Annotated in this window: 46 protein-coding genes and 1 tRNA gene (2 of these 47 running past the window's edge); 37 read left to right on the top strand and 10 right to left on the bottom strand. The window is 50.5% G+C overall.

Annotation, left to right across the window (positions count from 1 at the left end):
* The 5 genes from Undi14_RS14640 to Undi14_RS14620 form a co-directional block, all read left to right on the top strand.
* Positions 1 to 3,540: the 3' portion of a DEAD/DEAH box helicase gene (locus Undi14_RS14640; RefSeq protein WP_200181139.1), read on the top strand. It extends 591 nt beyond the left edge of the window; 3,540 of the gene's 4,131 nt are visible here — the last part of the coding sequence; its start codon lies off the left edge, out of view; it ends in the stop codon at positions 3,538 to 3,540.
* A 111-nt stretch (positions 3,541 to 3,651) separates the two neighbouring features.
* Entirely contained in the window at positions 3,652 to 4,689 is a 1,038-nt protein-coding gene (gene dusA / locus Undi14_RS14635; protein WP_200181137.1) for a tRNA dihydrouridine(20/20a) synthase DusA, read from the top strand.
* Positions 4,690 to 4,701: 12 nt separating this feature from the next.
* The gene (locus Undi14_RS14630; protein ID WP_200181136.1) at positions 4,702 to 5,154 is read left to right on the top strand and encodes a copper chaperone PCu(A)C; all 453 of its coding nucleotides are present in this window, start codon (positions 4,702 to 4,704) and stop codon (positions 5,152 to 5,154) included.
* Positions 5,155 to 5,394: 240 nt separating this feature from the next.
* Positions 5,395 to 5,910, top strand: a complete 516-nt coding sequence (locus tag Undi14_RS14625; RefSeq protein ID WP_200181135.1) for a hypothetical protein — start codon at positions 5,395 to 5,397, stop codon at positions 5,908 to 5,910.
* 84 nt (positions 5,911 to 5,994) lie between these two features.
* Positions 5,995 to 6,070: transfer RNA gene (locus Undi14_RS14620), tRNA-His, on the top strand.
* Between the two features lie 264 nt (positions 6,071 to 6,334).
* Here Undi14_RS14620 and Undi14_RS14615 read toward each other — a convergent pair.
* The 3 genes from Undi14_RS14615 to Undi14_RS14605 all read right to left on the bottom strand — a co-directional run bounded on the left by Undi14_RS14615 (position 6,335) and on the right by Undi14_RS14605 (position 11,445).
* Positions 6,335 to 8,002, bottom strand: coding sequence for an acid phosphatase (locus Undi14_RS14615; RefSeq protein WP_200181134.1), 1,668 nt, complete (start codon positions 8,000 to 8,002; stop codon positions 6,335 to 6,337).
* 152 nt (positions 8,003 to 8,154) lie between these two features.
* Positions 8,155 to 9,330: a DUF1624 domain-containing protein gene (locus Undi14_RS14610; protein WP_200181133.1), complete on the bottom strand. Its 1,176-nt coding sequence runs from the start codon at positions 9,328 to 9,330 to the stop codon at positions 8,155 to 8,157.
* A gap of 9 nt (positions 9,331 to 9,339) precedes the next feature.
* A complete protein-coding gene (locus tag Undi14_RS14605; protein ID WP_200181132.1) occupies positions 9,340 to 11,445 on the bottom strand; it encodes a TonB-dependent siderophore receptor in 2,106 nt (701 codons plus the stop codon).
* Between the two features lie 523 nt (positions 11,446 to 11,968).
* Here Undi14_RS14605 and Undi14_RS14600 point away from each other — a divergent pair.
* From Undi14_RS14600 to hemN, 21 genes are all read left to right on the top strand, one after another.
* On the top strand, positions 11,969 to 13,213 hold the full coding sequence (locus Undi14_RS14600) for a nitrate/nitrite transporter (protein WP_200181131.1): 1,245 nt from the start codon (positions 11,969 to 11,971) through the stop codon (positions 13,211 to 13,213).
* 59 nt (positions 13,214 to 13,272) lie between these two features.
* Positions 13,273 to 14,655, top strand: coding sequence for a NarK family nitrate/nitrite MFS transporter (locus Undi14_RS14595; protein ID WP_186885717.1), 1,383 nt, complete (start codon positions 13,273 to 13,275; stop codon positions 14,653 to 14,655).
* A 279-nt stretch (positions 14,656 to 14,934) separates the two neighbouring features.
* Entirely contained in the window at positions 14,935 to 18,663 is a 3,729-nt protein-coding gene (locus tag Undi14_RS14590) for a nitrate reductase subunit alpha (protein ID WP_200181129.1), read from the top strand.
* A complete protein-coding gene (gene narH / locus Undi14_RS14585; RefSeq protein ID WP_186898208.1) occupies positions 18,660 to 20,213 on the top strand; it encodes a nitrate reductase subunit beta in 1,554 nt (517 codons plus the stop codon). The genes Undi14_RS14590 and narH overlap by 4 nt, the downstream gene beginning before the upstream one ends.
* A gap of 49 nt (positions 20,214 to 20,262) precedes the next feature.
* The gene (gene narJ / locus Undi14_RS14580; RefSeq protein WP_190480812.1) at positions 20,263 to 20,925 is read left to right on the top strand and encodes a nitrate reductase molybdenum cofactor assembly chaperone; all 663 of its coding nucleotides are present in this window, start codon (positions 20,263 to 20,265) and stop codon (positions 20,923 to 20,925) included.
* Positions 20,926 to 20,937: 12 nt separating this feature from the next.
* Positions 20,938 to 21,621, top strand: a complete 684-nt coding sequence (gene narI, locus Undi14_RS14575) for a respiratory nitrate reductase subunit gamma (RefSeq protein ID WP_190480811.1) — start codon at positions 20,938 to 20,940, stop codon at positions 21,619 to 21,621.
* Between the two features lie 13 nt (positions 21,622 to 21,634).
* Positions 21,635 to 22,381 carry a peptidylprolyl isomerase gene (locus tag Undi14_RS14570; protein WP_200181127.1) on the top strand — a complete coding sequence of 249 codons (747 nt, stop codon included), beginning with the start codon at positions 21,635 to 21,637 and terminating at the stop codon, positions 22,379 to 22,381.
* A gap of 86 nt (positions 22,382 to 22,467) precedes the next feature.
* On the top strand, positions 22,468 to 22,920 hold the full coding sequence (locus Undi14_RS14565; RefSeq protein WP_186885723.1) for a hemerythrin domain-containing protein: 453 nt from the start codon (positions 22,468 to 22,470) through the stop codon (positions 22,918 to 22,920).
* A 67-nt stretch (positions 22,921 to 22,987) separates the two neighbouring features.
* Positions 22,988 to 24,325 carry a hypothetical protein gene (locus tag Undi14_RS14560; protein WP_200181125.1) on the top strand — a complete coding sequence of 446 codons (1,338 nt, stop codon included), beginning with the start codon at positions 22,988 to 22,990 and terminating at the stop codon, positions 24,323 to 24,325.
* A 57-nt stretch (positions 24,326 to 24,382) separates the two neighbouring features.
* On the top strand, positions 24,383 to 25,399 hold the full coding sequence (gene moaA, locus Undi14_RS14555; protein ID WP_200181123.1) for a GTP 3',8-cyclase MoaA: 1,017 nt from the start codon (positions 24,383 to 24,385) through the stop codon (positions 25,397 to 25,399).
* 17 nt (positions 25,400 to 25,416) lie between these two features.
* Positions 25,417 to 26,103, top strand: coding sequence for a carbonic anhydrase (locus Undi14_RS14550; RefSeq protein ID WP_186885726.1), 687 nt, complete (start codon positions 25,417 to 25,419; stop codon positions 26,101 to 26,103).
* 60 nt (positions 26,104 to 26,163) lie between these two features.
* The gene (locus Undi14_RS14545) at positions 26,164 to 28,104 is read left to right on the top strand and encodes a type IV pili methyl-accepting chemotaxis transducer N-terminal domain-containing protein (protein WP_200181121.1); all 1,941 of its coding nucleotides are present in this window, start codon (positions 26,164 to 26,166) and stop codon (positions 28,102 to 28,104) included.
* A gap of 39 nt (positions 28,105 to 28,143) precedes the next feature.
* On the top strand, positions 28,144 to 28,791 hold the full coding sequence (locus Undi14_RS14540) for a response regulator transcription factor (RefSeq protein ID WP_200181118.1): 648 nt from the start codon (positions 28,144 to 28,146) through the stop codon (positions 28,789 to 28,791).
* 285 nt (positions 28,792 to 29,076) lie between these two features.
* On the top strand, positions 29,077 to 29,769 hold the full coding sequence (locus tag Undi14_RS14535) for a Crp/Fnr family transcriptional regulator (protein WP_200181116.1): 693 nt from the start codon (positions 29,077 to 29,079) through the stop codon (positions 29,767 to 29,769).
* Between the two features lie 114 nt (positions 29,770 to 29,883).
* Complete coding sequence (locus Undi14_RS14530; protein ID WP_200181113.1) at positions 29,884 to 30,888, top strand: peptidase U32 family protein; 1,005 nt, start codon at positions 29,884 to 29,886, stop codon at positions 30,886 to 30,888.
* A gap of 13 nt (positions 30,889 to 30,901) precedes the next feature.
* Positions 30,902 to 31,804 carry a U32 family peptidase gene (locus Undi14_RS14525; protein ID WP_200181111.1) on the top strand — a complete coding sequence of 301 codons (903 nt, stop codon included), beginning with the start codon at positions 30,902 to 30,904 and terminating at the stop codon, positions 31,802 to 31,804.
* A 29-nt stretch (positions 31,805 to 31,833) separates the two neighbouring features.
* The gene (locus tag Undi14_RS14520) at positions 31,834 to 32,298 is read left to right on the top strand and encodes an SCP2 domain-containing protein (RefSeq protein WP_234030616.1); all 465 of its coding nucleotides are present in this window, start codon (positions 31,834 to 31,836) and stop codon (positions 32,296 to 32,298) included.
* Complete coding sequence (locus Undi14_RS14515) at positions 32,298 to 32,693, top strand: putative zinc-binding protein (protein ID WP_200181109.1); 396 nt, start codon at positions 32,298 to 32,300, stop codon at positions 32,691 to 32,693. Before Undi14_RS14520 ends, Undi14_RS14515 begins: the two co-directional genes overlap by 1 nt.
* Positions 32,694 to 33,004: 311 nt before the next feature.
* A complete protein-coding gene (locus tag Undi14_RS14510; protein ID WP_200181107.1) occupies positions 33,005 to 34,147 on the top strand; it encodes an NnrS family protein in 1,143 nt (380 codons plus the stop codon).
* Between the two features lie 226 nt (positions 34,148 to 34,373).
* Positions 34,374 to 36,701: a TonB-dependent hemoglobin/transferrin/lactoferrin family receptor gene (locus Undi14_RS14505; RefSeq protein WP_200181105.1), complete on the top strand. Its 2,328-nt coding sequence runs from the start codon at positions 34,374 to 34,376 to the stop codon at positions 36,699 to 36,701.
* Positions 36,702 to 36,809: 108 nt separating this feature from the next.
* Positions 36,810 to 38,201 carry an oxygen-independent coproporphyrinogen III oxidase gene (gene hemN, locus Undi14_RS14500; protein ID WP_200181102.1) on the top strand — a complete coding sequence of 464 codons (1,392 nt, stop codon included), beginning with the start codon at positions 36,810 to 36,812 and terminating at the stop codon, positions 38,199 to 38,201.
* 81 nt (positions 38,202 to 38,282) lie between these two features.
* On the opposite strand, the gene Undi14_RS14495 is transcribed toward hemN, so the two are convergent.
* The 4 genes from Undi14_RS14495 to Undi14_RS14480 form a co-directional block, all read right to left on the bottom strand.
* Positions 38,283 to 38,648 carry a hypothetical protein gene (locus Undi14_RS14495; RefSeq protein WP_200181100.1) on the bottom strand — a complete coding sequence of 122 codons (366 nt, stop codon included), beginning with the start codon at positions 38,646 to 38,648 and terminating at the stop codon, positions 38,283 to 38,285.
* A gap of 47 nt (positions 38,649 to 38,695) precedes the next feature.
* Positions 38,696 to 39,076: a SirB2 family protein gene (locus tag Undi14_RS14490; protein ID WP_200181098.1), complete on the bottom strand. Its 381-nt coding sequence runs from the start codon at positions 39,074 to 39,076 to the stop codon at positions 38,696 to 38,698.
* A gap of 10 nt (positions 39,077 to 39,086) precedes the next feature.
* The gene (locus tag Undi14_RS14485) at positions 39,087 to 39,350 is read right to left on the bottom strand and encodes a DUF2249 domain-containing protein (protein WP_186885738.1); all 264 of its coding nucleotides are present in this window, start codon (positions 39,348 to 39,350) and stop codon (positions 39,087 to 39,089) included.
* 97 nt (positions 39,351 to 39,447) lie between these two features.
* Positions 39,448 to 41,736 (bottom strand): nitric-oxide reductase large subunit, encoded by a 2,289-nt coding sequence (locus Undi14_RS14480; protein ID WP_200181096.1) that lies wholly within the window; start codon positions 41,734 to 41,736, stop codon positions 39,448 to 39,450.
* A 280-nt stretch (positions 41,737 to 42,016) separates the two neighbouring features.
* Between Undi14_RS14480 and Undi14_RS14475 the strand changes: the two genes are divergently transcribed.
* Positions 42,017 to 42,475 carry an Rrf2 family transcriptional regulator gene (locus tag Undi14_RS14475; RefSeq protein ID WP_186885740.1) on the top strand — a complete coding sequence of 153 codons (459 nt, stop codon included), beginning with the start codon at positions 42,017 to 42,019 and terminating at the stop codon, positions 42,473 to 42,475.
* Between the two features lie 63 nt (positions 42,476 to 42,538).
* Here Undi14_RS14475 and Undi14_RS14470 read toward each other — a convergent pair whose 3' ends face one another.
* Positions 42,539 to 42,874: a c-type cytochrome gene (locus Undi14_RS14470; RefSeq protein ID WP_200181094.1), complete on the bottom strand. Its 336-nt coding sequence runs from the start codon at positions 42,872 to 42,874 to the stop codon at positions 42,539 to 42,541.
* Positions 42,875 to 42,884: 10 nt separating this feature from the next.
* Entirely contained in the window at positions 42,885 to 44,456 is a 1,572-nt protein-coding gene (locus Undi14_RS14465) for a cytochrome D1 domain-containing protein (protein ID WP_370527205.1), read from the bottom strand.
* A gap of 444 nt (positions 44,457 to 44,900) precedes the next feature.
* On the opposite strand from Undi14_RS14465, the gene Undi14_RS14460 reads away from it, so the two are divergent.
* Positions 44,901 to 46,103 carry an MFS transporter gene (locus tag Undi14_RS14460; RefSeq protein WP_200181092.1) on the top strand — a complete coding sequence of 401 codons (1,203 nt, stop codon included), beginning with the start codon at positions 44,901 to 44,903 and terminating at the stop codon, positions 46,101 to 46,103.
* A 133-nt stretch (positions 46,104 to 46,236) separates the two neighbouring features.
* A complete protein-coding gene (locus Undi14_RS14455) occupies positions 46,237 to 47,991 on the top strand; it encodes a hypothetical protein (protein WP_200181089.1) in 1,755 nt (584 codons plus the stop codon).
* Between the two features lie 120 nt (positions 47,992 to 48,111).
* On the opposite strand, the gene Undi14_RS14450 is transcribed toward Undi14_RS14455, so the two are convergent.
* A complete protein-coding gene (locus Undi14_RS14450; RefSeq protein ID WP_200181088.1) occupies positions 48,112 to 49,461 on the bottom strand; it encodes an MFS transporter in 1,350 nt (449 codons plus the stop codon).
* Positions 49,462 to 49,610: 149 nt separating this feature from the next.
* On the opposite strand from Undi14_RS14450, the gene cyoA reads away from it, so the two are divergent.
* The 8 genes from cyoA to recC all read left to right on the top strand — a co-directional run.
* Entirely contained in the window at positions 49,611 to 50,633 is a 1,023-nt protein-coding gene (gene cyoA / locus Undi14_RS14445; protein WP_200181087.1) for a ubiquinol oxidase subunit II, read from the top strand.
* A 2-nt stretch (positions 50,634 to 50,635) separates the two neighbouring features.
* Entirely contained in the window at positions 50,636 to 52,639 is a 2,004-nt protein-coding gene (gene cyoB, locus Undi14_RS14440; protein WP_200181086.1) for a cytochrome o ubiquinol oxidase subunit I, read from the top strand.
* Positions 52,632 to 53,267, top strand: coding sequence for a cytochrome o ubiquinol oxidase subunit III (gene cyoC, locus Undi14_RS14435; protein WP_190480794.1), 636 nt, complete (start codon positions 52,632 to 52,634; stop codon positions 53,265 to 53,267). Before cyoB ends, cyoC begins: the two co-directional genes overlap by 8 nt.
* A complete protein-coding gene (gene cyoD, locus Undi14_RS14430; RefSeq protein ID WP_190480793.1) occupies positions 53,264 to 53,722 on the top strand; it encodes a cytochrome o ubiquinol oxidase subunit IV in 459 nt (152 codons plus the stop codon). The genes cyoC and cyoD overlap by 4 nt, the downstream gene beginning before the upstream one ends.
* Positions 53,719 to 54,573, top strand: a complete 855-nt coding sequence (locus Undi14_RS14425) for an SURF1 family protein (protein WP_200181085.1) — start codon at positions 53,719 to 53,721, stop codon at positions 54,571 to 54,573. Before cyoD ends, Undi14_RS14425 begins: the two co-directional genes overlap by 4 nt.
* A complete protein-coding gene (locus tag Undi14_RS14420) occupies positions 54,557 to 55,867 on the top strand; it encodes an ATP-binding protein (RefSeq protein WP_200181083.1) in 1,311 nt (436 codons plus the stop codon). Before Undi14_RS14425 ends, Undi14_RS14420 begins: the two co-directional genes overlap by 17 nt.
* Positions 55,868 to 55,880: 13 nt before the next feature.
* Positions 55,881 to 56,417 carry a response regulator transcription factor gene (locus Undi14_RS14415; protein ID WP_186898185.1) on the top strand — a complete coding sequence of 179 codons (537 nt, stop codon included), beginning with the start codon at positions 55,881 to 55,883 and terminating at the stop codon, positions 56,415 to 56,417.
* Positions 56,418 to 56,698: 281 nt separating this feature from the next.
* On the top strand, positions 56,699 to 57,671 hold the 5' end (the start) of the coding sequence (gene recC / locus Undi14_RS14410) for an exodeoxyribonuclease V subunit gamma (RefSeq protein ID WP_200181081.1). It continues 2,462 nt past the right edge of the window; only the first 973 of its 3,435 coding nucleotides appear in the window; the start codon lies at positions 56,699 to 56,701; the stop codon falls past the right edge of the window.

Below are 57,671 nucleotides of genomic sequence, written 5' to 3'. Positions count from 1 at the left end.
ACGGATATTTTTGTGAAAGCCAACTGGGAGTTACTCGATTGCCGGCTGGCGTATGACTACGCTTGTCAGCAGATGGATCAGGAATCGAATAGCTGGCCGCAATTGATGGGACTCGTCGCGTGGCAAGCCTTATTGCGCGGGGACTTCGACCGTCTCGCACAGTTGCAGCGTCAGTTACCGCCGCAATTTCAGGGTGAAATTCTGATTGCGATGGCGGTTTTGCAAAACAAAATGACTATCGCAGTGGGGCTGGCGCAAACCCATGCGCAGATGCAAAAAGTCAGCAGCGGTAAGCGGAAAATTTTTATTCCCGATTTACTTGGGCTGCTGAGTACAGTTGCGATGCTGGCAAAGAATGAGACCAGCAGTTTGCAACTGGCGAAAGCGCAGGTGGATGAGGGTGTGAAACAGCGACATGCGTTCAGCTACTACGTTTTACAGCCGCTGACGAATCACATGGCGCAAGGAATAGTGTTGCCGGTATCGCATTTTAATGTTCGTACTGCACATGATATCGACGCCTTGTTTGAGGCAATCTGCGCGTACTGGCAAGACGCACCACCTCATCCGCGCCTGCATGCAAAGTTGCTGGAAATGCGTGAGACCATGATCCGCTTCGGCTATCAGTGGGTTGCTGCGGAGCTGGATGTGTTGTTGGCGCATCAGTTTAAAGAAGTGCCACAATTCCCCGAATGGCATCGCCAGAAAAATATCCAGCCCTTGTTACTCGCTTTACAGCGGGAAGAAGGATGGAAGAGGGCATTGAATGCGTTGTCGCAACTCAAGCCTGCCAGCACTGTTGCCGCCGCAAAAAAAGAAGAAGAAATGCGTCTCGCATGGTTGCTCGAATTTCATTTTCAGGAGCTGAAAGCTGAGCCGCGCGAGCAAAAACGCAGCGCCAAAGGTGTCTGGAGTAAAGGGCGGCCGGTCGCATTGCGGCGGCTGGTACAAGAGCTGGATAGTTTGCCTTATCTTTCTGAGCAGGATAAGCAGATTGCTGCCTGCATACGCCGCGCATCGGACAGCTATTACGGTGGCAGTGAATTTGAAATCAATATCGATAAAGCGCTGCCGTTTCTGGTTGCGCATCCTGCCGTGTACTGGTCTGATGCACCGGATGTACGCATTGATGTCGTTAAAGGCGATATCGCATTGCAACTGAAAGAGAATGGCGACCAGATCAGTTTGCAACTGGAACCATTCATCAGCGCCGATGCGAGCGTGGTGTGGAAAAAAGAAACGCCAACCCGTCTGGCCGTGTACACATCGAGTCCGGAAATTAAACAAATCACCGGCATCCTTGGCCGCGGCCTGACCGTGCCTGTGACTGCCAAGGCGCAGTTAGTCGATGTGATTGCCGCGATTGCGCCGCATCTGTCTATTCATTCCGATTTGCCTGAGCTGGCTGCGCATATCGCGACGCTGGCGGCAGACCAGACCATGTTTGCGCATTTGCTGCCCTTACAAGAAGGCTTGCGCGTGCAACTGCTGATGCGGCCTCTGGGTGACGGCGGTTGGTTTCAACCGGGCAAAGGCGCGGCCAACGTGCTTGGCGAGCAGGCCGGTGTGCCGGTGCAGGCGAGTCGCGATCTGCCAAAGGAAAAAGCTCTGATGCAATTCGTGCTCGATGCGTGCCCTGCGCTGGCGAATGCTGAAGAAAGCGGGCAGGAATGGCAGTTGCAGCATCCTGAACAATGTCTGGAATTGCTGGAGCAATTGCGCGCGGTTCCAGTCGATAGACTACAACTGGTCTGGCCTGAGGGCGAACGTTTCCGTCTGCGAGGAAGCCGTTCGTTGCAGAATTTACGCCTGACGATCAAAAAGCAAGGAGAGTGGTTTGTCGCTGGCGGTGAGTTGTCGCTGGATGACGGGCGGGTGCTGGCGCTGCGTGAATTGCTGCAAATGGCAGGATCAGCGCGCGGCCGCTTTTTGCAATTAGGTGAGAATGATTATCTGGCATTGACCGACAGCTTTCGCAAACGACTCGATGAATTGCGCGCGCTGGGCGAACCCGGTGGTGCTGATGGTATACGTCTGAATGCGCTGGCGGCACCTGCGCTGGCAGAACTGGCTGCGGAAGCTGGCGAAATAGAAGTCGATGCGGCGTGGCGTGAGCAGGTAAGTAAGCTCGATGCGCTGGCCGATTTTTACCCGCAGGTTCCTTCTACGCTGCAGGCGGAATTACGTGATTATCAGCTGGCCGGTTATCAGTGGCTCGCGCGACTCGCGCACTGGGGTGTCGGCGCTTGTCTGGCGGACGATATGGGGTTGGGGAAAACGGTACAGACGCTGGCGCTGTTGCTGGACAGAGCGCCGGATGGGCCTGCGCTGGTGGTGGCACCGATTTCGGTGGCGATGAACTGGCAGTCCGAAGTCATGCGCTTTGCGCCGACGCTGAAGGTGCGTGCGTATCACAGCCATCGTTCACTGGCGGATCTCGGGCCTTTCGATCTGGTCATTGCCAGTTACGGCATGTTGCAGTCGGATGCGGAGGCATTCGCTGCGCAACATTGGCACAGCGTGGTACTGGATGAAGCGCAAGTCATCAAAAATTCCGCAACCAAGCGCAGTCAGGCGGCGATGGCATTAACGGCAGATTTTAAAATGATCGCCAGCGGCACGCCGGTAGAAAATCATCTGGGTGAGTTGTGGAATCTGTTCCGGTTTATTAATCCCGGCTTGCTCGGTTCTAAAGAGCGTTTTACCGATAAATTCAGTACGCCGATTGAGCGCGGTGATAAGCCTGCACGTCAGCATCTGAAAAAGCTGATACAGCCGTTCATTTTACGGCGTACCAAAACCCAGGTGCTGACAGAGTTACCACCACGTACCGAGATCACCTTGCAAGTCGAGCTGAGTGATGAAGAGCGCCATTTGTACGAAGCTTTGCGTCAGGAAGCGATGGATAAAATTGCGTCGCTCAGTGCGGAAGAAGGGCAATCGCTGAAAGTGCTGGCAGAGATTACTAAATTGCGCCGTTTTTGCTGCCACCCGCAACTGGTATTAAAAAATTCCACGATCAGCGGCAGTAAGCTGGCAGTCTTCGAAGAAACCATCGATGAGTTGCTGGACAACCGCCACAAGGCGCTGGTGTTCAGCCAGTTTGTTGATCATCTGGCGATCGTACGCGAGAGTCTCGATAAAAAAGGCATACGTTATCAGTATCTTGATGGCAGCACGCCTGCAATCGAGCGCAAAAAGCGCGTTGACGCATTTCAAGCGGGTGGCGGTGATGTATTCCTGATCAGCCTGAAGGCGGGCGGTACAGGGTTGAATCTGACCGCCGCCGATTATGTGATTCATCTCGATCCGTGGTGGAATCCGGCGGTAGAGGATCAGGCCTCTGATCGCGCGCATCGCATGGGACAACAAAGACCGGTCACGATTTATCGTCTGGTAACACAAAACACGATAGAAGAAAAAATTATCGCCTTGCATGCGGAAAAACGTGATCTGGCAGACAGTCTGCTGGACGAGGGGGATGTTGCTGCTCGACTGGACACAGCGGCATTACTGCGCTTGCTGAAGGAAAATGTCTGATGCCTTGATGTTCGAGCTGGTGAGCGACCCGCTGACCAGCACAACGTGGCAGTGAGTCAGCAAGGTAGCGAGGTACAATAGCGGTTTGCTTAACGCCGTATTGTATTTATTGTGACTACTAAAGTTTTACCGCCTCGCCGCGTCTCCGTGGCTCCGATGCTAGATTGGAGTGACCGCCATTGCCGTCAGTTTCATCGCCATATCACCCGCCATACCTGGCTGTACACTGAGATGGTGACGACCGGATCGCTGTTTCATGGTGATCTGCAACGTCATCTGGAATTTAATCCCGGCGAACATCCGGTGGCGTTGCAGCTTGGCGGCAGCGAGCCCGCTGATCTTGCACATTGCGCCAAACTGGGCGAAGAGTGGGGATATGATGAAATCAATCTGAATTGCGGTTGCCCGTCTGAGCGCGTGCAGAAAGGCGCTTTCGGCGCTTGTCTGATGGCAGAGCCATTATTGGTCGCAGATTGCGTGAAAGCGATGAAAGATGCGGTCTCCATTGATGTCACGGTCAAGCATCGTATCGGCATCAATGATGTGGATTCCTATGAATTCATGCGGGATTTTGTCGGGCAGGTGGCTGATGCCGGTTGCAAGACCTTTATCGTGCATGCGCGAACTGCGATCCTTAAAGGCTTGTCGCCGCGTGAAAACCGTGAGATTCCACCACTGAAATATGATTATGCCTACCGCTTGAAGCGAGAGTTTCCTGAGTTGGAAATTATTCTGAATGGCGGGATTAAAACGACGGCGGAAATGCAGCAGCATTTGCAGCATGTCGATGGTGTGATGATAGGGCGCGAGGCGTATCACAATCCGTATTTTATGGCAGACTTTGATGCGCTCTTTTACGATGATATGACTCCGGTCAAAACCCGTGAAGAAATTCTGCATGCGATGATTCCGTATATTCATCGTCAGTTAGAATTGTATGGCAATGGTGGCAAGGGTTTGCGCCTCAACAGCGTGATACGCCACATGCTGGGATTGATGATGGGACTTGTTGGTGCCCGCGCTTTCCGGCAAACCTTATCCGATAGTAAAAAACTGGCTTCCGGTAATCCTGACATCTTGCTTGAAGCTTTTGAACGCATGCAAACAGTGACTGCGTATGATCGCAGTCTGGAAGTATCTTCTCAATAATCAGAGGGCCTTATGAACATGTTTATCAAATCCATCATCGTTGCTTCCATCGCCACCGTTACTTTGGCCGCACAAGCTGAAATTGTGGTGAAGGATGCGTGGGTCAGAGCTACCGTGCCACAACAAAAAGCGACTGGTGCGTTTATGCAGATTCAAAGTACAAAAAATGTGCGCCTGATCGAAGTGCAGTCGGCGGCAGCCGGTCTGGTGGAAGTGCATGAAATGAAGATGGACAATAACGTCATGAAAATGCGTGCGATTCCTCAACTGGATGTGCCGGCCGGAAAAAATGTCGAGCTCAAGCCCGGTGGTTATCATGTCATGTTGATGGACTTGAAAGCGCAGGCAAAAGCTGGTGATGCTGTGACACTGAAATTAATTTTCGAAGATGAAAATAAAAAACAGGAAACAGTGGATGTGAAAGCGACCGTCAAAAGTCTGACAACGATGGAACACAAAATGTAAGTTTCATGACCCAAATTGTGACGCTTTTCTATGGCGAGTAAAAATTTGTAATAGCTTCCGGTGATGCGGGTTGGCGCAGTTATATTGTCGGCTGTTTCAACGCACGCTCCTCTTCTCACTGGATTGTGAGTTTATGCCTACGTAGGACTTACGTAGGCATTTTTTATTCAAACTCATTTTGACTAGACAGATTTTATGCGACGAATCTCATCCTCCAAAAGAAATGCTCTTGCCATTGATATGGCAGTCGCTATATCAGAACCTGCCATTCTGAGTCGTATTCCTTTCGATCAAATCCGTATAGAACATTTGCTATCGCGTGCGGACGATGTACATCACGTACTGGCGCTGACCCCGGAACAAAGTGCATTCTGGCGCGAAACCGCAAGCACCTTGCGCGGTATGCTGCGGCAACGTGCAGCGCGGCGTGAGCAATGGCAATCAGCACAACGGGAATCGTTACAGAAAAACGCATTTGCCTTACCTGAATTGTTTTCCCAGCTTGAACGGGAAGAGCAGTCCGGCGCGACAGAAAATATCCGCATGCGTGATTTGTGCCTGGTGTTTTATGAAACACTGAGCCAACATCAACGTCAGTTGTTGCATGGCTTTTTATCGACGCAGGTAATGAGTCGTCACCAGCCATCTGACCGACTGAGTAAAGAATCACAGGGGATGACATTGCTGAGTTGGCCTAAGGTCTCACGTCAGCATGAGCAACACCCAGTAACCGCGTTCCTCAGTTTAATGGCCTGATTGCTTGAGAAAGTATTGCTATGGGGACGAAATCCTTATATAATGCATAGCTCACTTGGGGCAATATTCAGGTGAAATTCAGTGGTGGTCGTAGCTCAGTTGGTAGAGTCCAGGATTGTGATTCCTGTTGTCGTGGGTTCGAGCCCCATCGTCCACCCCACAGAATTTAATGAAATCAACGGCTTACAGAGTTTTCTTTGTAAGCCGTTTTTCTATTTTCCAACGAAAAAACAAATTTTCCAACGGCTACTCAGTTGCGATGGCTTTTTTCTCTTTTCTTCGGTCGTAGTTTTTATGCGTCGTGCTTGGGTTTGCATGCACTGACCGGATTTACATCCCTTTGTTGTGATAATTTCTGGAGATGTCTGCTTGTCAGATCAGATCCGGTGTCGCGTGTGACAAACCGGATCCTGACTGTTACGGATTAGACGAAACTAAGTGCGGCTGTCAGGTCACCCGGCGGCAATGCGTGGCGCTCCTTGAATGCAGAATTTCTTGCTTGTATACCCTCCAGCAAAGGTAAATCATGCAGGCGGGTGATGAATCGCAAAATCGATGTGGTGTCATAGAAGCTGTGATCGACATGTCCTTTTTTTGCAAATGGTGACACGATGATGGCCGGAATACGTGAACCAGGTCCCCAGCGGTCGCCTTTCGGAGGTGCGACATGATCCCACCAGCCGCCGTTTTCATCAAAGGTGATGATAACCAGCATGTTGTTCCACTGCGGGCTGTTTTTCAGGTGGGCAATGACATTGGTGACGTGCTGATCTCCTGATTCCACATCGGAATAACCCGCATGTAAATTCAAATTGCCCTGTGGTTTGTAAAAGCTGACAGCAGGTAATTTCCCGGCAGCGACATCCGCTAAAAATTTATTTGAAAATGGACTGTCGCCGGTTCCTCCATCGCGCAGATGGTCGTTACGGGCTTTTGTTCCGGGGGCGAATTGTTTGAAATAATTAAAAGGCTGATGATGGTATTGGAAATTCGGTTTTTCTCCGCCACCTTTATAGTCGATCGCTGCCTGCCATGCGCCACCATACCATGCCCAACTGATGCCTTTGCGGGAGAGTAAATCGCCTATCGTGTCGAAATTCTGCGGTGGCAGTGTGCTTGGATCAGCGGGGTCAGCCATCTGACTGTCGCCGTCGGGGGCGGGTTTGATATAGCTGGGTTGATAGGCTGGTGCCATCGTGTTGACTGCGTAGCCATCCGGTGTAATTGCTCCGTTATTAATAAAGTGAGGTTTCCCGCTGATTGCGGATGTCGGTGATTCTGCACTTATCGCCAGCCTGCTGCCTGTTGGGCCATCTTCAGTCACAGCGATTTTTTTCTTTGCAGGCGTATCTTTTGCATTGAAATATTCTGGTGTGCGTGCTGAGATAAGGAACTGGTGGTTCAGATAGGAGCCGCCAAAAGCTGCCATAAAGAAGTTATCACAGAGTGTATATTGCTGCGCAATTTGCCACAGCCCCAGATTTTTACTCGCTTCGCCGTAGTAGCCCATAGGGAGTGCGCCGGAATCTGCCCATGCGACAAATGCGTCATTTTTTCCACCATTGATTTGCATTTGATTCTGATAAAACAGATGCCATAAATCCCGCGTGATGACAGATTCAGGAAGCGGTAAGCCTTCTGCATCTTTTAGTGCAAACGGGGCATTGCTGAGACCTGTGATTTTATCTTCTGCAATGGAATAATTTTTACCGCTGACATATTGTGCGCGAGGAACGATGCCGCCCCAGATCGGGGGTAAATGTGGCAAGACAGAACCATCCCTGTCTATTTGCCGGTACTGATCGGCTGTGACTTGAGAACGCGGCTGGCTGACGCCGGGGAAGTCGCCAAAAAGGTTGTTGAAGCTGCGGTTTTCCAGATAAATCACGACGACATTTTTAATGTGTGATTTTAACTTCGCATCCAATGATCCCTTTGTCACTGGCGCTGTTTTTTGATTGAGCGCTGCGCTGCTCATCGGAATAGTGGCAGTCATACCGGCAAGTGCTGCGCCTTGCAATAGACGGCGGCGAGATGGTATTTCGGGGGAATCGCTGTTGCTGATTTCGTGTTCGTGGGTTTCTTTTTGCATTTCAGTTCCTGTACAAGGAGTGTTGAAAGAATATGTTGTATCAGTCAATAAATTATGAATGGCATGTCTGATATTGGCCGACGTGTATTGTATTTCCGGTGGCTATAGTACAACTCTCAATTTATCCATAGCGTGCCATCCTGATCGGTTATTTAAAAATATCTGACCCACGCTTGCTGACTGTGCCGCTTGTAACGAGCAAAAGCGCGACAGGGAAAGTACAAAACAGGAATCAGTGCGACAGAGATGAGCCAGATCTGCCAGACGTATTCCACATCAAATCTCTTACCGAAATTTGCTCCTGCTATTGCGGAGAGTACGTTTTGCAAGAGCAGCAAGATATACAGATGCAGCAGATAATAAAACATCGGCGCTCCGCCAAAGACGCTGGCGATATTGGCATACTTGCCCGGATACTTTTCTAGCGCATGCAGACAGCACATAGTTATTCCCAGCGTCAGTAAAGCAAAATCCAGAGATGGAGGGTATTTGGTCAGATTGAGAAAAGACATCACGGTGAGCAGCGCATTGTCATACGATTCCCACTGGAGCGTTTCGCCATAGAGGTTGATGCTGCGCAGTAGCATAAACAAACACAGGCTGACGCATCCCATCTGCAATAAAAGGCGCTGTCGGCGTAGAGGTGTGAAGTTGGAGGCGTACAGGCGACCAGCGACGTAGCCGAGCAGAATAATTCCTATCCATGGCAGCAAGGGATAGCTGACCTTCAGTTTAATAGCGGCATCGTTAATCAGATAGCCTCGATGTAGCAGTAGGGTCCACAGTGCATGCATTATGCCGCCAGGCGGAACGCTCACTGTGTCTAGCGCATTATGTCCACCGACGATCAGTATGCCTGTCACGGCAAGCACCCACAGTGGCAATTGATGCAGCATACCCAGGACAATCATGCTTAGCCCGATTACCCAGATGACTTGCAGATAAATAACCGGTGGCGGAAATGTGCCTGACCACGCAAAATTGACGACTACCAGTTCCAGCGCGATCAGCAGCAAACCTCGCTTGATCAGAAAGCCGCTGGCATCGCGCGGACCGGAAGCAGGATTAGCATACAGAAAGGCAGACAGACCGGTCAGAAAGACAAACACGGGTGCACACAGATGTGCTGCCAGTCTTGTGAAAAATAAGTCTGGTGGCGTCTGGCTGACATCCATAGGATCGCTGACTTGCTGATGCAGAAAAAAAGTTTCCCGCACATGGTCAAACATCATCAGCACCATGACGATGCCACGCATGGCATCAATGCTGTTGATGCGTGTGCGTGATGGTGCCTGACTTGTCGTGTCGAACGCGTTTATCTTGGACATGGCAGCAGGTCAGAACTTATGATGCAGATTCAGGCGAATGCTGCGTTCCGTTCCCGGTGCAACCCACAATTGGCTGTACGAGCTGGCGTAATAGCGCTTATTGAATAGGTTATCGACATTCAACGACAAGCGCGTCGTTTTGTCGGGGTTGTAGGACGACATTAATTTCACGGTGGTATAGGCTGGCAGCGTGAAATCAGACGAAACTGCGACATCGCCGAGGCGCTCTCCGACATAATTAATACCTGCGCCAAGACTAGCTTTAGCAGTACCTAGATTAAACAGCTGGTTGATAACCAGATTGGCGCTATGTTTAGCGACATTCGGAAAACGGCTGCCGGTGATAATCGTGTTATCCCCCTTGGTAACGGTGGCGTCGGTATATGCATACGCGGCGGACAGACGCAGATTGGTGGCGATGTCGCCAGCCATATCCAGTTCCAGTCCTTTGCTGCCGACTTCGCCAGCGGCGATAGAGAAATCGGTGTTAGCCGGATTCGTAGTCAGTACATTGGTTTTTTTGATGTTGTATAGCGCGATAGTGGCGCTGGTTTTATTATCCGGGGTATCGAACTTGATACCCACTTCGTAAGAGCGACTTTCTTCTGCCGGGAATGGGGTGTTATTGATGCTGATGCCGCTATTCGGACGGAAACCTTTGGCTATATTGGCGTACAGCGATACGCCAGCAATAGGTTGATACACCAGACCTGCACGCGGGCTGTTGGCACTCAGCGACTGGCTGGTAGCAATTGCGGCGCGATAATTGCTCAGTGTTTGATCGTAATGATCGCTGCGTATGCCTAATAGCGCCTTCCACTGAGATGAAAGGTCTAACTGGTCTTGCAGATAAAGTCCGCGCGCTCTTTGATTTTCCCGGGTATTGATGGATAAGGTCAGTGGGTCGGCAGCCTTGCCATACACCGGATTGTAAATGTCGATTGCATACGGATTCGACGCTGATGGATTGCGGCGTAACTGTACGCGGCTATCATCAAACTGATATGCATCAATACCTAGCAGCACATGATGTTTGATCGCTGCCGTCTCAAACTTGCCGACCAACTCAATACGGGCAGATTTGTCGGTCGCAGAAAAATCACGGTAGCGACGCTGACGGCGTAGTGTGCGCCCATCCGCCAGCAGGTTATTTGCTTCGGTGGAAAAACCGCGCAACTCACTGTCGCGATAGGACAAGCCACTTTGCAGAGACCATTGCTGGTTGAATTCATGCTGTACAAATACCTGGTGCCCCAGTGATTTTACGGTGACCGGGCCATCGCCTGGTTCACCCAGAAAGCGCGAGTTCGGTATCAGACCCAGTTCGCCATTGACGGCCAGTACACCACGATCAAACGGTGTCTTTTGTTCGCTGGCTTCCAGTTCATACGACAGCGTGGTTCGTTCGCCGATCAGCCAGATCAGCGAAGGTGAAATGAAACTGCGTTTGCTGCTGATGGTGTCGCGATAGCTGTCGCCTTGTTCTGCTGCTGCATTGATGCGATAGGCAATATTTTCACTGACCGGCCCTGTCAGATCGGCGGCCACACGATAAGTCTGATGACTGGCGAGCGTGAAGTCGACATCGTATTCAGGTTGAAAACGCGGTTTTTTTGTCATGATATTGACCGTGCCACCAGGTTCGCCACGACCATACAGTGCTGACGACGGGCCTTTTAAGACTTCGATGGATTGGGTATTAGCCGTATCGCGCAAGCCATTGTAGCCGCGGCTGGAGCTGAACCCGTTGACCATATAGTCAGAACCAAAGTTAGGATCGCCGGTAAAACCGCGCATAGCATAGCTGTCCCACAGCCCACCCAGATTGCTTTGGCGGGCAATGCCACTGGTCAGATCCAGCGCATTATTCAGGCTGGTGACGCCATTATCCTTGAGTAAATCTGCCGTCAGCACCCGCACGCTTTGTGGCAAGTCCACCAGCAAGGCATCGGTCTTGGTGGCACCGGTGGCTGAGATGCTGCGGTAGTTTTGTCGGTTCGCACGGATGACGACGTCACTCATCGTTTCCGGCGAACTGTCTTCGGCCGCTTTACTTATTACAGGGAAAATAGCTGCAGCGAGCAGACTCAGGTGCGCAGCAAACTTGTGAGACATGTAGTGATCCTTTTGGTGTTCTGAAAAAGTGGACTCGCTGACGGAGTTGACGAAGACCTCACCTGTAGTTGGTTTGGGGGCGTCGTACCGTGGCGAACTTGGGTTTTCTAAGGGGGTAAACACAAATTTAGTTCTGTTGCAAAAGTATTTGCAACAGAATTGCATTTCGCGGAAGAATAAATGAGTTTTTTTTAATTTGCAACATAGTTGCAAATAATTTTTAGATGTAACTTTTCTGAATAGTGCTCTGCTGACGGCCGGATAGCAGTCTCAGAACGAGGTACACAATCCGAGAACGTCGGAAAATCGACTGAGCATGCAAAAAAAGTCCTGTTGTTTCATTGTTGAAATTACCAATCCAGTTGCCGTTATCTTCAACTTTGACGAAACGACCTAGGCCGGTCTAGTTCTTTCAGCCAGTGACCCCATCCTTTTGCAGTCAGATTGACTACCGTCAGGGGAATTTCTAAATAACCCCACACTCCTTAAGCTTATATCACCTAAAAAAGCAAAAGGAGCTGTCATGGCGAATGAAGGCAAAGCCTATTCAGTACTGGCTTCCAGTACTTTGGCGTTTACTGTGTGTTTTACGATCTGGATGATGTTTGGTGTGATCGGTATTCCGATCAAAACTGCCTTGCATTTAAATGAGACCGAATTTGGCTTATTGACTGCCATGCCAGTTCTGACTGGCTCATTGATACGGGTGCCGTTGGGAATCTGGACTGATCGTTTCGGTGGTCGTATCGTGTTGTTCCTCTTGATGTTGTCAACGGTCATTCCGATTTACCTGATCAGTTACGCAACGGCTTACTGGCATTTTCTCGTGCTGGGTTTGTTTGTCGGTCTGGCTGGCGGTTCTTTTTCGGTCGGCACACCGTATGTTGCGCGCTGGTTCAAAAAAGATCGCCAGGGGCTGGCAATGGGGATATTCGGTGCCGGCAATTCGGGTGCTGCCGTCAATAAATTTATTGCTCCTGTTCTGATTGCCGCAGCTGGCTGGACTCTGGTTCCAAAAGTTTACGCGGGCATGATGTTGGCTGCAGCACTGATTTTCTGGGTTTTCTCCGCGACAAATCCCAGCCATAACGTGAAATCCAGTGTCAGCTTTATGGCGCAGCTCAAAATGTTGAAAGATCCCAAAGTCTGGCGTTATTGCCAGTATTACTCGGTGGTGTTTGGCGGCTACGTTGGTCTGAGTTTGTGGATGGTCAAATATTACGTCACCGAATATGGTTTTGACATCAAGAGTGCAGCCTTGCTGGCAGCCTGTTTTTCTTTGCCTGGCGGTGTGTTGCGCGCTTTCGGTGGCTGGCTTTCGGATAAATACGGCGCTTATAAAGTGACCTGGTGGGTGATGTGGGTTTGCTGGGTAGCGTTCTTTTTGTTGTCCTACCCACAGACTGATTTCACGATCAAAACAATCAATGGCATGCAGACATTTCATATTGGTCTGACTCCAGTGCTGTTCACGATGATTTTATTTGTAGTCGGCATCGCGATGGCGGTAGGTAAAGCATCGGTATTCAAGTTTATTTCGGATGATTACAGCAGCAACATCGGTGCGGTATCGGGTGTAGTTGGTCTGGCCGGTGGTCTGGGTGGATTTATTTTGCCAATCATGTTTGGCGCGATTGTTGATGTGACGGGTATCCGCAGCTCGTGTTTCATGCTGTTGTACGGCACCGTATGTGTTTCTCTGGTTTGGATGCACTTCCAGTTCCGCCGTGAAGGCATGCTGGCGGCACAGGCATCGTTACCTGCATAAATTCCGGTGTGAACACGCCTCAATGTAATGAATGTTTTTTGGAAAATCAGGAGCAGATAATGAGCCATGTTTTAAAACGCTGGGAACCGGAAAATCCGGAATTCTGGCAAAAAGAAGGTAGTGCAATTGCGAACCGGAACCTGTGGATTTCGATTCCGAGTCTGATGCTGGCGTTCTCGGTCTGGATGTTGTGGAGCGTGGTGGCGGCGAATCTGGATAAGGCAGGATTTAAATTCACGAAAGATCAGTTATTCTTTTTGACTGCGCTGCCAGCTTTATCCGGTGCGACTTTGCGGATATTCTATTCATTCCTGGTGCCGGTGTTTGGTGGCCGCAAATGGACTGCGATTTCGACCGCAAGTCTGTTGATTCCCGCGATCGGTATGGGTTTTGCGTTGCAAGATCCGACCACCAATTATTCAACGCTGCTGGTATTGGCTTTGTTGTGCGGATTGGGTGGTGGTAATTTCAGTTCCAGTATGGCGAATATCAGTTTCTTTTTCCCAAAATCACGCAAAGGTTATGCGACCGGCATGAATGCAGGTATCGGTAATCTGGGCGTGTCTGTGGTGCAGTTTCTGACACCGTTGGTGATTTCATCTGCGATGTTTGGAGTTGCGATTTCCGGTGATGGATTTTTATTCCACAATGCCAAAACCGGCGTCGATAAAATGTATTGGCTGGGAAATGCAGGATTCGTCTGGGTTCCCCTGATTATCGCTGCGACTATCGCTGCCTGGTTTGGGATGAATGATATCGCCTCTGCGAAAGCGTCATTTGCTGATCAGGCTGTGATTTTCAAGCGCAAACATAACTGGCTGATGTGTTTTCTTTACATCGGTACGTTCGGTTCTTTTATCGGCTTCTCTGCAGGTTTTGCGATGCTGATCAAAGCGCAGTTCCCAGAAATTGATGTTGCCAAGTTCGCGTTCCTCGGGCCATTGGCTGGTGCGTTGGCGCGTCCAGTCGGCGGCATGATTTCAGATAAAATCGGTGGTGCCCGTTTGACGTTCTGGGTGTTTGCTGCAATGGCACTGACGATTGCCACGGGTATTCTGCCAGCCTTGCATTCACATCAGTTCATGATGTTTCTTGGCTCGTTTATTCTGATGTTTATTCTCACCGGACTCGGTAATGGCTCTACGTTCTGCATGATTCCTATCATTTTCCAGACCGAGAGAGAGCGTGCGGTTGCTGGCAAAGGAGATGCACTTCTGAAGCAGGCGCGTTTGGATGCGGCCAAAGAATCTGCCGCTGTGCTGGGTTTTTCCGGTGCGATAGGTGCGTATGGTGGCTTCTTTATTCCTCAGGGTTTTGGTACTTCCATCAAGATGACCGGTGCACCTGATATGGCTCTGTATGTCTTCATCGGATTCTATGTCACATGTATGGCGGTAACCTGGTGGTACTACTCGCGTAAGGGCGCAGAGATGCCATGTTGATGCAGTAGTCGTCTCTTGTAAGACATTGCCCTTAAATTAAGCCTCTGATAGCGATCAGAGGCTTTTTTATTGGTTGAATCTGATGTCTTTTTTGTGCTGTTGATACAAATCATTTTTCTTAAAAAGCGACTAGTTCTAAAGGAGTAGTCAGCCTAGTGCCAATGCTTGAGCTGACACACCGCACCGAAGAATGGGCGTGCTAACGCTGACTCTCTACACTCTCAGTATGCAAGTAAAGAAACTTGTGGGTACATCGCCCACCTGATATGGAGAGTTACGATGAGTCATTTTCTGGATAGATTGAAGTTCATGTCGCGGGTGAAGTCCACCTTCTCCGATGGTCATGGTGCTGTAGTTGAAGAGGATCGTAAGTGGGAAAACGCTTACCGCAGCCGCTGGCAGCACGACAAGATTGTGCGTTCCACTCATGGTGTGAACTGTACGGGTTCCTGTTCTTGGAAGGTGTATGTCAAGAATGGCTTGATTACCTGGGAAACCCAGCAGACAGACTATCCGCGCACCCGTCCTGATTTGCCGAACCACGAGCCACGCGGTTGCCCTCGCGGCGCTTCGTATAGCTGGTATGTCTATTCCGCCCAGCGTGTTAAATATCCGATGATCCGCGGTCGTCTGATGGAAATGTGGCAAGAAGCACGCAAGACCATGGGACCCGTGCAGGCATGGGAATCCATCAGCCAGGACCCGGTCAAAGCTAAGCGTTATAAATCGGTTCGCGGTCTTGGCGGCTTTGTACGCGCTGACTGGGATACCGCGCAGGAAATCATTGCAGCAGCGAATGCGTTCACTGTCAAAAAATTCGGCCCTGATCGCGTCGTCGGTTTTTCTCCGATTCCAGCGATGTCCATGGTTTCTTACGCCGCTGGTGCGCGCTATCTGTCTTTGATTGGTGGCGCATGCTTGTCTTTCTACGACTGGTACTGCGATTTGCCGCCGGCAAGTCCGCAAATCTGGGGCGAACAAACCGACGTGCCAGAATCTGCTGACTGGTACAACTCTACTTACCTGATGGTCTGGGGTTCTAACGTACCGCAAACAAGGACACCGGATGCCCACTTCTATACTGAAGTGCGTTACAAAGGTACGAAGACCGTTGCTGTGTCTTCCGACTTCGGTGAGATGGTGAAATTTGGTGACATCTGGATGGCACCTAAGCAGGGTACGGATGCAGCGCTGGCAATGGCGATGGGTCATGTGATCCTGAAAGAATTCCACCTTGGCGGTAAGTCTGATTATTTCCGCAGCTATGTCAAACAATATACCGACATGCCTATGCTGGTACGTCTGGTTGAGCGCAATGGCAGTTTCGTACCAGATCAGATGTTGCGTGCATCACAATTGCCAGGTGGTTTGAACGAAGAAAACAATGGCGATTGGAAAACACTTGCGATTGATGAGAAAACCGGCGATATCGTTTCACCAAACGGCTCTATCGGTTACCGCTGGGGTGAAGGTAAAGTCAATAATGGTGAAAAAGTCGGCCACTGGAATCTGGAACCAAAAGATGGTGGTTCCGGTCGTGAGATCGATCCGCAACTGAGTCTGGTTGCCAAGCATGACGAAGTCGTCAGCGTAGGCTTTAACTACTTCGGTGGTGCCGATGCGAATGACATGGTGCTGCGTAATGTGCCTGCACGCAAAGTAAGCTTAGCTGATGGTACAGAAATCTTAGTCGCCACCGTGTATGACTTGTCGATGGCAAACTACGGTGTAGATCAAGGGCTGGGTGGCGCTGTTGCTCATTCTTACGATGACGACGTGCCTTACACACCGGCATGGCAGGAAAAACATACCAGCGTTAAACGTGAACTGGTCATTCAGGTCGCACGTGAATTTGCACAAAACGCCCACGAAACACATGGTAAGAGCATGGTCATCGTCGGCGCGGCTTTGAATCACTGGTACCACAACGATATGATTTATCGCGGCATCATCAATATGCTGATGATGTGTGGTTGCGTCGGTCAATCCGGCGGTGGTTGGGCGCATTATGTCGGCCAAGAAAAACTCCGTCCACAATTCGGTTGGGCACCGCTGGCCTTCGCGTCTGACTGGACACGTCCTCCACGTCAGATGAACGGCACCAGCTTCTTCTATGCGCATACTAGCCAGTGGCGCCATGAGAAATTGCATATCGATGAAATTCTTGCACCAACGGCAGATAAGTCCAAAGTCAGCCACATGAGCATGATCGATTTGAATGCGAAATCTGAGCGTCTCGGTTGGTTGCCGTCTTGCCCGCAATTAGAAACCAATCCACTTGATGTGTGCGATGCAGCGGCAGCAGCGGGTGTAGAGCCGGCAGAATATTTGAAGCAAAGTTTGAAATCTGGCGCAGTCAATATGAGCTGCGATGATCCGGATAATCCTAAAAACTTCCCGCGCAATATGTTTGTCTGGCGCTCGAATATTCTCGGTAGTTCAGGCAAAGGCCATGAGTATTTCCTGAAGTATTTACTTGGTACACAGAATGCGCTGTTTGATGATCCTGATGAAGCGGTCAAGCCATCTGAGGTTAAGTATCGTGAAAAAGCCGCCGAAGGCAAGCTGGATTTGCTGACTGTGCTGGATTTCCGCATGAGCACGACCTGTTTGTACGGCGATATCGTGTTGCCGACAGCAACATGGTATGAAAAAGACGATCTGAATACCTCTGATATGCATCCTTTCATTCATCCGTTGAGTGAAGCCGTGCAACCTTTGTGGGAAAGCAAAACCGACTGGGAAATTTACAAAGGTATCGCGAAGAAATTCACTGAAATCGGTGGTGACTATCTGGGTACCCGCAAAGACATCGTCTTGCAACCTTTGATGCACGATACACCAGGCGAACTTGGTCAGGCCTTTGAGCCAAAAGACTGGAAAAAAGGCGAGTGTGACCTGATTCCTGGCAAGACTGCGCCTAGCTTTGTGGTCGTTGAACGTAACTACAAAGAGATCTACAAAAAGTTCACGTCGATTGGACCTTTGTTAGACAAACTTGGTAACGGCGGTAAAGGGATTAACTGGAACACCGAACACGAAGTCCACGAAATCGGTGGCATCACCAAAGTGGTGACCGAAGAGGGCGTATCGAAAGGTCGTCCGCGTCTGGATACAGCGATTGACGCCTGCGAAATGATTTTGACATTCGCACCGGAAACCAATGGCCATGTCTCAGTCAAAGCTTGGGAAGCTTTATCGAAAATCACTGGTCGCGATCATACGCATCTGGCGGTTGGCCGTGAGCATGACAAGATCCGCTTCCGCGATGTACAGGCACAGCCACGTAAGATTATTTCGGCACCGACCTGGTCTGGTCTGGAATCGGAAGAAGTCAGCTACAACGCCGGTTATACCAACGTGCATGAACTGATCCCATGGCGCACACTGACCGGTCGCCAGCAATTCTACCAGGATCACCGCTGGATGCTGGACTTCGGTGAGGGCCTCTGTGTGTACAAACCAGCGATCGATACCAAGACGGTTGCGCCGATGTTGAATAAACATCCGAACGGTGAGAAAGAGATTGTTCTGAACTGGATTACACCGCATCAGAAATGGGGCATCCACTCTACGTATTCAGACAATTTGCGCATGCTGACCTTGAGTCGCGGCGGCCCGCACGTCTGGGTCTCTGAGATCGAGGCAAAAGAAGCAGGTCTGGTGGATAACGACTGGGTTGAGGTATTCAACAGTAACGGTACGCTGACGGCGCGTGTGGTGGTCAGTCAGCGAGTGCCAAAAGGCATGTGTCTGATGTATCACGCTCAGGAAAAAATCGTGAACACACCGGGTGCTGAATTGTCCGGTATGCGCGGCGGTATTCATAACTCGGTGACACGTGCGGTCTTGAAACCTACCCACATGATTGGTGGCTATGCTCAGCTGGCATATGGCTTCAACTATTACGGCACAGTCGGTAGTAACCGCGATGAATTTGTGGTTCTGCGTAAGATGAGAAAAGTAGATTGGTTAGAGGGTAAATTGGAAGAGGAGTCTGCATCATGAAAATTCGCGCACAAGTTGGCATGGTGCTGAACCTGGATAAATGTATCGGCTGCCACACCTGTTCCGTGACCTGTAAAAATGTCTGGACAAGTCGCGACGGCGTTGAGTATGCCTGGTTTAATAACGTCGAAACCAAGCCTGGTATTGGCTATCCTAAAGAGTGGGAAAATCAGTCGAAATGGAAAGGCGGCTGGCATCGGAATGACGCGGGCAAATTAGAGCCTAAACAAGGCGGTAAACTGCGCATCTTGGCGAACATTTTTGCGAATCCCAATCTGCCGCAGATTGACGATTACTACGAGCCATTTACCTTTGACTATGAGCGCCTGCAAAACGCGCCATTGTCACAGACACCACCGACTGCACGTCCTGTCTCTGTCATTACTGGCAAAAAGATGGACAAGATTGTCTGGGGCCCAAACTGGGAAGACGACTTAGGCGGCGAATTCAGCTCACGTAGTCGTGATCAGTTATTCGAAGGCGTACAAAAAGAAATGTACAGCACCTTCGAATCGACTTTCATGATGTACCTGCCACGTCTGTGCGAACACTGCCTGAATCCTGCTTGCGTAGCATCTTGCCCATCTGGCTCTATCTACAAACGTGAAGATGACGGTATCGTCCTGGTCGATCAGGACAAGTGCCGCGGCTGGCGTATGTGTATCTCCGGTTGCCCTTACAAAAAGATTTATTACAACTGGAGTTCCGGTAAAGCAGAGAAGTGCACATTCTGCTACCCACGGATTGAAGCCGGTCAGCCAACTGTCTGTTCTGAAACTTGCGTAGGTCGTATCCGTTATCTCGGCGTCTTGTTGTATGACGCTGACAAGATAGAAGCAGCCGCTTCTGTACCGGATGAGAAAGATCTGTACGAGGCGCAACTCGGTTGCTTCCTGAATCCGCATGATCCTGAAGTGATTGCCGAAGCGCGTAAGCATGGCATTCCAGAAAGCTGGATTCAATCCGCACAGAAATCGCCGGTTTATAAGATGGCGATGGAATGGAAGATTGCGTTCCCGCTGCATCCAGAATACCGCACGCTGCCTATGGTCTGGTATGTACCACCTCTGTCACCGATTCAAAAGGCAGCAGAAGCAGGTCACATGGGTATGAACGGCATTATTCCTGATGTGAAATCGTTGCGTATTCCTGTGCGTTATCTGGCGAATTTGCTGACAGCCGGTAAAGAAGAACCGGTCTTGAGAGCCTTGGATCGTATGCTGGCGATGCGCGCTTTTAAACGTTCTGAAGTGGTGCACGGTCAGAAAGATACCGCAGTGTTGGCGCAGGTCGGTTTAACAGAAGCGCAGGTTGAAGATATGTATCAGACCATGGCGATTGCGAACTACGAAGATCGTTTCGTGATTCCTTCATCGCACAAGGAAATGGTGGAAGACAGCTTCAATGAAAAAGGCAGTTGCGGATTTACGTTCGGTAACGGCTGCTCGGGTGGTGTTTCCGATGGTGCTTTGTTCGGCAAGAAGCCGCAGGGTAGTGTGATTTTTGTCGAAATGCCGAAATCACGCAAAAAAATGTCCAGCGTTGAATAAAAGCCATCAGGTGCGCATGACGCACCTGATCTGCCCTAAAGGAAATTGTATGCAAATTTATCGTATTTTATCTGCACTCCTGAGCTATCCCCAGGCTGAATTGCAGGCGGCGGTTCCTGAGATACGGCAGGCGCTGGCTGATGAACCGGACAGCCTGGAATCGCTGGAACCATTGCTGGATTATCTGAGCACGACAGCATTGATTCCCTTGCAGGAAAACTATGTCGGCACGTTTGATCGCACACCTTCAGTGGCGTTGCACCTGTTTGAACATATTCACGGCGAGAGCCGTGATCGTGGTCAGGCCATGGTGGATCTGATTGAAGAATATCGTCGCCATGGATTTGAACCGGAAGCGAGCGAGTTACCGGATTATGTTCCTTTGTTCCTGGAATTTTTGAGTCTGGTCAGTGATGAAGAGGCTGAAAAACTTCTGGGTGAAGCAATTCACGTGATTGCGGCCATTGGTGTTCGTCTGCAGCGTCGTGAAAGTCCTTATGCGAATGCATTTTTGATGCTGACGTCGTTTACGGATGTCGTGCCGCAAGAGCAGGGTGAACCGCCAGTACGTGATATGGATGACGCAATGGAAACTTTCGGCCCTGGCGCTGATGGTGTTGAACCTTTGCTGAAACCGAATCTGTCAGGCACGCATCCGGTCAATTTTTATCCTAAGCAGCCCAAAGCGAACGGCGCTACTTCTTGTCAATGAGGAGATACCATCATGACTTATCTACATCAATTTATTTACGGGATTTATCCCTACATCGCGTTGGCTATTTTTCTGTTCGGCAGTCTGGCACGTTTTGAACGGGAACAATACACCTGGAAAAGCGACTCTTCGCAAATGCTGCATACCGGCAACCTGAGAACCGGCAATATTCTGTTTCACCTCGGAATTCTCGGATTGTTTTTCGGCCATCTGGTCGGCTTGCTGACACCGGTCATTGTCTGGGACACGCTGGGAATCACGCACAGCTTTAAACAGATGATTGCGATGGTGGCTGGTGGTATTTTCGGTACCTTATGCATGGTCGGCCTGCTGATTTTGTTGCATCGCCGTTTCTCTGATGCGCGGATTTCTGCTGTGACTAAAACTGGTGACAAAGTATTGTTGCTGTGGATTTTCATTACGCTGGGCTTGGGCTTATCGACGATTTTTGAATCAGCGAATCACAGCGACGGCCACATGATGGTGCTGCTGATGACATGGGCACAGCACATCGTAACTTTCAAGGGTGATGCTGCTGAATTTATCGTTGCCGCGCCATTACTGTTCAAGCTGCATTTGTTCATGGGACTGAGCTTGTTTGTGATTTTCCCTTTCACCCGTCTGGTACACGTCTGGAGCGGCTTTGCTTCTGTGACCTATATCAGCCGCGCATGGCAGCTGGTTCGCCCACGCTGATTTGGAGATTAACATGCCTGTCGTAGTCAATGGTTATGAGTTCACCGATGCGGATATGGAGCGGGAGTTACCTGAACATCAGGATGCTGCCGACCCGGTAAAAAGTGCGATGACGGCACTGGTTCTGCGCCGCATCCTGCTGCAAGAGGCGCAGCAGTCAGGTTTGCAGAATGAAGATGAAGAAGCGCTGATTGACGCCTTGTTGCAACAGGAAGTCAGCGTACCCACACCCGGACGAGATGAGTGTATGCGCCAGTATCAGGCGCACCCGGATCACTTCCGGGTTGGTGAGTTGGCAGAAGCCAGTCATATCCTGTTTCAGGTGACACCAGGTGTGGATCTGGATGCTCTGCGCAAGCACGCCACAGTGGTACTGGAGGATGTGTTGGAAAACCCGACCCAGTTTGGCGAATGTGCAAAGGCCAATTCCAATTGTCCATCAGGCGAAGTCGGCGGTAGCCTGGGGCAGATCGGCCGTGGTGCAACCGTGCCGGAGTTTGAACAGGCATTGTTTGCGGCCGAAGCAGGTCGCATTATTCCTAAGCTGGTCGAGACCCGCTTTGGCCTGCATATCATACAGGTGGGGCGTAAGGTCGAAGGGCAGATGTTGCCGTTTGATAAGGTAGAAAAAGATATTGCGAACGCGATGCATCAGGCCAGTCATGATCATGCGTTGCGCCAGTATCTGCAATTACTGGTAGGGCGCGCACAGATTTCCGGTATCGATATGCAAGGTGCCGACAGTCCTCTGGTGCAGTAAAGCAGGCCGGCATGCGGCCGGCCGCGATTGCAAAAAAATACTAAGGAATGTGTTTGCACATTCCAGGTTACAACTAAGGTGAGAACATGTCTAAAGCAATGAAAGAACTGGTGCGTCAGCATCAGGAGTGTGATGATCAACTGAACCGCTGCGAGGCCGCTTTGCATAAGGGTGATATGGCTTCAGCCGGACGCAATTTCCGTTTGTTCAACGAACAGCTGGACGGGCATTTTACGCTGGAAGAAAACAAACTTTTCCCTGCGCTGGAGCAGGCAACCGGCATGGTGAATGGCCCGACCAGCGTCATGCGTAGCGAGCATGCCGAGATACGCAATCTGCGCGACGAGGCGTATGCAGCGATAGCGGCAAATCAACCCGAAGCCGCGCTGGCAGCAATCGATACCCTGAATGTACTGATTCAGCAGCACAATGTAAAAGAAGAGAATATTTTGTACCCTATGTGTGGCGGCAGTATTCCGGATCTGGAAGATAAACTGGGTATGGGTAGCCCTTGTTGCGGCGCATGTTCTTGCGGCTGATGTGTCGCTGATATATGGCTGATCTTTCTTTGCTGACGGCTGTTTCTCTTTAAAGACAGGATCAGTTTTGTCAGGTGTCAATATTCTCAATTACGAGCTGGCGCCATCGCCAGCGACGATCTTCGGTTGTCTGTTACCGGCACCCTGGCTGGGCTTGGTCGCCGGCTTATTGCTGGCATTCGGCTCCGCTTCAGGTTTGCCGGATCGGTTTGCGCCACTAACGCTGGCCGTCACACATAGTCTGGTGTTGGGAATGCTGATGCCAGTCATGATCGGCGCCTTATTTCAACTGATGCCGGTGGTGGCCGGGCAAACCGTGGCTGCCGCGCGTTATATTTCTTCTTTCGTTGCCATAGGTTCGGCCTTGATCGCGGCTGGTCTGGCCAGCGGATTTTTATCTGGCTATGTTTACGGATTCATGTTTGCAGCGGGTTGTGCCTTTGTCTTATATGGCGCGGTGGTTTGCGCATTGCTGCATACCGCGTGGCGTATCAGCGTGGTGGATGCAACTACCCGTACTTTGCGCTGGACCGGAGTCGCCATCGCCATGGTGGTTGGTATCGGAATTGCGCTCGCAGGTAATTTCGCGGGCTGGTGGAGTATTGATGTTCTCCATTGGCTGAATTTGCATGTGGCTTGGGGTCTGGTTGGTCTGATCGCGACACTGGTGCTTGGCGTTGGTTCGACGACAGTACCTATGTTTTGGCAAAGTACTCGTCCTTCTGCGCGCTGGCAACGGATTGTCCCCGCGGCTTTGTGGATACCTTTAGTGTTGGCGACGCCGGTATTTTTCTGGCAGTGGGCATTGCTTGCTGGCTGCGCGTTCATGCTGATTTTTGCCAGTATCGCATTACGTGCCATCTGGCGGGCGCGGCGAAGATTTGATCCGGCCTGGCAGTTATGGCTGGTGTCAGCCGCCAGTTGGGCGACTGCAGCTTTACTGACCGGGTTGTACAACGCTGGCGACTCTGCTCACAGTCTTCTTGCAGCTTTGCCAGTGTGGCTTATACAGGCATTTCCCTGGTGGATAGGTGTGCTGGTGCTGGTTGGTGGTGCCGTGCTGCCGGTGAATGCGATGATGGGGAAAATTATTCCGTTTCTGGTCTTTCTGCACCTGCGACGACAAACGCCTGCCGGGCGGCGTGTGCCCGCCATGCAGTTGATATTGCCGCCACAGCGCTTGTTATGGCAAGCACGTCTGGTCTTGCTGGCTCTGCTGTTGCTATTGCTGTTGCCGTTGGCACCGATGGCGTTGACAACTTTTGCTGGTCTTGTGTTTGCCGCTTCGCAAGGTTTGCTGGGCACGCTGATGCTGATGACCTTGTTTCGCTATCGTCGCGAATTGCATTCTGTACTTATGCGCACGGAAGCCAATAATATTCTGCATATCCCCCAAAAGAACTAGCGTATTCTGGTCTGGCGGCGAATTGTGCCTGCAGGCGCCTGCATCCACAATGCAGACATGGAAACTCCTGCTCCCGCCACTCCTGCTAACGCCGCCAATACGCTGACCGATCGTTTCGGACGCCGTGTCAATTATTTGCGCCTGTCGGTCACTGATCGTTGCGATCTACGCTGCAGCTATTGCATGCCCAAAGGCTTTTCCGGATTTGAAGAGCCGGAAAACTGGCTGCGTTTTGATGAAATAAGTCGTGTGGTTGCGGCCTTTGCCCGGATGGGGGTTGGCCGGGTCAGGCTGACTGGTGGCGAACCTTTGTTACGCCGTGGATTGCCGCGACTGGTATCGCAATTATCCGAAATTCCCGGTCTTGACGATATTTCTCTTTCGACGAATGCGACACAACTGCATAAACATGCGCAGACGTTGCGTGAAGCCGGTGTGCATCGTATTAATGTCAGTCTGGACAGTCTCGACAAAGCCTGTATGGAAAAAATTACCGGTCGTGACAGCTTTGCCAGCATCATGGCCGGTTTGCAGGCCGGAAAGCAGGCGGGATTTGATCCGATTAAACTCAATATGGTCGTCATGCAGGGTGTGAATGACCATGAAATATTGCGAATGGCACAGTTTTGCTTTGACGAAGGTTTTATTCTTCGGCTGATAGAAGCAATGCCCATGGGCGCGACCGGGCGCAATAGTCAGTATCTCGACATTGGCCCGATACGGGATCAGTTGGTTCAGCACTTTAATTTATTGTCGGCGGCAACCGAGCTGGGTGGTGGCCCTGCACGTTACTGGAGCAGTGCCGATAGCAAGGGAACCATCGGCTTCATTTCTCCTATCAGCCAGCATTTTTGCGCTACGTGCAACCGGGTGCGTTTATCTGTTGATGGCACGCTTTATATGTGCCTTGGACAGGAAGAGCGATTTGAGCTGCGCCCCTTGCTGCGCGCGGGGATCAGCGACAGCGACCTGGATGCGGCGATCCGTACTGCGATAGAATTGAAGCCTGAACGACATGAGTTTATCGAGCAACCGCATAAAATCATTCGTTTCATGTCGCAAACCGGCGGCTAAGATAGATGGAGTAAGGAATGGAAGTACGTAATATTCACCAGTTCATTGAAGGCTTTCAGCGATTCCAAAGTAAGTACTTTAACGGCGACGATCCTTTATATGCAAAACTGAATCATGGTCAGAATCCGACAACATTACTGATCGGTTGCTGTGATTCCAGAGTTGATCCCGCTTTATTGCTGGATTGTGATCCCGGTGATATTTTTGTCGTGAGAAATGTGGCGAATCTGGTGCCGCCTTGCAACGAATCCGAGCATCAGCATGGCGTCAGTGCTGCCATACAATTTGCGGTCGAATCACTGAATGTCAAACGTATCATCGTTATGGGGCATGAAAAATGTGGCGGTATCCGTGCGCTGATGCAGGGCTATCAGCCTAGCCGTAAAATTGATTTCATAGGGCAGTGGATGAGAATTGTTGAACCAGTGAAACAACAGGTGTTGCAACAATTAAATTTGTCGTCCGAGTCTGAACAAAACCGTGCCTGTGAATTAGGTGCGATTATCATGTCGTTGAATAATTTACGTAGTTTTCCGTGGATATCCGAGCGGGAAGCGAGTGGTGAAATTGCTTTGCATGGCTGGTATTTCGATATGAGTAATGGTGCTTTGCTCGCCTATTCGCCACGCTCTGATACTTTTTTACCTATGGTGTGCCCGTTGGGTATCCCTCATCCCGACACACAGCAGAATATCAGCGGATAATGCCGGCTTGTTTTGTGTGAAAGGCCTTGCTTTGTACGATATTTCTACCCACAGGTACCAATGATGAATGCATCGCAAAGTCTGCCGATAGGCAAACGCCTGACATTCCGGATATTACTGACGACACTGATCGGGCTGGCGCTGACGCTGGCCGCGATTGCTTATACCTTGTTGTTGTCCTGGCAGCTGGAAGGCGGTGGGGCCGCAATTAATGAGGCTGGCAGCCTGCGCATGCGTTCTTACCGTCTGGCGATCGAGCTGGAGCAGAGCATAGGGAAGCCACAAGCTGTAAGTAGAGTCGCGCAGTCGCTGGCCGAATATGACCGTACGCTTGCTGATTTGCAGGCGGGCGACGCAAAACGTCCCTTATTCCTGCCGGTCACGGCCAGTATCCGTAAGCAAATGCGGGAGGTGCAGAAAGATTGGCAGCAGCATATCCGTGTCGGCGCACAGAACGTCATGCAGGAAACAGATCCAGTACGACAACAGGCTGTGCTGGCAGAGTATGTACAGAAACTGCCGGATTTTGTGGAAAGCATTAACCAGTTGGTGTCGCTGGTAGAAGTTGAGCTGGCAGAAAAAACAACCTGGTTGCGCTTATGTCAGACTGCCCTGATTTTCATGTCGCTGGCGGCCAGCGTTGCCTTGCTTTATCTCTTATATCTGTGGATAGTCGGACCGGTCACTCGCATGCAGGCGGGTATCGCGCGTATGTCCAAAGATGATCTGAGTGTGCGCCTGCCGATAGAAACTGAAGATGAATTTGGCGTGCTGGCGCAGGCGTTTAACCAGATGGCTGATCGTGTGCAAACAGTGCATCGCACGCTGGAAGACAGAGTTTCTGAAAAGACGGCGAAATTGCAGGCGCAAAATCACGAGATTAGCACGCTGTACGAAACAGCTGGATTTCTGGCGCGGCCAAATGCCATAGAAGAATTGTGTCGTGGATTCCTGCAAAGGATCATGCAAAGAATTCACGCCGATGGCGGTACCGTGCGTATCCTTGACAATAAGAGCGACCATTTGCATATCACTGTGCACGAAGGTATTTCGGAACAGATGATAGAAGAAGAACACTGCATCAAAACCAATGATTGTTTATGTGGTGCGGCTACTCACAGCGGCATTGTGCTGGTCAGGGATTTCCGTCAGTTGAATCAGCAGCGTCGTTATCGTTGCCAGGAAGAGGGCTTTTTCTCCCTGGCGGTCTTTCAGATTCTGGCGCGGGAACAGGTCATCGGCAGCTTCTCTTTGCACTTTACGAGCGAGCGGGTGATTTCCGGTGAAGAGCGCCGTTTGCTGGAAACATTGGGTAAGAACCTCGGATCAGCGATAGAAAACCAGCGCCTGATTGCCAAAGAAAAAGAATTTGCGGTATCGCAGGAGCGTAATCTGCTGGCGCAAGGTTTGCATGACAGTATTGCGCAAGGGCTGAACTTTTTAAATCTGCAGGTGCAGATGCTGGAAGACTCGTTGCGGCGCAATGACGTGGAAGAAATCAAAGATATCGCGCCGCTGCTACGCGCCGGTGTTGAGGAAAGTTACGAAGATGTGCGCGAGTTGTTGCTGAATTTCCGTACTCGCTTGCAAGACAGCAATCTTGAGTCGGAAATGCGCAATGTCGTTAGCAAGTTTCAGCGGCAGACCGGCGTACATGGCGAGATTCAATTCGCTGGCAGCGGCGCACCGTTGGCACCCGAGCAGCAATTGCAGGTACTGTTTATCTTGCAGGAGGCGCTGTCGAATGTGCGTAAGCACGCGCAGGCCAGCACGGTGAAAGTGGTGGTGCAGAACGAGCGTGATTTTTCTCTGACGGTCACCGATGATGGCGCCGGATTTAGTCTGGATCGTGTGCATGAAAAAGGCGATGCCCATGTTGGCTTACGTATCATGCAGGAACGCGCAGAGCGTTTATCTGCCAGCTTCGGTATTCATAGCCAGCCCGGTGCAGGAACGACGATTACCTTGCAATTACCGCGTCAGGAACGGCTCGTTGCCTGAGCCCTGCATTGATCACTTTATATGAAAGCCTGAAAAAATATGCCTATCAAGATTTTGCTGGTGGATGACCACACGCTTTTTCGTAGTGGAATTCGCTTGTTGTTGCAGCGCAATCCTGAATTTGAGATCGTCGGCGAAGCATCAGATGGTCTGGAAGGGGTAAAGCGCGCAAAGCAGTTGCGGCCAGACGTGGTGTTGATGGATCTGAATATGGCCGGTCTTTCCGGACTGGAAGCAATGCAACTGATCGTCGAAGACTTGCCGGATACCGCTGTGCTGATGCTGACGGTGTCTGAGGAAGCGGAAGATCTGACGAAAGCGTTGAAAAATGGCGCACGCGGCTATTTACTGAAAAATATTGAAGCGGATTATCTGACGCAGGCAATCCGGCGTGCGGCCGCTGGTGAACCGGTGATCGCCGAGTCCATGACGGCTAAACTGGTGATGCAATTCCGTACCGGAAATAATCTCAACACCACACCGGAACGCGAGAAACTCACGCCGCGCGAACGTGAAACCATGATCTGCCTCGCACGTGGCGAGAGTAACAAAGAAATCGCCCGTAACCTGAACGTGGCAGAAAGCACTGTGAAAATTCATGTGCAGAATATTCTGAAAAAACTCAGCCTCAGCAGCCGTGTGCAGATCGCCGTATATGCCGTTGAACACGGCCTGGATAAGTCGTAATGCCGCCTGAAAATCCCCGGAGTTGTTGCGCTGCCACATTATTATGCAGCCTTTGGTCGTGTTCCCGGTGGTAATAACGACGACTATTGCCACCAGTATTTCCTGTCACTCTCCCTCTATGTTTCATCAACGGCATTGTCGGATTCGGTAGCCCCGACGGCGTTTCTCCGTCATTCGTCCATGTGCTCTCTCCATTTGCTTTTCGTCTCTAGTTCTCTCGGCGGATAGTCAGCATTTTTCTCTGCTTCTACACTTGATTTCTGTCAAAGGAGCTGGAGAGATAACATGACGAAAATTAATTTGCTTGGTTTGCTGGAAAATCATGCCCTGTTTCGGAATATTTCCGCAGTGGATTTGCATACATTGCAAAGAGAAGTGGTGAAGACTGAATTAGAAAAAAACACGATGCTGTTCCGCAAGGGGGATCAGGCGGATGCTTGTTTCATCGTCGTGTACGGGCTGGTGAAACTCTGTATCCCATCTTCGCAAGGCAACGATAAAGTGTTGGAATTGATCCGCCCCGGTCAGAGTCTGGGGGAGGCGATGATGTTTCTGGATGAGCCGTATCCGTTTTATGCGGAAGCACTGGAAAATACCTTGCTGTTGAAAATCCCACGTCAGGCATTGATGCGTCTGTTAGATCGCTCACCCCTGATTTCACGTCAGATGATGGCAGGCCTGTCTTACCGTCTGCTTGGTTTTATCCGCAATGTTGAGCGCTACTCATTGCAAAATGCGACTCAACGCGTGATTGACTATCTGTTGCAAACGTCTGCGATGCAAAGCACCAACGAAGTCCGGCTGGAATTAAAGAAGCATTTGCTGGCGTCATTGCTGAACCTGTCGCCAGAAACTTTATCGCGGGTATTGCATCAGCTAATGGACGAACAATTGATACGCGTGTGCGGCTCGACCATCCATATCGGTTCGCCAGACGCACTGAAAACCTATCAACACAGCGTTGTTACCCTGCATTGAACGTCAGGCTGTAAGGTGATTGGCGGCGTGGGTTTGACGTCGATGGATGTCTATTGAAATTTTATTGACCCAGGACAATGACCTTGGAAATAATTTTCATTACCATCTTGGGTCATGAATCCTATCGATCTGGTGGCTCCTGCCGGTAGTCTGGTTGCTTTAAAAGCAGCGATAGACAAAGGGGCAAATGCAGTTTATCTCGGCTTACGCAATGCCACGAACGCCCGCAATTTCGGCGGACTCAATTTCGGCGATAGCGATATCCGACAGGGTGTCGCTTATGCCCATAGCCGTGGCCGACAAATTCTATTTGCTATCAATACGTATCCGCAGGCACGCGTGGTCGGTGAATGGCGCGCCGCGATTGATACGGCGGTGCAGATGGGGGCCGACGCCGTGATTCTGGCGGACCCCGGTCTGATGGCGTATGCGCGCGATCGTCATCCTGATCTGCGATTACATTTATCGGTGCAAGGTTCGGCGACAACGCTCGATGCGATTGAACTCATGCGCGAACAGTTTGCGATCAAGCGTGCGGTGTTGCCGCGTGTGCTGACGTTGACCGAGATTGAGAAAATCATTCGGCAGACCACGGTGGAAATTGAAGTCTTTGGTTTTGGCAGCCTGTGCGTCATGGCCGAAGGACGTTGCCTCTTATCCAGTTATGTGACTGGCGACTCGCCGAATAATAAAGGTGTATGTTCGCCTGCCCATGCAGTCAGTTGGGAAGAGAAAGATCGCACGATGTATGCTCGCCTGAGCGGCACGCTGATAGATCGCTATGCGCCTGATGAGGCGGCTGGTTATCCGACTTTGTGTAAAGGCAGATTCGAAGTCGAAGGTGAAATTGATTATGCGCTGGAAGAACCGACCAGTCTGAATGCGATAGGTTTATTGCCGCAACTGATCAATATGGGCGTGGCCGCGATCAAGATTGAAGGCCGTCAACGCAGCCCTAGTTATGTGACGCAAGTGGTCGGTACTTTGCGCGCAGCACTCGATGCAGCGCAACGCGATCCTGAACGTTATTCTGCCCGGCCTGAATGGCAGGCGATGCTGGCGCGTCACGCCGAAGGCGCACAGGTGACGCAAGGTGCGTTTGAGCGTCCCTGGAAATAAGGCAAAACATACCATGACAGCATTAAAAATCTCACTGGCACCGCTTGCCTATTACTGGTCAAAAGAAGAGACCCTGCGTTTTTATGTCGATGCGATGCAATGGCCGGTCGATATTGTGTATCTTGGCGAAGTCACTTGCTCACGCCGGCATTTGATGAAGTTCGATGATTGGCTGGCGGTCGCTACAGAATTACGCAACACAGGCAAAGAAGTTGTGCTCTCCAGTCTGACCTTGATTGATAGCGAAGCGGATCGCCGCAATATGCACCGGCTGGTGGATAAAGCGTCGGAGCAGGGCTTGCTGATAGAGGCGAATGATTTCAGTGCCGTGCGTGCAATGCAGGGCAGACCATTTGTCGCCGGGCCGCATCTGAATGTTTATCACGCTGATACCCTGCGCTGGCTAGCCGGGCTCGGTGCCCGTCGCTTTACACCGCCGATAGAACTAGGACACGAGGATCTGGCAGCGATACAAGCGCAACGTCCGGTTGGCATGGAAACGGAAGTGCAGGTCTGGGGGCGGTTGGCGCTGGCGTTTTCCTCGCGCTGTTTCACCGCGCGCCATCATCGCTTACGCAAAGACAGTTGCGAATTCCGTTGCGAACAATATCCCGACGGATTGCCGCTGGCGACGCGGGACGGTAAGGATTTTCTGACGATTAACGGTATTCAGACGCAGAGTTCGACTTGCCTTGATCTGGGCGCACAGGTACCTGAATTAGCGTCCATGCAGGTCGATATTTTGCGTTTGCAACCGCAGTCGCAAGGCATGGCGGAAGTGGTCGCGGCGTTTGATCGCGCGCGCCAGTCTCTCAGTGCGGCACAAGTCGGCAGTCAGTATCTGCCACCACATGCCCAACGCAGCAATGGCTACTGGCAGGCAAAGCCAGGTATGCAATGGCTGACGGTGGAATAAGTTGCGCTTCGTTATTTCTGAAAGTATGCATGATGGACTTATCACAATTTCGTTTTCCCGCACCGTTTCAGCAATTAGGTAAATGGATGCCGACGCCGCTGGCAACGGCACCGCTGATGCTGGCGCTGGAAATTGCGCGCCGCAAGGAATTGCTGGTGGCGCCCGAGACCCTTTACGGCAAAACCTTTCGCATTCACGTTGAAGACTTGGGTTTGTCGCTGTGTTTTTACTGCGATCAGGGGAAATTCCGGCCCGTCTATAAAAACGCCAGAGAAACCGAAGCGGACGTCAGCCTGTCAGCCAGTTCGGCAGATTTTTTTCAGATGGCGTCCGGCATGGAAGATGCCGATACCCTGTTTTTCCGCCGCCGCCTGCGCATCGAAGGCAATACGGAATTAGGCGTCGCAGTGAAATACTGGATTGATGCCAGCGAGCGCCCAGCGTGGCTGAGCCGGTTTGCGGAGCGATTTTTACGACAGCCGGAAAGCGTCTGATGTCTGCTGAGCCTGCGCCTCTGCCTTTGGTCTACGCCTGTTCCGGCTGTTCCAGTGTGGCGCAGCTCGCAAACACCTGTGCCGTCCGGCTTGACAGGGAAGGGCGGGCGCAGATGTCGTGCATCGCCGGTGTTGGTGGCGGTGTCGCTTCTTTGGTGCGGCTCGCACAATCGGGGCGTCCGGTGCTGGCGTTGGATGGTTGTGCGCTGGCGTGCGTGAAGGCCTGTTTGCAGCAAGCAGGTGTGTGCGCCGACCGCCATCTGATCCTGAATCAGGAAGGCGTACGCAAGCGTTTTCATGCGGATGCTTCAGAGGATGAAACGCAGCTGGCGTGGCAGATAGTGGAACAGGAATTAGCTCAGCTAACACCAGCGATAGCGCAGCCCTCTTGCTAACCGTCGTTGATGAATCGCTGGTAAGTCGCTTATTAGTTCGCTTATTAGTTCGCTTATTAAGTCGCTCATTAAGTCGTTTAGTTAGTGGTTTATATGCATACTCCCCCACATTTTAGAGAAAAACACCTTAATCTCTTTATGAAATAAGGGCTTCAAAACATACTGGGGGGAGTATATTCCCCCGCTTATTTGTCTCAGATCAGTTTATTGTTGCAGAGTTGGCTGCATTGCTGATTTTTCGTTTTACATCCGCAGGATCGTCACTTGCCTGTGATGATTGTTGATGTCTTTTTCACTCATGGTGAACCCTCATGAAACGTCTTGCGATTGCTCCTCACCGTTTGTATTTTTTCCTTGGCGCACTGGCAGCGCTGATTCTGTTTGTCTGGTGGTGGCGGCAAGTGGTGTCGCAGACGATGGCGGTTCCTTTGCACGCACTGGTGATGCCGCTCGGTATATTTCCCTTGTTTATTCTTGGCTTCACTTTTACCGCCGGGCCGCGCTGGTTGTCGGTTGAATCGGCGGATCATTATTTTCTTTTACACGGTGGCACCTATTTTTGCGGCTTGCTGCTCGTTTTAGTTGCAGCGGGCTTAGGCTGGTATCCCTTGCGTACTGCGGGGTTTGTACTGATGCTGGCGGCATGGCTGGCTGTGACCTGGCGCTGGGGGGATTTGATCCGGCGTAGCAAGGCGCTGGATAAAAAGCATCCCGTGTCTATCCTGATCGCGATGCTGGGCGGCATGTCGGCTTTGCTGGCGGCTGTTTTCTGGAGCGCAGGCGACACCGATGCGTGGCAGGTTGCCCGCGAATTTTCTTTTTTCGGTTTTTTGCTGCCGGTTTTTCTGACGGTGAGTCACAGAATGCTGCCCTTTTTCAGCAGCAATGTGCTGAAGCCTTATGTGGCATGGCGGCCATACTGGTTGCTGGGTGTCTGGCTGGGCGGATGCTGGTTGCTGGTACTGGCAGGGATTACCGGCTGGCGTTATCTGGAGGCCTTCAGCGCAGGCGTGCTTAGCCTGAGTTTTGTCGTGACGTCGTGGCGTTGGGGAATTTTCCGTAGCCTGCAAAACCGTATGCTGGCAATGCTGCATTTGTCATTTGCCTGGCTGGCGGTGGTGTTTGGCTTGCAGGCGGCGGGCGCGCTCGGTGTGGCAGTTGGTTCAGCATCCATACACGCACTCGGGCTGGGGTTCATGGGAACCATGCTGGTCGCTTTTGTCAGCCGTGTTTCTTATGGTCACAGCGGCAGACCATTGCAGGTGTCGAACGGCTTGTGGATGGTGTATCTCGGGCTGCATCTGGCTGCCATGCTGCGCATCGTTGCCAGCTTGCTGGTGATACCTTCTTTACTGACGGTCTCGGCCACGGTCTGGTTGTTACTGATTACGATCTGGATCGCCATGATGCTGCCGGTCTATCTGAAAGCGCGCGCAGATGGACAGCCGGGCTGATACTGATACTCATATTGAGGCTGGCGCTGGTTTCGCCAGTGATGATGCAGTGATGATTTGTTGGTGATTCGTTGATGATTCGTTGTTGATTATTTCGTGACCTTGTTCTGTCGCAGTATGTCGCGGCGGTCTAGTTCGGAATGCCTAGTCGCCTGACCGGAATGCGTATTGACCCGTGTTGATGGAAGTTTAGACTGCTAGCTATTCTCCTTTGCTGGTATTCACCATGAAAAAATCAGACGCAACGCGCTTGTCCGGAAATGGCTTCCGGATCAAAAAACACACCCTCAGATTGCTGCTGGCCGGTCTTTTTTCTACGGGGCTGACAGCGTACGTGCAGGCACAGACCGCGCCGCAGGCACCCACCACTTTATTGGCGAACGCGACGGTGCCGGTGCAGATCGTTGTGATCAGTGGCGCCCGTTACGAGCAATTCGTCGAAGATTTGCCCTTGTCGATGGACATCATTGGTTGGCAGGAAATGGAAAGCGGGCACGTTGCCGATATTCATGATTTAGTTAAAAACTTACCCAATATTTCCGTCAAACGTGCGCCCGCCAGATTTACTGTAACTGGCGTCGGCAATGCAACCGGGCGTGATACAAATGCCGGCTTCAATATCCGTGGGCAGGACGGTAATCGTGTGCAGATGCTGGTTGACGGCGTCCGTCTGCCACGCAGCTACATCAATGGCAGCAATGCATTTGGCAGGGATTCCTTATCGCTGGATCTGATCCGTCAGGTGGAAATTGTGCGCGGCCCGGCATCGGTATTGTATGGTTCTGATGGCTTGGCCGGACTGGTGAATTTCATTACGCTGGAACCAGCCGATTTCCTGCAGCGGCGTGGCGATCAGCAGAAAGATGTTGGCGGTAAAGTATCGCTGTCGTATAACGGTGACGATCATTCGCGGACGCTGTCAGCCAGTCTGGCCGGGCGCATCAACCCTGAGCTGACGTGGTTGGTGAGTGCTGCGGTGAATCATGCCGGTGGTATGCAGAATATGGGCAGCAAAGATGTTGCCAATGTGGATCGCACTACCCCGAATCCGCAGAAGAATGAAGGGCAGTCGGTATTGGTGAAGCTGGTGTATCAGCCTACGGCTGATCAGAAACACACCGTGAGCGCCGAGCATGTGAATAAAGATGCTGACTACGAATTACTATCGAGTCGAGCTAAGCTGCCGTTGACGACAGCCTCTGCGGTCGCTGGTGAAAATGCCACGAGTAATATGACACGCGACCGTCTGAGCTTGCAAAGCCGGTATACGCTCAATAACGCGTATGTCGATCATGTGCAGACGGCTTTCAGTTTTCAGGATGCCAGTTCACGCGAATTCGGTGTCACGCACCGCAATACGCTGGCCGACCGCGTGCGCGATGTCAGCTACAGTGAGCGCAGCGCGCAATTCCATATTCAGGCCGATAAATTATTCAGAATGGCCGCGGGCTGGTCGCAGCGCCTTAGTTACGGCTTCGACTACAGTCGTGCCGATATCAAAAACATGTTTGACGGCGTTGATCCGGGAAATGCGGATTTTGTACCGCGCAAATATTTCCCTGATACCCGTGATTCCAGCCGCGCTGTCTTTGTGCAGGATGAGATATTTGCTGGCAAATGGATCATCACGCCCGGTGTGCGCTTTGATCATTTTGATCTGGATGTGACCAGCCAGGCTGGTTTTGCGCCACCGGCAAAAACGCCTGCCAAATCACTTTCTGGTTCAGCAGTTTCGCCTAAGCTGGGTTTTCTGTACCGTTTGACGCCGGAATGGAGTGCCTTTGGTAACTATGCGAGTGGTTTCCGTGCGCCGAATGCACAACAAATCAATGGCGTGTTCGATAGTGCGACAATCCCTGCAGTGTTATTGTCGAATCCCGATCTGAAACCGGAAAAAAGCCATAACATCGAAATCGGCTTACGTGCAATGCTCGACAGACTGAGCCTTGATATCGCTGTGTTCAGAGGAAAATACGATAACCTCATCGTCGATAAAAAACCGCTGGGCGGTAAAGGTGTGATCGGTGATCCGGCGATTTTCCAGACAGTCAATGTCGATAAAGCGACGATCAGCGGTTTTGAAATTAAAGGCCAGGTGCAGTGGGGGGAAATTGCCGGTGGTAAGCTGACAATGCCATTTGCTTATGGTGTCACGCATGGCAGCGACGATACGACCGGCTTACCGTTGAATGCGATCGATCCGGCGAAAATCAGTATTGGCGTCAGCTATAGCAAACCTGCCTGGGAAGTCCGGCTGCAAGCCTTGCATCAGGATGCAAAAATGGCGGCCGATCTGGAAAGCCCGTATTTACCCAAACCAGCGACTCCGCCAAGGGTGGCGCAGCTGACCATTCCTTCAGCAATGACCTTAGATTTGTCGGGACAATGGCGTTTGCAGAAAAATCTGCGGCTCAATGCGGCAGTACGTAATCTGACAAATAAGAAATACTGGAACTGGTCTGATGTGCAGGGTGTTGCGGCAAATTCAGCCGTGATCGACGCCTACACCCAGCCGGGACGCCATTATGATATGTCTGTTTCCTACGATTTTTAGTCCCGGAGACTGTCAGATTCCGCTAAATAAATTGATGTAAATCGACATAGATCGGCTTTGCTTGCATACAATAGCGATCTTGTATGCAAGACGCACCGAAAGAACATAATGACCACACCAATCGACGATATTGAGCTGTCTGAAGAGCTGATACGAAAATTCGACAAGTCCGGGCCACGTTATACCTCGTATCCGACGGCAGATCGCTTCAATACCGGGTTCACCGAACAAAGTTACATTACTTATCTCGAACAAAGAGCGGGACGAACGAATAATCCGCTTTTGTCCTTGTATCTGCATTTGCCGTTTTGTGAGTCGCTGTGTTATTTCTGTGCGTGCAATAAGATCATTACCAAAGACCACAGCCGCACGACAGAATATTTACGTTATCTCGAAAAAGAAATGGCGATGGTCGCAGCTCGGATCGGCCCTGATCGCCTGACCGCACAGCTGCATCTGGGGGGCGGAACACCGACGTTTTTCAGTTCGGATGAGCTGCGTCAGTTAATGGCGATGATACGTCAGCATTTCACCTTTACCGATGACGCTGAACTGGGCGTGGAAATTGACCCGCGCACAGTGAAACCGGAAACGCTGGCGGTGTTGGCCGAGCTGGGGTTCAACCGCAATAGTTTTGGTGTGCAGGATTTTGACCCGGCTGTACAACAGGCAGTGAACCGGATACAGCCGTTCAGTATGGTCGAAGCCGCAGTCAAGGAAAGCCGCAAAGCGGATTTTCAGTCGGTGAATGCTGATCTGATTTATGGCTTGCCGAAACAGAATATTGAAAGCTTTGGCCGTACGCTCGATAGCCTGATCGCATTAGCACCAGACCGCATTGCGCTGTACAACTATGCGCATTTACCCAGCCGTTTCAAGGCACAGCGCCAGATTATCGAGACTGATCTGCCATCGGCTGAAGAGCGCTTGCAGATTTTCCTGATGTCCACCCGTCGCTTGCTGGATGCCGGTTATATCTACATCGGTCTGGATCACTTTTCCCGCCCTGACGATGAATTGAATAAGGCGCGTCAGGATCAGTCTTTGCACAGGAATTTTCAGGGTTACACAACCCGTGCGGAATGCGATCTGATTGGCTTTGGTGTTTCTGCGATTGGTAAAGTCGGTGATTCGTACAGCCAGTCGGTACGTACGATCAAAGAGTATTATCAGATGCTCGATGAAGGAAAATTGCCGGTAGAGAAGGGAATTGCCTTAGATAAGGATGATTTATTGCGGCGTGATGTCATCATGACTTTAATGTGCAGTATGCCTTTGTCGGTTGCAGACATCAACGCTGCTTACGGTATTGATTTCATGACTTACTTCGCTGAAGAAATTACGCAATTACGTCAATACGAGGACGTTGGCTTTATCACGATTGATGCGGATGCGCTTCGTGTCACACCCAAAGGCCGTTTGTTTGTCCGCGCGGTGGCAATGACGTTCGATAAGTATCTGAAGAAAGTAACGACGGCGACGTATTCTAAGTTGATCTGATTTTTTTTCTGACAAAAAAGCCCGGATGATTCCGGGCTTTTTTATTTTCTTTTTTTCTTGCTTCCGGTGATCGCCGTTATGTCAGGCGTTTGCCTGATGCGCTGAACCTTGCAGTGCGATAGTGACCAATAATGAGGAATCATCAATCGCTGTCAGCGCATGCGATGCAGATGCTGCCAGATACATTAAGTCGCCGGTATGTAAGATTTTGCTGGCATGGTCGGTCTGTATTTCAACCTGACCTTCTATACAAAAAATAGTGATAGTGCCATCGACCTGATGTGCGGCGATGTGTTTTGTTGCCGGTAAATATAAGCGCATGACTTCCAGTTGCGCATCTTTAAATAAGGCTTGCGCAGGGATGTTGCCTGCAGTGTCTGCGGTAGCTGCGTTAATGGCAGGCAGAATATTAATGCTGTCACCGGAGGATAAATGTTTTTGTGCCATTGTCGGTCTCCCAAAAACTGATTGGTGGATGCGCACACGGCGATCAATTACCAGTGTGGCAAAGCTTGTTTCGTCAGTGCGACTGCAACGATATAAGAGAATACTGCTAAGGCGGCGATCCAGGTACGGATTCTGACAGCTTTTGTTTTGCCACGCTTCAGTGCAACGGTTCCTAAACCTATGTACAGTAACAGCGCCAGAACTTTGGCAGTCAGCCAGGCTTCAACGAACGGATATTGTCTGCTCCAGAACACCATCGTCAGTGCACTCGCCAGCAGTAAGCTATCTATCAGATGTGGGGCGATTCTGATCCATTTTTTTTGCAGCATGGCCGAGTCCTGCCACATCCAGATACCGCGCAAAAAAAACAGACTACCGCTCAGGGTCGCACAGGTGATATGAATGTGCCTGACTGTCAGGTAGTCCATTATTTATTCCTTAATCACAGATAAGAAAATCAATCACAATTGCGCCCGGTTCCTGCGACACATAGCTGATTTTGACGCTGGAGCCGAAATGATGCTCTATCTGCGATAGTAAAGGCAAGGGATTATGGTCATTGCAGAAGCGCATGGTTTCTCCACGTTCTAAAGCAGACAGCGCACCGAAGATCGCTGCATGACGAAAGCGCTTGGCAATGCCACGCGCATCAAATGAGTAAATACCTTCAGCAATAACGGGCATAGAGCAATCGTGGGACATTGTAAAACTCCTTAATAGATGATGTTGATACTAGTGATGCTATTGAATAGTGAAGCAGAGGCCGTCAGAAAATATTTCTCGACGGCCTCTGATGTCATTAAGCTTGTTTAGTTTTTTTCGCAGGGATTGAGCTGTTCAGGCTGACGTTCGCTGCCTTTTTCGCTATCAGCAAACGGAAGGCAAACAAGGCCAGACAGACGGTGCCGATCGCGAACACGACGTCGCCAGGTACGCGCAGCCAGACCAGTGTTTCCATCAGGTGCGAGTGTATGACTTCAGGTGAACGGGCAAACCACATCCCTTTCGTGATGCTGGCGACTGCTTGATAAATGCCGGCAGGAACCAATGAGATGAACACCATCATCGCGAGACCGATATTGAGCAGCCAGAACATTGCTTGCAGCAATTTGTCAGACCATGCAGCGCGTGCAGACAAGCCACGCAGGCAGAACAGTAGCAAGCCTATGCCCAACATGCCGTACACACCGAACAAAGCAGCATGTCCATGTGCAGCTGTCATGTTCAGACCTTGCATGTAATACAGCGCAATCGGGGTATTGATGGAGAAACCTAACAAACCCGCACCGACAGTATTCCAGAAACCGACAGCGATGAAGCACAGGATGGACCATTTGTAAGACTGCACCCAAGCTGCTGCTTTCGAGCGTTGATAATTGCGATACGCTTCCACGCCTATCATCGCCAGAGGAACCACTTCCAGTGCTGAGAACATCGCGCCGATCGCAATCACAAAAGTTGGTGTGCCAGTGAAATACAGGTGATGCAAAGTACCCAGAATGCCGCCGAACAGGAAGACGATGGTTTCCAGAATGATGGCGCTGTTTGCTGTCGCTGCATGGATCAGACCCAGGCGAGTGAAGAGCAGGGCGATGACAGCTGTTGCGAACACTTCAAAGAAGCCTTCTACCCACAAATGGACTAACCACCAGCGCCAGTATTCGATCATGGAGTAATGTGTATGCGGACCCCAGGTCAGCGATGTCGCGTAGAAACCGCCGATACACATCGCAGCCAGGAATACCATGGCAATCAGACCGCGGCTTTCAGATGGTTTTTTGAGTGCAGGCAATAATCCACGACCCAATAAAGTCACCCAGAACAGTAAGCCGATAAATAACAGAATTTGCCAGACGCGTCCCATGCTGGTGAATTCCAGACCCTGATTACCGATCCAGAATGCGAATTCATTGCCTTTATGTTGCAGGCTGCCCAGCCATCCCATCGCGGTCGAACCGACAACAATGAACAGCAATGCATAAAACAGGACATTCACGCCGAGTTTCTGGAATTTAGGTTCATAGCCAGAGATTGCAGGGGCGATGTACAGACCGGTTGCCAGCCAGGCAGTGGCGATCCACAACACCGCAAATTGCGTATGTATCGTGCGACTGACCGTGAACGGCAGAATCTCAGCTAATGGGAAACCAAAGAAGCTATGTCCCTCAACGGCATAGTGAGCGGTGATCACACCCATACCTACTTGCGCCAGAATCAGACCAATGACAACAAAAAAGTATTTTTTTGTCGCCAGCATCGAAGGTGTTGGCTTCATGTCGAATAAGGGATCTGTTTTCGGTGGAACAGGATCACTTTCTTCTTTACTTGCAGAATGGTAGAAAATCATTCCGGCAATCGCTGCGATCATCAGAATCACGCTGGCAATAGACCAGATACCGGCACCGGCAGTCGGTGTATTTTCAACCAGTGGTTCATGCGGCCAGTTGCTGGTGTAGCTCAGACCTTCTTCACCAGGACGATCTGCTGCTGCAGCCCATGAGGACCAGAAAAAGAACGCTGGCAAGGCTTGTAAATCAGCCGGATCAGGCAGTGAACCTTTATTCATCGCATACTGTTCGCGCAGTTTTTCCAGAGATGGATCGTTACCAAACAAAGCGACGTAATGTTGCGTGACCAGTTGCACTGCAGCTGCACGTTCAGGGGACAAGGTGATAACACCATTTTTCTGATCGTAGGTATTGCCGCGCATTTCCTCTTTCAGGCGAGCTTTAAGTTCGCCCTGACGCGGTGTGCTTAACTGTTCAAAGGACAGTTTGTTTTCTTTCTGTGCCCAGATTTCCAGTAAGGCGAGAGACTCGCGGTGCAGCCAGTCGGCTGACCAGTCTGGCGCGACATAACTGCCGTGGCCCCACACCGTACCTAATTGCTGACCACCGGCGGCGAGCCATGCTTCCTGCCCTCGCTGGACTTGTCCTTCAGAAAATAAAACCTTGCCTTGAGTGCTGACAACCTGATTGGGGATAGGTGGAGCTGTGAGATAGATTTCTGTACCTACCCAACCGAGAACGGTAAAAGATAAGACGCAGATCACAGCTAGCCAGGTCCAGAGTTTACGCGTGGAGTGCATGGCGTGATTCCTTATTGGTAGAGTTAAAAGAGTGCATTGCTTAAAGAAGTGGGAAAAATAAAACTGATTTACCGCTTCAATAAGATGCATTCTATATGCATGTATAATAAGATGCAAATTAAATATATGTTTTGTGTTTTTATTTTTATCCCTGTGCCTGAACTGCGATCTGAATCTGTTTCTGAATCTGCTTTGTGGGCGAAGGGGATATACTGTGCAGGGAAGATGTCAGTTGCAATGCGGTGACAGCTTCACGCATATTTTCCGGAATACATAAGTCATGAGATTAACTGCTTACACCGATTACACTTTACGCACCCTGATTTATCTGGCGATACATAGAGACCGCCTTGTTACGATTCAGGAGGTTGCTGAGTTGCACTCAATTTCAAAGAATCATCTGACCAAGGTGGTGCACCAACTGGGAATGTCCAATATGGTGGAAACTGTGCGTGGGCGCAATGGCGGACTGAAACTGAATATGGAACCGGCAGAGATCAATATCGGAGAGGTCGTGCGGGCGACGGAAACCGATTTTTTTATGGCTGAATGTTTTGATGGTGCCAGTAATACCTGTGTGTATTCGCTAGGCTGTCATCTCAAAGGAGTTCTGAATCGAGCCACCAGCGCTTATCTTGCGGTACTTGATGATGTCAGTCTGGAAGATTTGATTTCAAAAAAAGAGACGGTAGGGAAAATCCATTTTATGAAGCCGGTGCCCGGGAAAAAAACAAAATAAGTCATTTTAAAAAATAAAAAAAGCCGGTTTAAAACCGGCTTTTTGGTGCTAACAGTATCCTGTTTAATGTGTGCTCAGCACATACTCAGCCAGGGTTTTGATGTCGGCATCGTTGACTTTAGGGCCGTTCGGCGGCATCGGAATTGCTCCCCATACACCGCTGCCACCGTCTTTGATTTTCTTGGACAAGCTGACGGCGGCATCGGCATTTCCTTTGTACTTTTGTGCGATATCTTTAAAAGCCGGGCCGAGGATCTTCTTGTCGACACCATGACATGCCATACAACCATTTTTCTGTGCAAGCTCAGCGCCGGTGGCGGCGTAAGAGCTGGTCGCAGAGAAGGCGAGAGCAGCAATTCCCAGTGCGCTGAGAAGTGATAAGGTGACTTGATGTTTCATCTTGTTTTCCTTAATAAATGTCGTGCTGAGTATTGTTGATGTTGAATTTACCGGTTGGTGTGATCAGTTTCGGATCTTTAATCACGGCTTTCAGTTTGCGTGTTTTATCATCAACGACCACGATTGCTGATTCTTTGTCTTTTGCACTCCAGACCGAGAACCAGACTTCATCGCCAGCTTTGTTGTATTCGGGCTGTACGATACGTTTAGCGCCTTCACCCAGACCAGCCCATTCTGCGATCGGTAAAGTGACATAGCCTTTTTCGAAGTGATCAATATCAAACACGGCGATAGACTGACTTAATTTAGTGTCAGGGTTCAATGGCGTGTCTACCCACAGGTTTCTGGATTTCGGATGGGTTTTGATAAACAGTGAGCCGCCACCCTGACCTTTGATGCTATCGACCACTTTCCATGCCTGTGCTTTATGTTTGACAGGGTCAGTACCGATCATGGAAATCGTTTCGTCACCAAGATGGCTGGTTGCCCATACAGGGCCGAATTTAGGATGTATGAAGTTTGCGCCACGACCTGGATGAGGTGTTTTTCCAACGTTGACGATCGCGGCCATTTTGTCTTCTTTGGTATCGACTACCGCGATCTTATTCGAAGCGTTGGCAGCAACGAGGAAATAACGACCAGTGGAATCCAATCCGCCGTCATGCAGGAATTTGGCTGCGTCCAGCGTGGTGGTTTTCAGGTTGTTGATGTCTTTGTAGTCCACCAGCATGATTTTGCCGGTTTCTTTTGCGCTGACAACGAATTCAGGACGATAGTGGGAAGCGACAATCGACGCAACGCGCGGTTCTGGATGGTACTCGTTGTCAACCGTCATGCCGCGGGTAGAAACAATTTTCAGCGGTTTCAGTGTGTCGCCTTCCATGATCACGAACTGAGGCGGCCAGTAATCACCAGCAATCGCGTATTTGTCTTCGTAACCTTTAAATTTGGAAGTTTCCACCGAGCGGGCTTCCAGACCTACCTTCATTTCAGCGACGGTATCTGGTTTTTCCATCCACAAGTCGATCAGATTGATGCGTGCGTCACGGCCGATTACGAACAGGTAGCGACCCGATGCGGACGTGCGTGAGATGTGCACGGCATAACCAGTTTTCACGATATTAATGATTTTTTTTGTGTCGCCATCAATCAGTGCTACTTCACCGGAATCGCGCAATGTAGTGGAGAAAATATTGGCGATATTGTAGTTGTTCATTTTCTTCGTCGGACGTTTGGCGACGGGAATCACTTCTTTCCAGGTAGCCTCCATGTCCTTTATACTGAACTCAGGAGGAACCGGTGGCTCCTGCTGAATATAGCGTGCCATCAGATCGACTTCTTTATCCGACAGATCGCCGGAAGTGCCCCAGTTAGGCATACCGGCTGGCGAGCCATAATTGATGAAGACTTTCAGGTAATCCGTTCCCTTATCCAGAGTGATATCCGGCGTCAGTGCTTTACCCGTCGCGCCCTTGCGCAGCACACCGTGGCAACCTGCGCAACGTTGGAAATAAATTTGCTTACCCGATTCGAACTCCGCTTTCGTCATTGGTGGTGCTTTGGGGTTGATATTCTGATGCATAGGCTCGCTTGCCAGAGGAGACCCGCCAGCCTGATATTTCAATTCTGCTGCACTGTGGGTTTTATCATCTTGCGCGAATGCGAGGGAGATGCTCAATGGAAGGATCGCCAGTAACGCAAGAACTGGCCGTATCGTGGTGTTGCGACGGGATGATTTCATTTTTATTTCCTTTTATTAAGTGAGGAATACTGATGAAGAATCTGAGCTGAATTGTTGTATCAGAGGCTACGCCACCACCCATCTGAAATCCTTGACCACTGTCAAGAAGCTGCGGAAGCCCATCGGGGTTTGTGTTACATCAAAAGGCAGCAGCTTTATTGCTGATTTTGTGGTGTCTGCACCAGTTGTTTTGCGCGTGAGAACAGAATTTGTGTTATCGATTTTTTTTAGACGAAAAGCTTATTTCAAATGTTGCTGATAATTTTTACCGGAAGATGAATTTTCATGACTCAACCAGACGCAAATAAAAAGCGGCGACTTCACCCCGATATACTCAAGCTTGGTTTAGTGAGTTTTCTTACGGACCTCAGTTCGGAAATGATTTTTTCCGTGTTTGCGATTTTCTTCACCACCGTGGCTGGTGCTTCGAGTGCCCTGCTAGGTTTAATCGAGGGCTTGGCCGATTTCTCCGCGTCCTCGCTGAATTATCTGGCGGGATGGCTATCGGATCGCAGCGGGCGGCGAAAGTGGTTTGCCACCGCTGGCTATGCTTTTTCGACCATCGCGAAACTCATATTGCTGATCTCGACCTCTGTTGTGGGCTTGAGTATTTTCCGTGTGATTGAACGCCTGGGTAAGGGATTTCGCGGGCCGCCCAGAGATGCGTGGCTGTCGTCAATTGCAGTCAGCGAGTCTCGCGGTTATGCGTTTGGCGTACATAAGGCGCTGGATAAGGCTGGTGCAGTACTGGGACCTTTGGCTGCTTATGGCTTACTCTCGTGGCTGGGTGAGTCCCGCAGCACATACGCAACGCTGTTTCTGCTTGCATTTATACCGGCAGTCGTCAGTGTGCTGGTGCTGACCCGTATTCCAGAGCACCAGGGCGTCGCTCATGAACGTGAAAATTTACGGCAAAACTGGCAACAACTGAGCCAGGAATTTAAGCGATTTCTGATTCCGGCAGGCGTATTTGCACTGGCGTATTTCAGTCTCGGTTTTATATTGTTGAAGGCGCATTTGCTAGGCTTCAGCGTGACCAATGCGGTTTTGCTGTATGCCTTATTCAACGCGACTTGCGTATTCGCGGCACCCCTGATTGGCAAGCTTGGCGACAAGGTAGGGCGTGCGCGCATCATCGTGCTTGGCTACGCTGTCTATGCCTTGATTAATTTCTGGTTGATTTTCGCTGCCAGCCAATGGGAGGTCGTGGCGATATTTGCTATCTATGGTCTTTTTTACGCAATAGACGAATCGCAGAGCAAGGCCTTCATCGCCGATCTTGAGCCTGAGCGCAGGGCAACAGCAGTCGGTTTGTATAATTTCGTCACCGGCGTGTTGTATCTGCCGGCCTCGTTGGTCGCAGGAGCTTTATGGATTATCGCGCCAGAGATGGTTTTCATTCTTGCTGTAGTGCTTTCCTTGCTTGCTATTGTCGTTTTTGTGACGCTGCGTCCGCGTGGCAGCGTTGAAGGTTCGCTGCACGGTTAATAAAATATACTTGTGGGCTTTTCCCTTAAATCGGGTCAGAAGTTCAATCTGTTTTTGTAAAAATACCGTCAGTATTTTTCATTCGTCCTACACTGAAACCGTTGTCGGTATTTATCAGGAAAGTGAACTGATCATGGTGATTTCAACGGATGCGATTGCTGCTGTAACCCCCGTCAGACTTCCTGCCTTGTCGGCAGTCAGTTCTGTATCTGCTGCAACGGTGGCCGCAGGCACAGTCAGTAGCACGGCAAGTGTGGTCGATGTTTCTTCGCTGAGTCAGACCCTGGCTGTGACAATCGCTTTACTTGGGCGGCAAATGAAAGCGATTGCGACAAGTGGCAGCGCTGCTCCAATCGGCGACGCTGCAACGAATTTTGCTACAACGGCATCTTTGGCGAATTTGTTCGTCAAGGCATTCAATACCTTTCAAAGCGGTAACGTCAACAGTATTCAGAATCCTCTGACATCTTTTCTGGATAGCAGTCTGCTGGACGCAATGGGCGGCGTGCTGGCTGATAGTGGCAACAATTTACTGGAAAGCCTGTCGAAGATAGGCATTACGCTTGACACATCCCTTAGCGCAGATAACACTCAGTTCAGTCTGGATACTGTCGTTTTGCAAAAGGCATACGCCAGTGCACCGCTTGCCACAGCGACCCTGCTGACCCAGGCTTTACAGGCATTGGCACAGATAGAAACCACGCTGATTGCGCAGAACCAAAGTCTGACAAGTGCAGAGACCAACAACGCTGTCGTGGATAATTCCGTTAGCAGCACTTCGTTTGCAAATGCGTCAGCAACGGCGGCTGGTGTGGTCACTTCTGTTGCGGAACCCGTTGCCTCTAATCATTTGCTCGTACAGGAAACAGTGGCCGCCAAGACGGCTGATATAACTGTAGGGCAGTCGAGTGAAGTGGGGAAAAACGGCGCGACCAGCATTTCGGCAGATAAGCAAATGTCTGTACCATCAGAGGCTGTCAATATCCCGCCTTCTGCATTGAATACGACTGCATTTAATGTTACAAGCAGCGCTGCTGCTACGCAGGCGAGTGCTGCGCTTGGTAATCCAACTGTTGATTTGTCTGCGACGAATTCAGTGCATGCCTCCGATAATGCATCCACGATAGCAGCGCAAGCGCAGACTTTATTATCGGATGATGTTCTGGGGGCTTTGCTTGTGAGCGATACCAATTTTATCCAAACCGGGCTGGCGGATATTGCAGAAATTGGTAGCTATGGTGTGACAGCAAATTCTTTATCGTCAGCGTCAGTTGATAATGTACTGAACACAGTGAGCTCTTCGCAAGAGCTTGCAGGTGCTGTTTCAGATCGGATCAATGCAGGAGCTGTCAATACTACCGCCAGTAGCGAAGCGGTGATTGCCAATCCGGCATTAGTGAAAGTGTCTGATGTGACAGGTTCGACCTATGGTCTGAATAATGTCAGTGTTGAAAATACTCTGATCAATAATGCAAATGCGGCAGCATCTGAATTTGCCGCGTCCACAGGATTGAGCGGAACCGCAACGGCCACAGCAGCCACGACGGCTGTAACGGTGGACGCAATAAACAATGCAAGTGGCGTTGCCGCGACATTATTACCTTTACCCGGTGGCGTGAATCCCGCGATCTCGGCGGCCGTCGCTGCGTATAAGATGGGTGACGCAATTGAACATCAGCGATCCGGCGATGATCAGGGTGAAACGGATGAAATTGTTTTTGATAATGAAATTCCACCTGTGGCTATGGATTTAAAGCAGCATGCCAGTCAGCAAGGTGCTAATGAAGCTGCGGGAAATAAAAAACACGCACAAGCAAAAAATGTGGAAAATCCTGCGGATGTATCTATGAATCTTCAGACTGCTGGCAATATTGACGTCAACGTCTGATTTATCCGGAGTTAGGCTGCGCGGCTACTTGCGTTAAAAATAGGTGGTAAATGTAAAAAAGCTCTGCAGCAAGCGATTTCTTATCTTGCTGCAGAGCTTCGTTTTTATGTTGGATAGGTGCTAGTCTTTGATTTCCAGCGCCCGGTTCAGGCTTAATGCCGCGATTGAGCACGCTGCGCCTGAGAGCAGATAGAGACTGACATAGGCGAGGCCGAAATGGGCCGACAGCCCTAGTGCGACCAGCGGCGCGAAACCGGCACCGACCAGCCAGGAAAGATCGGACGTCAAGGCTGCGCCGGTATAACGGTATTTCGCTGAGAAATTGGCAGTCACAGCCCCTGCGGCCTGACCGTAAGATAAGCCCAGTAAGGCAAACCCCACCAGAATAAATGTATTCTGAGCAGATTCCCCGCCGCCAAGCAAACTTGGTACAAATACGCTCAGAATCGCAATGAATAGCGCGAATGTCCCTAGCGTATTGCGGCGACCGTAGCGATCAGCGATCAGGCCGGACACGATCACGCCTATGGTCATTAACGCTGCGCCGGTCACTTGTATGTAAAGCACCTCCGTCAGCGAGCGCGTGGAGTACAGCGTCAGCCATGAAAGGGGAAATACGGTGACCAGATGGAACAATGCATAGCTGGCCAATGCGGCCAATGCGCCTATCAGCACGTTTCTTCCTTGCGAGCCGCTCATCTCAACAATCTTGGTTGGTTCCAGTTCACGCTCATCCAGCAGACGGGCATATTCATTGGTAGAAACAAGTCGCAGACGGGCAAATAAGGCAACAACATTAATCGCGAAGGCGACATAGAAGGGGTAGCGCCAGCCCCAGTCCAGAAAATCTTCCGGAGACAGGTTGGCGAGTAAGTAAGCAAACAGACTGCCCGCGATCATGAAGCCGACCGGGGCACCCAGTTGCCCTAGCATGGCATACCAGCCACGCTTATTTTGTGGCGCATTCAATGCCAGTAAAGATGGCAGTCCGTCCCACGAGCCGCCCATCGCGAGCCCCTGACCGATACGCAGCGCGGCAAGAATGATGATCGACGTGTAGCCGAGATGTGAAAACGTAGGCAGAAATGCGATACCAGCGGTAGAGATGCCAAGCAGAACTAGCGCAATCGTGAGTTTTGCTTCCCGCCCAAGATGGCGTTGAATTGCCATAAACGCCACTGTGCCTATCGGCCTCGCGATGAAGGCAAAAGAAAAAATGACAAATGAATAAAGTGTGGCTTCCAGTCTTTGTTCGAATGGAAAGAAAACTGCAGGAAACACTAATACTGATGCAATGGCGTAGACAAAAAAATCAAAATATTCAGAAGCGCGACCGATGACGACACCAATGGCGATTTCTCCGGGGGAAATTGAGGTATGGTCAGCGTGACTGTTTCTGGGAGCTGGGAGGAGGTTAGGACGTACAGGAATACTGGTGAGTTGCTCACCATTGTGGCTGATACTTGGCATAGTCGTCTCTCGTAGTAGTGTTTTTATCGACGGACGCCTGAAGCCCTGCCCGATATAGCTATGGCAGGGTGGGACAAAACGTCCAATCGCTAATGCTAGTCAGTCCGTGTACATTACCACGATTTATCCTTTACCTTGGACTTTCCTGCATGATTTCCCTACTAGCTCGGCGCGGACTAATACTCCTATGCGTTGCACTGTTGGCTGGATGTGACACTATTGTGTTAAATCCTTCAGGCGATATCGCCGCTCAGCAGAGCAAGCTGATTGTCATTTCTACTCTCCTGATGTTAATCATCATTATTCCTGTCATTTTCCTGACCTTGTTTTTTGCGTGGCGCTACAGACAGAGTAATACCAGTGCAAAGTACGATCCTGAGTGGGATCATTCAACCAAACTCGAATTAATTATCTGGGGAGCCCCTCTGTTAATTATCATCGTTTTGGGAATGTTGACATGGATTTCTACCCATACTCTTGATCCATATCGAAAGTTGTCACGATTAGATGAAAATCGTCCGCTTTCTGCCAACGTCAGACCGCTGGTCGTGGAAGTCGTTGCTCTGGACTGGAAATGGTTATTCATTTATCCAGAACAAGGTGTGGCAACGGTGAATGAATTGATCGCTCCCGTTGATGTGCCGGTTCATTTCAGAATCACTGCATCCACTGTCATGAATTCGTTTTATGTTCCAGCGCTGGCTGGTCAGATCTATGCGATGCCAGGTATGGAAACGCAATTGAATGCCGTGATCAACAAGGCAGGTACATATGATGGCTTTTCTGCTAACTATAGCGGTGCTGGCTTTTCTGACATGCGCTTCAAATTCCATGGGATGACGCAGGAAAATTTCAATCAGTGGGTACAGACCACTAAGGCTGAAAAACTGAATCTGAATCGTGCTGCTTATCTTGAGGTTGAAAAACCAAGTATCAAAGATCCTGTGCGTCGTTATGGTTCCGTCGACGCAGATCTGTTTCATGCCATTCTCAATCGCTGTGTAGGGGCTGATCAGATTTGCATGGATAAATTGATGTCTATGGATGTGAATGTGAAGCCAGTATCAAAAGCGAACGAAAAAGTTGTTTCTATGCTCGCTCAGAATCAGCAGGCTGCACGCGGGTCGGATGCTGAAGTGTGTACCACGCCACCAGTTACTATTGGAAAATAAAGATGTTAGACCAAATTGATTTGACTAAGCTGATATTCGGCCGTCTCAGCTGGGAAGCGATTCCTTTGCATGAGCCGATTCTTCTTGCTACCTTCGCTGGTGTCGCTTTCGGTGGCCTGGCATTGCTGGGCGCATTGACTTACTTCCGCGTCTGGGGAACCTTGTGGCGTGAATGGCTGACAAGTATTGATCACAAGCGTATCGGTATCATGTATATGATCCTCGGTCTGGTCATGCTGTTACGTGGCTTTGCCGACGCCTTGATGATGCGTGCTCAGCAGGCGATGGCATTCGGTGACTCGGCCGGTTTTTTGCCACCGCACCACTATGATCAGGTGTTCACCGCGCATGGCGTGATCATGATTTTCTTCGTGGCGATGCCTTTCGTTACTGGGTTGATGAACTATGTTGTGCCACTGCAAATCGGTGCCCGTGACGTTGCTTTTCCTTTCCTGAATAACTTCAGCTTCTGGATGACAACTTTCGGCGCGTTGCTGGTGATGGCATCCTTATTCGTTGGCGAGTTTGCGCGTACTGGCTGGCTTGCATATCCGCCGCTGTCGGGTATTTTAGGCAGCCCGGATGTCGGGGTGGATTACTACATCTGGTCGTTACAGATCGCCGGTGTCGGTACCTTGCTCTCCGGTGTGAACCTGATTGTGACTATCGTCAAGATGCGTGCACCTGGCATGACGATGATGAAAATGCCTGTGTTCACCTGGACTGCGTTGTGCACTAACGTGCTGATCGTTGCTGCTTTCCCGGTGTTGACTGCGGTGTTGGCAATGTTGTCGCTGGATCGTGTTTTCGGTACCAACTTCTTCACGAACGACATGGGCGGCAATTCCATGATGTACGTGAATCTGATCTGGATCTGGGGTCATCCTGAGGTTTACATCCTGATTCTGCCTTGCTTCGGTGTGTATTCCGAAATCGTCTCAACTTTCTGTTCCAAGCGTTTGTTTGGTTACACATCGATGGTGTACGCAACGGTCGTGATCACGATCTTGTCTTATCTGGTCTGGTTGCATCACTTTTTCACGATGGGTTCCGGTGCGAGTGTCAACTCGTTCTTCGGTATCACCACGATGATTATCTCGATTCCAACCGGTGCGAAGATGTTTAACTGGTTGTTTACGATGTATCGCGGACGTATCCGTTTTGAAGTTCCGATGTTATGGACCATGGGTTTCATGGTGACATTTGTGATCGGTGGTATGACGGGGGTATTGCTGGCAGTTCCACCAGCTGACTTTGTTTTGCACAACAGTCTGTTCCTGATTGCTCACTTCCATAATGTGATTATCGGTGGCGTCGTGTTCGGCGTGTTTGCGGCGATTAACTACTGGTTCCCTAAAGCATTCGGCTATAAGCTCGACAGCTTCTGGGGTAAATGCTCATTCTGGTTCTGGACTATCGGTTTCTACTTCGCGTTCATGCCATTGTATGTATTAGGTCTGATGGGTGTGACACGTCGCCTGAGCCATTTTGAAGATCCGTCGTTACAGATCTGGTTCCAGATCGCTGCCGCTGGTGCGGTTCTGATTGCGATCGGTATCGCCTGTTTCGTTATTCAACTGGTGGTCAGTTATCTGCGTCGTGCGCAATTGCGTGACGTGACCGGTGATCCATGGGGTGGCCGTACTCTGGAGTGGGCAACATCGTCTCCGCCACCTGCATACAATTTCGCATTCACACCTCGCATCCATGACAACGATGCCTGGGTTGATATGAAAGCGAATAACTATGTTCGCCCGACTTCCGGATTCCTGGCTATTCACATGCCGAAAAATACGGCGGCTGGCATCATCATCGCTGGTCTCAGCGCGGCTTGTGGCTTTGCGCTGATCTGGCAAATGTGGCTGCTGGCAGGTCTGGGTTTTATCGTCATGATGGCCGCCATCATCATCCATACTTTTAATTACAACCGCGATTACTACATTCCTGCGGACGAAGTTGTCCGTACCGAAAATGAACGCACACGTTTGTTAGCTAGCCATGTCTGATAAATCTATTTCTACTCATGATGCGATGAGCCAGGCTTCTGGTTCGCGCTATTTCGTTCTCGAACATCATCCGGAAAACGGCACACTGCTTGGCTTCTGGCTGTATCTGATGAGCGATTGCCTGATTTTTGCGTGTTTGTTTGCCGCGTATGCCGTACTTGGTCGTAACTACGCAGGCGGCCCGACCGGTGCCGAATTGTTTGATCTGTCCTTGGTGGCAATTAACACGTCTTTACTGTTGCTGTCATCGATTACCTATGGTTTTGCGATGCTGGAAGCGCAGAAAAAACGTCTGAACAACACGCTGATCTGGCTGGTGGTCACTGGCTTGCTGGGTGCTTGTTTTATCGGCCTGGAATTATATGAGTTCATCCATCTGATTCATGAAGGTGCGGGTCCTCAACGCAGTGGCTTTTTGACTTCGTTTTTTGCTCTGGTGGCAACGCACGGTCTGCACGTAACTTTTGGTATCGTCTGGCTGGTCACTTTGCTGTTCCAATTAAAACGTCATGGTTTGACGACTGAAAACAATCGTCGCCTGATGTGCCTGTCCATGTTCTGGCATTTCCTGGATGTGATCTGGATCGGTGTATTTACCTTTGTCTACCTGATGGGAGTTTTGCCATGAGTGCACATCACGAACATACAACACATGATGCGGACCACGGTCATCATGGACATCACGCTCATGACGATCACGCAGATCATGGCAGCATGAAAACCTATGTCATCGGTTTTGTGCTGGCAGTCATTCTGACTGTCATTCCATTCTGGCTGGTAATGGGCAAAGTCTTTAGCAATTCCGGCACGACAGGTTTTGTCTTGCTGGCACTGGCTGCGGTGCAGGTGGTGGTGCACATGGTGTATTTCCTGCACATGAATGCACGTTCGGAAGGTGGCTGGAACATGCTGGCATTGGTGTTTACCGGTATGGTGGTGGTGATTCTGATGAGCGGCTCACTGTGGGTCATGTATCATCTGAATAACAATATGATGCCAGGCATGCAGCATGAAACAACACCTGAATCACTGAAACATACTGAAAATCCAAATGAAATGCACAACATGCGCAATATGCCATGAGTGATCTGAATGCCGGGGCGCAGCCCCCGGTTGCAGCAACAGACATCCCCCGTTCATTATTCGTAAGACGTGCTCTTGCGATGTGCGCGGGGGTATTTTTTTTGTGCTTTGCTTTTCTCGGTACATGGCAGATCTATCGCTTGCAATGGAAACTCGATCTGATCGCCCGCGTGGAGCAACGTGTGCATGCAACGGCAATAGCCGCTCCTGATCAACAGCTTTGGTCGGGAGTGAATGCCGCGAACGACGAATACAAGCATGTGCAGGTCAGTGGGCTGTTATTGTCTGAGCAGACCAGTTATGTGCAGGCATCCACCGTACTCGGTAGCGGCTACTGGGTGCTGACGCCGTTGCGTCAGACATATGGTAGTGTTGTGCTGCTGAATCGGGGATTTGTTCCCGCAATGAATAAAACGAAAGCCACAACACATCAGGAGCAGCGGCAGACCGTGAGTATCACAGGATTATTGCGTATGAGTGAGCCCGACGGCGGATTCTTACGTAAAAACGATGCGGCGGCTGACCGCTGGTATTCGCGTGACGTTGTTGCTATCGGTAAAAAACATAACTTGTCGCCGATTGCTCCTTATTTTATTGATGCTGATGCTACCGACAGTCAGCCGGATGCAGGCTACAAATCCCTGATGGCAAGCGAACATCAGGCACCGGTTGCCGGTTTAACCGTTATCTCATTTCATAACAATCACTTGGTCTATGCACTTACTTGGTATGCTCTCGCTTTGATGGTAGCGGGCGGATATTATCTGGTTGTTCGCGAAGACCGCCGGCGTCTGAATAAGATGCAGCATCATAGTGAAAATGGGAGACATCAGGATGTTCGGCAAGACTGAAAATCACCGGGATATCGTAGCCAGCATCGCCGAAGAATACGAGAGTTCGGCTGGCCACAAAAATATGTTGCAACTGATTCATCTGCGGTGGCTGGCCGTGTTTGGTCAGATTGCGACGATCGCGCTGGTTGTCGGCGGATTCGGCATACGTTTGCCGGTATTGTCGATGGCGTTTGTGCTGGCGGTGTTAATTGCTTTCAATATCGCCAGTCATCTGCGCTGGCACGAGGAAACGAAAGTATCCAACCGGGCATTATTTTTTGCACTGCTGGTCGATGTCGCTATTCTGACGGCGCAGCTGTATCTGAGCGGTGGTACCTCCAATCCCTTCATTTTTTTATATCTGTTGCAGGTTATACTCAGCGCCGTTTTGCTGGAAGTATGGTCAACCTGGCTGATCGTGGCGATCAGTGGTCTTTGCCTGCTCGGTTTATCGAAATTTTCTCATCCTTTACTTTTGCCCTCAGATAACAATGGTGGCATGCCAGAGCTATATATCGATGGCATGATCATTTGTTTTTTATTGAACGCTGGCTTGCTGGTGTTTTTTCTGACGCGCATCAGCGGCAATTTAAAAGTGCGTGATGTCCAGTTGGCAGATGCCCGCCAGAGATCCACCGAAGAAGAACACATAGTGAAAATGGGCTTGCTGGCATCTGGCGCGGCGCATGAACTGGGTACACCTTTAGCAACGATGTCCGTCATTCTGGGCGACTGGAGGAGGATGCCGGAATTCAGCAATAATCCTGATTTAATCGAAGACCTGAGTGAAATGCAAAGGCAGTTGCAACGCTGTAAAACGACACTCAGCAGTATTTTATTGTCCGCCGGAGAAGCGCGTGGCGAATCTTCTGTCAAAACGACGATCAATACCTTTCTCAAACAACTGGTTGAAGACTTCCGGGCGACGCGTCCGGTACAGACATTCATCTTTGAAAATCAGATACAGCAGGATGTTCCTGTCGTGTTTGATTCTGCTCTCAAGCAGATGATATGCAATGTGTTAGATAATGCGCTTGAAGCTTCACCAACATGGCTTGCTCTGACTGTATCAAGAGACGCGGACCTACTGGTCATAGTCGTGAGCGATACCGGGCCGGGTTTTTTACCATCGATACTGGAAAATCTGGGGCAGCCTTATCAATCGACCAAAGGGCGTCCGGGCAGTGGTCTGGGTATTTACTTTGTGGTGAATGTTGTTCGTAAATTAGGCGGCTCTGTGATTGCCCATAACCGGCAGGATGGTGGTGCCGTTGTCAAAATAGAGCTGCCACTGTCAGCGTTAATGCTATAAAAAAGGTTTGAATATGTCAGAAAGTCGTCTGTTGCTGATTGTCGAGGACGATACTGCATTCGCGCGTACCTTGTGTCGTTCGTTTGAACGACGTGCTTATACCGTATTGCATGCAGAAAGTCTGGAAGCGGCAGAAGAAATACTCAAGTCACACTCTCCGCAGTTTGCGGTCGTTGATCTGAAATTAAACGGCAATGCTTCCGGGCTTGCCTGTGTACAGATGTTGCATCAGCAAGTGCCGTCCATGCAGATTGTGGTGCTGACCGGCTTTGCCAGCATTGCGACTGCGGTGGAAGCCGTGAAACTGGGTGCTTGCCAGTATTTAGCGAAGCCATCGAATACCGATGATATTGAAGCCGCCTTCGGCCATGTCGCCGGTGTCACTGATCTGGAGCTGACGAATCGTCCGACCTCAATTAAAACGCTGGAGTGGGAACGCATACACGAAGTGCTGGTGGAATCCGAGTTCAATATCTCCGAAGCAGCGCGGCGTCTGGGTATGCACAGGCGTACCCTGGCACGTAAGCTCAGTAAGCAGCGGGTGAAATGATAGGCAAATGATCCTTCAAGGTCATTTGTGATCTCACATTCAGTCAGACTGATTCGTGCCTCAGTTAAGCCCCATCTGCAAAACAGTATTGTTGAGCTTCCATTAGCTGCTGAACATACGCATCAAAAGTAAAATTTGAATATCTCCCCGAGTGACTTATGTAAAAATACCGGACAGTTTCGTCTGTGCCGGTACGCTTGCATCGGTTCAGTTTTAAACAGCAGACAGTTGAGCCGGACATTCCTGTTTCTGCTATCTCATAACAGTTCTCGCCTATTTTTATGCCTTCAGTGATCAAGCCAGGGCTGATTATTTTGCACAGTAATCAGTTGGAGCAGTTGAGTGCGGCCGTATTTGAGTGGATACGACGCAACCCCTTGTCGCCGCTGGAAAAAGATATTTTCCTGGTGCAGTCAAATGGCGTGGCTGAGTGGCTCAAAATATCGCTGGCAGAGAATTTCGACATCAGCGCCGCGAACCGGATTGAATTGCCGGGTCGTTTTTTGTGGACGATCTATCGTTCCATGCTCGGTAAAGCAGAGATACCGTCAACGTCATCACTCGATAAAATGCCCCTGACCTGGCGGCTGATGCGTTTGATTCCGACGCTGTTGCAGGACAGTGATTTTTCTCCGTTAAAACATTTTCTGGCCGATGGCGATGCCGAACGGCGCTATCAACTGGTGTCGAGATTGGCTGATCTGATCGATTTATATCAGGTGTACCGGACTGACTGGTTACAGGACTGGAGTCAGGGGCTGGATCAGCTGCGTCGCGCGAATGGCGAGGTGGTGCCGTTGCCGGCAGACCAACGCTGGCAGGCCAAATTATGGCGAGCGATTCTGGCTGATTTACCTGAGGCTGAGCGTTTGCTGGGGCGCGTGAATGTTCACCGACGCTTTGTAGATGCGGCCTCTGGCGGTGTTGTTCCGGCTACGCCATTGCCACGCCGGGTGGTTTTATTCGGTGTCTCTGCGTTGCCCAGGCAGACACTGGAAGCCTTATCAGCATTAGCCCATCACACGCAAGTCATACTCGCTGTGCCCAATCCCTGTCAGTATTTTTGGGGAGATATTATCGAGGGGCGTGAGTTGTTCAAGGTACAGTTCAAGCGGCAACAGTTGCGTAATCAAACCGATTTATCTCTGATCCCGATAGAAGAGTTACATGCCCACGCACATCCTTTACTTGCCGGATGGGGACGTCTGGGGCGCGACTTCGTCCGCATGCTCGATGAGTTTGATCAGGCTGAAT

This window comes from Undibacterium sp. 14-3-2 (assembly GCF_016595265.1).
Lineage (GTDB): Bacteria > Pseudomonadota > Gammaproteobacteria > Burkholderiales > Burkholderiaceae_D > Undibacterium > Undibacterium aquatile.
Note: the sequence above shows the minus strand (reverse complement) of the source record. Positions and strands in the feature narration are given on the sequence as shown.

Excerpts from the sequence above, each read along its gene's own strand:
- Undi14_RS14630 (WP_200181136.1), top strand. The coding sequence starts at position 4,702 with ATGAACATGTTTATCAAATCCATCATCGTTGCTTCCATCGCCACCGTT.
- Undi14_RS14625 (WP_200181135.1), top strand. The coding sequence starts at position 5,395 with ATGGCAGTCGCTATATCAGAACCTGCCATTCTGAGTCGTATTCCTTTC.
- Undi14_RS14615 (WP_200181134.1), bottom strand. The coding sequence starts at position 8,002 with ATGCAAAAAGAAACCCACGAACACGAAATCAGCAACAGCGATTCCCCC.
- Undi14_RS14610 (WP_200181133.1), bottom strand. The coding sequence starts at position 9,330 with ATGTCCAAGATAAACGCGTTCGACACGACAAGTCAGGCACCATCACGC.
- Undi14_RS14605 (WP_200181132.1), bottom strand. The coding sequence starts at position 11,445 with ATGTCTCACAAGTTTGCTGCGCACCTGAGTCTGCTCGCTGCAGCTATT.
- Undi14_RS14600 (WP_200181131.1), top strand. The coding sequence starts at position 11,969 with ATGGCGAATGAAGGCAAAGCCTATTCAGTACTGGCTTCCAGTACTTTG.
- Undi14_RS14595 (WP_186885717.1), top strand. The coding sequence starts at position 13,273 with ATGAGCCATGTTTTAAAACGCTGGGAACCGGAAAATCCGGAATTCTGG.
- Undi14_RS14590 (WP_200181129.1), top strand. The coding sequence starts at position 14,935 with ATGAGTCATTTTCTGGATAGATTGAAGTTCATGTCGCGGGTGAAGTCC.
- narH (WP_186898208.1), top strand. The coding sequence starts at position 18,660 with ATGAAAATTCGCGCACAAGTTGGCATGGTGCTGAACCTGGATAAATGT.
- narJ (WP_190480812.1), top strand. The coding sequence starts at position 20,263 with ATGCAAATTTATCGTATTTTATCTGCACTCCTGAGCTATCCCCAGGCT.
- narI (WP_190480811.1), top strand. The coding sequence starts at position 20,938 with ATGACTTATCTACATCAATTTATTTACGGGATTTATCCCTACATCGCG.
- Undi14_RS14570 (WP_200181127.1), top strand. The coding sequence starts at position 21,635 with ATGCCTGTCGTAGTCAATGGTTATGAGTTCACCGATGCGGATATGGAG.
- Undi14_RS14565 (WP_186885723.1), top strand. The coding sequence starts at position 22,468 with ATGTCTAAAGCAATGAAAGAACTGGTGCGTCAGCATCAGGAGTGTGAT.
- moaA (WP_200181123.1), top strand. The coding sequence starts at position 24,383 with ATGGAAACTCCTGCTCCCGCCACTCCTGCTAACGCCGCCAATACGCTG.
- Undi14_RS14550 (WP_186885726.1), top strand. The coding sequence starts at position 25,417 with ATGGAAGTACGTAATATTCACCAGTTCATTGAAGGCTTTCAGCGATTC.
- Undi14_RS14545 (WP_200181121.1), top strand. The coding sequence starts at position 26,164 with ATGATGAATGCATCGCAAAGTCTGCCGATAGGCAAACGCCTGACATTC.
- Undi14_RS14540 (WP_200181118.1), top strand. The coding sequence starts at position 28,144 with ATGCCTATCAAGATTTTGCTGGTGGATGACCACACGCTTTTTCGTAGT.
- Undi14_RS14535 (WP_200181116.1), top strand. The coding sequence starts at position 29,077 with ATGACGAAAATTAATTTGCTTGGTTTGCTGGAAAATCATGCCCTGTTT.
- Undi14_RS14530 (WP_200181113.1), top strand. The coding sequence starts at position 29,884 with ATGAATCCTATCGATCTGGTGGCTCCTGCCGGTAGTCTGGTTGCTTTA.
- Undi14_RS14525 (WP_200181111.1), top strand. The coding sequence starts at position 30,902 with ATGACAGCATTAAAAATCTCACTGGCACCGCTTGCCTATTACTGGTCA.
- Undi14_RS14520 (WP_234030616.1), top strand. The coding sequence starts at position 31,834 with ATGATGGACTTATCACAATTTCGTTTTCCCGCACCGTTTCAGCAATTA.
- Undi14_RS14515 (WP_200181109.1), top strand. The coding sequence starts at position 32,298 with ATGTCTGCTGAGCCTGCGCCTCTGCCTTTGGTCTACGCCTGTTCCGGC.
- Undi14_RS14510 (WP_200181107.1), top strand. The coding sequence starts at position 33,005 with ATGAAACGTCTTGCGATTGCTCCTCACCGTTTGTATTTTTTCCTTGGC.
- Undi14_RS14505 (WP_200181105.1), top strand. The coding sequence starts at position 34,374 with ATGAAAAAATCAGACGCAACGCGCTTGTCCGGAAATGGCTTCCGGATC.
- hemN (WP_200181102.1), top strand. The coding sequence starts at position 36,810 with ATGACCACACCAATCGACGATATTGAGCTGTCTGAAGAGCTGATACGA.
- Undi14_RS14495 (WP_200181100.1), bottom strand. The coding sequence starts at position 38,648 with ATGGCACAAAAACATTTATCCTCCGGTGACAGCATTAATATTCTGCCT.
- Undi14_RS14490 (WP_200181098.1), bottom strand. The coding sequence starts at position 39,076 with ATGGACTACCTGACAGTCAGGCACATTCATATCACCTGTGCGACCCTG.
- Undi14_RS14485 (WP_186885738.1), bottom strand. The coding sequence starts at position 39,350 with ATGTCCCACGATTGCTCTATGCCCGTTATTGCTGAAGGTATTTACTCA.
- Undi14_RS14480 (WP_200181096.1), bottom strand. The coding sequence starts at position 41,736 with ATGCACTCCACGCGTAAACTCTGGACCTGGCTAGCTGTGATCTGCGTC.
- Undi14_RS14475 (WP_186885740.1), top strand. The coding sequence starts at position 42,017 with ATGAGATTAACTGCTTACACCGATTACACTTTACGCACCCTGATTTAT.
- Undi14_RS14470 (WP_200181094.1), bottom strand. The coding sequence starts at position 42,874 with ATGAAACATCAAGTCACCTTATCACTTCTCAGCGCACTGGGAATTGCT.
- Undi14_RS14465 (WP_370527205.1), bottom strand. The coding sequence starts at position 44,456 with ATGCATCAGAATATCAACCCCAAAGCACCACCAATGACGAAAGCGGAG.
- Undi14_RS14460 (WP_200181092.1), top strand. The coding sequence starts at position 44,901 with ATGACTCAACCAGACGCAAATAAAAAGCGGCGACTTCACCCCGATATA.
- Undi14_RS14455 (WP_200181089.1), top strand. The coding sequence starts at position 46,237 with ATGGTGATTTCAACGGATGCGATTGCTGCTGTAACCCCCGTCAGACTT.
- Undi14_RS14450 (WP_200181088.1), bottom strand. The coding sequence starts at position 49,461 with ATGCCAAGTATCAGCCACAATGGTGAGCAACTCACCAGTATTCCTGTA.
- cyoA (WP_200181087.1), top strand. The coding sequence starts at position 49,611 with ATGATTTCCCTACTAGCTCGGCGCGGACTAATACTCCTATGCGTTGCA.
- cyoB (WP_200181086.1), top strand. The coding sequence starts at position 50,636 with ATGTTAGACCAAATTGATTTGACTAAGCTGATATTCGGCCGTCTCAGC.
- cyoC (WP_190480794.1), top strand. The coding sequence starts at position 52,632 with ATGTCTGATAAATCTATTTCTACTCATGATGCGATGAGCCAGGCTTCT.
- cyoD (WP_190480793.1), top strand. The coding sequence starts at position 53,264 with ATGAGTGCACATCACGAACATACAACACATGATGCGGACCACGGTCAT.
- Undi14_RS14425 (WP_200181085.1), top strand. The coding sequence starts at position 53,719 with ATGAGTGATCTGAATGCCGGGGCGCAGCCCCCGGTTGCAGCAACAGAC.
- Undi14_RS14420 (WP_200181083.1), top strand. The coding sequence starts at position 54,557 with ATGTTCGGCAAGACTGAAAATCACCGGGATATCGTAGCCAGCATCGCC.
- Undi14_RS14415 (WP_186898185.1), top strand. The coding sequence starts at position 55,881 with ATGTCAGAAAGTCGTCTGTTGCTGATTGTCGAGGACGATACTGCATTC.